Source organism: Micromonospora sp. CV4 (assembly GCF_003667455.1).
Lineage (GTDB): Bacteria > Actinomycetota > Actinomycetes > Mycobacteriales > Micromonosporaceae > Micromonospora.
The window spans coordinates 1-56,546 of sequence record NZ_RCVI01000216.1 but is presented as its reverse complement, the minus strand read 5'-3'; the positions used below and the strand labels follow the sequence as shown (position 1 = coordinate 56,546).

The 56,546-nt window shown below is 73.3% G+C and carries 54 protein-coding genes, 1 pseudogene and 1 riboswitch (1 of these 56 running past the window's edge); of the genes and pseudogenes, 24 read left to right on the top strand and 31 right to left on the bottom strand.

Annotated elements, in window-relative coordinates:
• From EAD98_RS08800 to EAD98_RS08780, 5 genes and pseudogenes are all read right to left on the bottom strand, one after another.
• On the bottom strand, positions 1-705 hold the 5' portion of the coding sequence (locus EAD98_RS08800; protein ID WP_121653559.1) for an alanyl-tRNA editing protein. Its footprint begins 33 nt before the window's first position; 705 of the gene's 738 nt are visible here — the first part of the coding sequence; the start codon lies at positions 703-705; the stop codon falls past the left edge of the window.
• 11 nt (positions 706-716) lie between these two features.
• Positions 717-1,604: an alpha/beta fold hydrolase gene (locus tag EAD98_RS08795; RefSeq protein ID WP_121653558.1), complete on the bottom strand. Its 888-nt coding sequence runs from the start codon at positions 1,602-1,604 to the stop codon at positions 717-719.
• Entirely contained in the window at positions 1,601-1,915 is a 315-nt protein-coding gene (locus tag EAD98_RS08790; protein ID WP_121653557.1) for a DUF2516 family protein, read from the bottom strand. The genes EAD98_RS08795 and EAD98_RS08790 overlap by 4 nt, the downstream gene beginning before the upstream one ends.
• 71 nt (positions 1,916-1,986) lie before the next feature.
• Positions 1,987-2,697 (bottom strand): hypothetical protein, encoded by a 711-nt coding sequence (locus EAD98_RS08785; RefSeq protein ID WP_121653556.1) that lies wholly within the window; start codon positions 2,695-2,697, stop codon positions 1,987-1,989.
• 134 nt (positions 2,698-2,831) lie between these two features.
• Positions 2,832-3,326, bottom strand: a pseudogene (locus EAD98_RS08780) (helix-turn-helix domain-containing protein); the annotation flags it as partial.
• A 114-nt stretch (positions 3,327-3,440) separates the two neighbouring features.
• On the opposite strand from EAD98_RS08780, the gene EAD98_RS08775 reads away from it, so the two are divergent.
• Positions 3,441-4,238 carry an alpha/beta fold hydrolase gene (locus EAD98_RS08775; protein ID WP_121653554.1) on the top strand — a complete coding sequence of 266 codons (798 nt, stop codon included), beginning with the start codon at positions 3,441-3,443 and terminating at the stop codon, positions 4,236-4,238.
• Between the two features lie 233 nt (positions 4,239-4,471).
• On the opposite strand, the gene EAD98_RS08770 is transcribed toward EAD98_RS08775, so the two are convergent.
• From EAD98_RS08770 to EAD98_RS08755, 4 genes are all read right to left on the bottom strand, one after another.
• A complete protein-coding gene (locus EAD98_RS08770; protein ID WP_121653553.1) occupies positions 4,472-5,431 on the bottom strand; it encodes an asparaginase in 960 nt (319 codons plus the stop codon).
• 94 nt (positions 5,432-5,525) lie between these two features.
• Positions 5,526-6,353: a 3-keto-5-aminohexanoate cleavage protein gene (locus tag EAD98_RS08765; RefSeq protein ID WP_121653552.1), complete on the bottom strand. Its 828-nt coding sequence runs from the start codon at positions 6,351-6,353 to the stop codon at positions 5,526-5,528.
• A gap of 23 nt (positions 6,354-6,376) precedes the next feature.
• A complete protein-coding gene (locus EAD98_RS08760; protein ID WP_121653551.1) occupies positions 6,377-7,489 on the bottom strand; it encodes a folate-binding protein YgfZ in 1,113 nt (370 codons plus the stop codon).
• Complete coding sequence (locus EAD98_RS08755) at positions 7,486-7,914, bottom strand: Fur family transcriptional regulator (protein ID WP_121653550.1); 429 nt, start codon at positions 7,912-7,914, stop codon at positions 7,486-7,488. Before EAD98_RS08755 ends, EAD98_RS08760 begins: the two co-directional genes overlap by 4 nt.
• 69 nt (positions 7,915-7,983) lie before the next feature.
• On the opposite strand from EAD98_RS08755, the gene EAD98_RS08750 reads away from it, so the two are divergent.
• Complete coding sequence (locus EAD98_RS08750; RefSeq protein WP_121653549.1) at positions 7,984-8,865, top strand: aminotransferase class IV; 882 nt, start codon at positions 7,984-7,986, stop codon at positions 8,863-8,865.
• Positions 8,866-8,868: 3 nt separating this feature from the next.
• Here EAD98_RS08750 and EAD98_RS08745 read toward each other — a convergent pair whose 3' ends face one another.
• Together EAD98_RS08745 and mtfM are read right to left on the bottom strand one after the other, a co-directional pair.
• Positions 8,869-9,459: an FABP family protein gene (locus tag EAD98_RS08745; RefSeq protein ID WP_121653548.1), complete on the bottom strand. Its 591-nt coding sequence runs from the start codon at positions 9,457-9,459 to the stop codon at positions 8,869-8,871.
• Positions 9,456-9,560, bottom strand: coding sequence for a small membrane protein MtfM (gene mtfM, locus EAD98_RS31820; protein WP_030327764.1), 105 nt, complete (start codon positions 9,558-9,560; stop codon positions 9,456-9,458). Before mtfM ends, EAD98_RS08745 begins: the two co-directional genes overlap by 4 nt.
• Before the next feature lie 12 nt (positions 9,561-9,572).
• On the opposite strand from mtfM, the gene EAD98_RS08740 reads away from it, so the two are divergent.
• From EAD98_RS08740 to EAD98_RS08730, 3 genes are all read left to right on the top strand, one after another.
• A complete protein-coding gene (locus tag EAD98_RS08740) occupies positions 9,573-9,947 on the top strand; it encodes a DsrE family protein (protein ID WP_121653547.1) in 375 nt (124 codons plus the stop codon).
• A 69-nt stretch (positions 9,948-10,016) separates the two neighbouring features.
• Positions 10,017-10,397: an SCP2 sterol-binding domain-containing protein gene (locus tag EAD98_RS08735; protein WP_121653546.1), complete on the top strand. Its 381-nt coding sequence runs from the start codon at positions 10,017-10,019 to the stop codon at positions 10,395-10,397.
• Positions 10,394-12,445, top strand: coding sequence for a glycogen debranching N-terminal domain-containing protein (locus EAD98_RS08730; RefSeq protein WP_121653545.1), 2,052 nt, complete (start codon positions 10,394-10,396; stop codon positions 12,443-12,445). The genes EAD98_RS08735 and EAD98_RS08730 overlap by 4 nt, the downstream gene beginning before the upstream one ends.
• Before the next feature lie 18 nt (positions 12,446-12,463).
• On the opposite strand, the gene EAD98_RS08725 is transcribed toward EAD98_RS08730, so the two are convergent.
• Together EAD98_RS08725 and EAD98_RS08720 are read right to left on the bottom strand one after the other, a co-directional pair.
• Positions 12,464-13,324 (bottom strand): hypothetical protein, encoded by an 861-nt coding sequence (locus tag EAD98_RS08725; RefSeq protein ID WP_121653544.1) that lies wholly within the window; start codon positions 13,322-13,324, stop codon positions 12,464-12,466.
• Between the two features lie 58 nt (positions 13,325-13,382).
• Positions 13,383-13,895 carry a winged helix-turn-helix domain-containing protein gene (locus EAD98_RS08720; RefSeq protein WP_121653543.1) on the bottom strand — a complete coding sequence of 171 codons (513 nt, stop codon included), beginning with the start codon at positions 13,893-13,895 and terminating at the stop codon, positions 13,383-13,385.
• 200 nt (positions 13,896-14,095) lie between these two features.
• On the opposite strand from EAD98_RS08720, the gene EAD98_RS08715 reads away from it, so the two are divergent.
• Positions 14,096-18,475, top strand: coding sequence for a S8 family serine peptidase (locus EAD98_RS08715; RefSeq protein WP_121653542.1), 4,380 nt, complete (start codon positions 14,096-14,098; stop codon positions 18,473-18,475).
• Between the two features lie 67 nt (positions 18,476-18,542).
• Here EAD98_RS08715 and EAD98_RS08710 read toward each other — a convergent pair whose 3' ends face one another.
• The 5 genes from EAD98_RS08710 to EAD98_RS08695 form a co-directional block, all read right to left on the bottom strand.
• Entirely contained in the window at positions 18,543-18,863 is a 321-nt protein-coding gene (locus EAD98_RS08710; RefSeq protein WP_121653541.1) for a DUF1416 domain-containing protein, read from the bottom strand.
• Between the two features lie 5 nt (positions 18,864-18,868).
• Positions 18,869-19,717, bottom strand: coding sequence for a sulfurtransferase (locus tag EAD98_RS08705; protein ID WP_121653540.1), 849 nt, complete (start codon positions 19,715-19,717; stop codon positions 18,869-18,871).
• Between the two features lie 207 nt (positions 19,718-19,924).
• Positions 19,925-20,002, bottom strand: a complete 78-nt coding sequence (locus EAD98_RS31865; protein WP_310503780.1) for an Ms5788A family Cys-rich leader peptide — start codon at positions 20,000-20,002, stop codon at positions 19,925-19,927.
• A gap of 96 nt (positions 20,003-20,098) precedes the next feature.
• Positions 20,099-20,887, bottom strand: a complete 789-nt coding sequence (locus EAD98_RS08700) for a DUF2993 domain-containing protein (protein ID WP_121653539.1) — start codon at positions 20,885-20,887, stop codon at positions 20,099-20,101.
• Positions 20,888-20,991: 104 nt separating this feature from the next.
• Positions 20,992-22,047 (bottom strand): hypothetical protein, encoded by a 1,056-nt coding sequence (locus EAD98_RS08695; RefSeq protein WP_121653538.1) that lies wholly within the window; start codon positions 22,045-22,047, stop codon positions 20,992-20,994.
• Positions 22,048-22,288: 241 nt separating this feature from the next.
• Between EAD98_RS08695 and EAD98_RS08690 the strand changes: the two genes are divergently transcribed.
• The 7 genes from EAD98_RS08690 (at position 22,289) to pstB (ending at position 29,428) form a co-directional block, all read left to right on the top strand.
• Complete coding sequence (locus tag EAD98_RS08690; protein WP_181518701.1) at positions 22,289-23,008, top strand: response regulator transcription factor; 720 nt, start codon at positions 22,289-22,291, stop codon at positions 23,006-23,008.
• A gap of 154 nt (positions 23,009-23,162) precedes the next feature.
• Positions 23,163-24,026 carry a polysaccharide deacetylase family protein gene (locus EAD98_RS08685; protein ID WP_121653537.1) on the top strand — a complete coding sequence of 288 codons (864 nt, stop codon included), beginning with the start codon at positions 23,163-23,165 and terminating at the stop codon, positions 24,024-24,026.
• Positions 24,027-24,089: 63 nt separating this feature from the next.
• The gene (gene mshD, locus EAD98_RS08680; protein ID WP_121653536.1) at positions 24,090-25,016 is read left to right on the top strand and encodes a mycothiol synthase; all 927 of its coding nucleotides are present in this window, start codon (positions 24,090-24,092) and stop codon (positions 25,014-25,016) included.
• Between the two features lie 292 nt (positions 25,017-25,308).
• The gene (pstS, locus tag EAD98_RS08675) at positions 25,309-26,415 is read left to right on the top strand and encodes a phosphate ABC transporter substrate-binding protein PstS (RefSeq protein ID WP_121653535.1); all 1,107 of its coding nucleotides are present in this window, start codon (positions 25,309-25,311) and stop codon (positions 26,413-26,415) included.
• A 39-nt stretch (positions 26,416-26,454) separates the two neighbouring features.
• Positions 26,455-27,546: a phosphate ABC transporter permease subunit PstC gene (gene pstC / locus EAD98_RS08670; protein WP_121653534.1), complete on the top strand. Its 1,092-nt coding sequence runs from the start codon at positions 26,455-26,457 to the stop codon at positions 27,544-27,546.
• Positions 27,543-28,631 (top strand): phosphate ABC transporter permease PstA, encoded by a 1,089-nt coding sequence (pstA, locus tag EAD98_RS08665; protein WP_121653533.1) that lies wholly within the window; start codon positions 27,543-27,545, stop codon positions 28,629-28,631. The genes pstC and pstA overlap by 4 nt, the downstream gene beginning before the upstream one ends.
• 20 nt (positions 28,632-28,651) lie before the next feature.
• Positions 28,652-29,428: a phosphate ABC transporter ATP-binding protein PstB gene (gene pstB / locus EAD98_RS08660; protein ID WP_121653532.1), complete on the top strand. Its 777-nt coding sequence runs from the start codon at positions 28,652-28,654 to the stop codon at positions 29,426-29,428.
• A 157-nt stretch (positions 29,429-29,585) separates the two neighbouring features.
• Here the strand turns inward: pstB and EAD98_RS08655 are convergent, their stop codons facing one another.
• Positions 29,586-30,419, bottom strand: coding sequence for an NUDIX domain-containing protein (locus EAD98_RS08655; protein WP_121653531.1), 834 nt, complete (start codon positions 30,417-30,419; stop codon positions 29,586-29,588).
• Positions 30,420-30,684: 265 nt separating this feature from the next.
• Between EAD98_RS08655 and EAD98_RS08650 the strand changes: the two genes are divergently transcribed.
• The gene (locus EAD98_RS08650; RefSeq protein ID WP_121653530.1) at positions 30,685-31,653 is read left to right on the top strand and encodes a Gfo/Idh/MocA family protein; all 969 of its coding nucleotides are present in this window, start codon (positions 30,685-30,687) and stop codon (positions 31,651-31,653) included.
• 70 nt (positions 31,654-31,723) lie between these two features.
• Here the strand turns inward: EAD98_RS08650 and EAD98_RS08645 are convergent, their stop codons facing one another.
• The 3 genes from EAD98_RS08645 to EAD98_RS08635 all read right to left on the bottom strand — a co-directional run bounded on the left by EAD98_RS08645 (position 31,724) and on the right by EAD98_RS08635 (position 34,438).
• Positions 31,724-32,731: an inorganic phosphate transporter gene (locus EAD98_RS08645; RefSeq protein WP_121653604.1), complete on the bottom strand. Its 1,008-nt coding sequence runs from the start codon at positions 32,729-32,731 to the stop codon at positions 31,724-31,726.
• Between the two features lie 10 nt (positions 32,732-32,741).
• Entirely contained in the window at positions 32,742-33,368 is a 627-nt protein-coding gene (locus EAD98_RS08640) for a DUF47 domain-containing protein (protein WP_121653529.1), read from the bottom strand.
• A 128-nt stretch (positions 33,369-33,496) separates the two neighbouring features.
• Complete coding sequence (locus EAD98_RS08635; protein ID WP_121653528.1) at positions 33,497-34,438, bottom strand: PPK2 family polyphosphate kinase; 942 nt, start codon at positions 34,436-34,438, stop codon at positions 33,497-33,499.
• Positions 34,439-34,577: 139 nt separating this feature from the next.
• Here EAD98_RS08635 and sigJ point away from each other — a divergent pair, with 139 nt between their 5' ends.
• Positions 34,578-35,543 (top strand): RNA polymerase sigma factor SigJ, encoded by a 966-nt coding sequence (gene sigJ, locus EAD98_RS08630; RefSeq protein ID WP_121653527.1) that lies wholly within the window; start codon positions 34,578-34,580, stop codon positions 35,541-35,543.
• Positions 35,544-35,568: 25 nt separating this feature from the next.
• Here the strand turns inward: sigJ and EAD98_RS08625 are convergent, their stop codons facing one another.
• A complete protein-coding gene (locus EAD98_RS08625) occupies positions 35,569-36,075 on the bottom strand; it encodes a DUF402 domain-containing protein (protein WP_121653526.1) in 507 nt (168 codons plus the stop codon).
• A 91-nt stretch (positions 36,076-36,166) separates the two neighbouring features.
• Here EAD98_RS08625 and EAD98_RS08620 point away from each other — a divergent pair, with 91 nt between their 5' ends.
• On the top strand, positions 36,167-38,356 hold the full coding sequence (locus tag EAD98_RS08620; RefSeq protein WP_199723343.1) for an ATP-dependent DNA helicase: 2,190 nt from the start codon (positions 36,167-36,169) through the stop codon (positions 38,354-38,356).
• A gap of 14 nt (positions 38,357-38,370) precedes the next feature.
• Here EAD98_RS08620 and EAD98_RS08615 read toward each other — a convergent pair whose 3' ends face one another.
• Positions 38,371-39,669: an AI-2E family transporter gene (locus EAD98_RS08615; RefSeq protein WP_121653602.1), complete on the bottom strand. Its 1,299-nt coding sequence runs from the start codon at positions 39,667-39,669 to the stop codon at positions 38,371-38,373.
• A 159-nt stretch (positions 39,670-39,828) separates the two neighbouring features.
• Here EAD98_RS08615 and EAD98_RS08610 point away from each other — a divergent pair, with 159 nt between their 5' ends.
• A complete protein-coding gene (locus EAD98_RS08610; RefSeq protein WP_121653525.1) occupies positions 39,829-40,167 on the top strand; it encodes a co-chaperone GroES in 339 nt (112 codons plus the stop codon).
• Between the two features lie 93 nt (positions 40,168-40,260).
• Complete coding sequence (locus EAD98_RS31220) at positions 40,261-40,428, top strand: hypothetical protein (protein WP_199723342.1); 168 nt, start codon at positions 40,261-40,263, stop codon at positions 40,426-40,428.
• 14 nt (positions 40,429-40,442) lie between these two features.
• Here EAD98_RS31220 and EAD98_RS08605 read toward each other — a convergent pair whose 3' ends face one another.
• Positions 40,443-41,921, bottom strand: a complete 1,479-nt coding sequence (locus EAD98_RS08605; protein WP_121653524.1) for a PrsW family intramembrane metalloprotease — start codon at positions 41,919-41,921, stop codon at positions 40,443-40,445.
• Between the two features lie 23 nt (positions 41,922-41,944).
• Positions 41,945-42,065: riboswitch (SAM riboswitch) on the top strand.
• A gap of 46 nt (positions 42,066-42,111) precedes the next feature.
• On the opposite strand from EAD98_RS08605, the gene EAD98_RS08600 reads away from it, so the two are divergent.
• Positions 42,112-43,386 (top strand): aminotransferase class V-fold PLP-dependent enzyme, encoded by a 1,275-nt coding sequence (locus tag EAD98_RS08600; protein ID WP_121653523.1) that lies wholly within the window; start codon positions 42,112-42,114, stop codon positions 43,384-43,386.
• Between the two features lie 75 nt (positions 43,387-43,461).
• On the opposite strand, the gene EAD98_RS08595 is transcribed toward EAD98_RS08600, so the two are convergent.
• The gene (locus EAD98_RS08595) at positions 43,462-44,664 is read right to left on the bottom strand and encodes an aromatic acid exporter family protein (RefSeq protein ID WP_233583763.1); all 1,203 of its coding nucleotides are present in this window, start codon (positions 44,662-44,664) and stop codon (positions 43,462-43,464) included.
• A gap of 140 nt (positions 44,665-44,804) precedes the next feature.
• Here EAD98_RS08595 and EAD98_RS08590 point away from each other — a divergent pair, with 140 nt between their 5' ends.
• A complete protein-coding gene (locus tag EAD98_RS08590) occupies positions 44,805-45,461 on the top strand; it encodes a metal-dependent phosphohydrolase (RefSeq protein WP_199723341.1) in 657 nt (218 codons plus the stop codon).
• Here the strand turns inward: EAD98_RS08590 and EAD98_RS08585 are convergent.
• Positions 45,433-45,717, bottom strand: a complete 285-nt coding sequence (locus tag EAD98_RS08585) for a DUF4031 domain-containing protein (RefSeq protein WP_121653521.1) — start codon at positions 45,715-45,717, stop codon at positions 45,433-45,435. The genes EAD98_RS08590 and EAD98_RS08585 overlap by 29 nt on opposite strands.
• Positions 45,718-45,784: 67 nt before the next feature.
• Here EAD98_RS08585 and EAD98_RS08580 point away from each other — a divergent pair, with 67 nt between their 5' ends.
• Positions 45,785-47,185 carry an FAD-binding oxidoreductase gene (locus tag EAD98_RS08580; protein WP_121653520.1) on the top strand — a complete coding sequence of 467 codons (1,401 nt, stop codon included), beginning with the start codon at positions 45,785-45,787 and terminating at the stop codon, positions 47,183-47,185.
• 36 nt (positions 47,186-47,221) lie between these two features.
• Here the strand turns inward: EAD98_RS08580 and EAD98_RS08575 are convergent, their stop codons facing one another.
• Both EAD98_RS08575 and EAD98_RS08570 read right to left on the bottom strand, forming a co-directional pair.
• On the bottom strand, positions 47,222-47,758 hold the full coding sequence (locus EAD98_RS08575; protein ID WP_121653519.1) for a hypothetical protein: 537 nt from the start codon (positions 47,756-47,758) through the stop codon (positions 47,222-47,224).
• Positions 47,759-47,845: 87 nt separating this feature from the next.
• Positions 47,846-49,663 (bottom strand): glycerol-3-phosphate dehydrogenase/oxidase, encoded by a 1,818-nt coding sequence (locus EAD98_RS08570; protein WP_199723345.1) that lies wholly within the window; start codon positions 49,661-49,663, stop codon positions 47,846-47,848.
• Between the two features lie 80 nt (positions 49,664-49,743).
• Between EAD98_RS08570 and EAD98_RS08565 the strand changes: the two genes are divergently transcribed.
• The 3 genes from EAD98_RS08565 to EAD98_RS08555 all read left to right on the top strand — a co-directional run bounded on the left by EAD98_RS08565 (position 49,744) and on the right by EAD98_RS08555 (position 53,540).
• Positions 49,744-52,224, top strand: a complete 2,481-nt coding sequence (locus EAD98_RS08565) for a S8 family serine peptidase (protein ID WP_121653517.1) — start codon at positions 49,744-49,746, stop codon at positions 52,222-52,224.
• A 49-nt stretch (positions 52,225-52,273) separates the two neighbouring features.
• Positions 52,274-53,209 carry a GNAT family N-acetyltransferase gene (locus EAD98_RS08560; protein ID WP_121653516.1) on the top strand — a complete coding sequence of 312 codons (936 nt, stop codon included), beginning with the start codon at positions 52,274-52,276 and terminating at the stop codon, positions 53,207-53,209.
• Between the two features lie 85 nt (positions 53,210-53,294).
• Entirely contained in the window at positions 53,295-53,540 is a 246-nt protein-coding gene (locus tag EAD98_RS08555; protein WP_074314935.1) for a hypothetical protein, read from the top strand.
• Positions 53,541-53,596: 56 nt separating this feature from the next.
• On the opposite strand, the gene groL is transcribed toward EAD98_RS08555, so the two are convergent.
• Positions 53,597-55,219, bottom strand: coding sequence for a chaperonin GroEL (gene groL / locus EAD98_RS08550; protein WP_121653515.1), 1,623 nt, complete (start codon positions 55,217-55,219; stop codon positions 53,597-53,599).
• A 269-nt stretch (positions 55,220-55,488) separates the two neighbouring features.
• Positions 55,489-56,546, bottom strand: a 1,058-nt coding sequence (locus EAD98_RS30900) for a hypothetical protein (protein ID WP_121653514.1), incomplete at its 5' end; no start/stop codon positions are given.

Genomic DNA, 56,546 nt, shown 5'->3' with positions numbered 1-56,546 from the left:
GGCCCGGCCCTTGCTCTCCACCTTGACCACCTGCACCTTGCCGATCTGGGCGGTGGACGCGACGTGGGTGCCGCCGTCGGCCTGCACGTCCAGCCCGACGATGTCGACGATCCGCACCTCCTGCTCGTCCGGCGGGATGAGGTTGGACTGGGTACGGATGATGTCCGGGAGGGCGAGGGCCTCGGTGCGCGGCAGCACCCGGACGGCGACCGAACGGTCGGCGGCCACCTCGGCGTTGACCAGCTCCTCGATCCGGCTCTTGAAGTCGGGCGGCACCTCGGGGAGGTTGAAATCCATCCGGGCCTCCCCCGGCTCCATCGAGTTGCCGGTGACCAGCGCGCCGAAGTCGCGGAACACCACCCCGCAGAGCACGTGCAGCCCGGAGTGGGTGCGCATCAGACGGGTGCGGCGCTCGTCCTCCACCGCGCCGACGACCTCGGTGCCGGCCGGCGGCAGCGGGTCACCCTCGGCGGGGATCAGGTACGGGTCGTCGCCCTTGCGGGTGCCGACGATCCGCGTCTGTACGCCCTGCCAGAGCAGCACGCCGTGGTCCGGTGGCTGCCCGCCGCCGCCCGGGTAGAACGCCGAACGGTCGAGCACGATGCCCTGCTCGGGGTCGGCGTGCAGGACCGTGCAGGTCCACTCGCGCAGGGTCGGGTCGGCGAGGTCCAGTCGGTGGGTCCGGCCATGCTGTGTGACGCCCATGGCAGGGCACGTTACTCGTTCAGGAAGCCGGAGATGCGCTCGCGCAGATCGGCGCGTTCCGTCCAGAGCACGCCCGGCCGGTCGTACACGTGCAGGGTGGCCTGGGGAAGCGCGGCGGCGAGCTGCTCGGCGACCTCGACCGGATGCAGGTCGTCGCCCGCACAACCGATCACCAGCGCCGGCGCGGTGACCGCGGACAGGACGGTGGCGTCGCGCAGTGGCGTCTGCTCCGGCAGAGTGGCCAGACCGTCGGCCAGACCGTCGCGGAGCAGCTGGTCGAGCCGCTGCCGCAGGTACGACCAGCCGGCCGGAGTGTTGCGGACCGCCGTCGGCAGCTCCAGCGAGACCACGTCGGCGACCGCCGAGGCGTCGCCGCTCTCGACCGCCTCCAGCAGGTCCGTCACGCGTTCCCGGGCGACCGGGCCGCGCGGCTGGTCGAGCACGGCCGGCAGGAAGAAGACCAGCTTCTCGAAGCGCTCCGGGCTCTCGGCCAGCAGCCGGCAGAGCGCCCCCGCGCCGAGGCTCGCCCCGAACGCCCGGCTGGCTCCGCCGAGATCCGCGACGGCGCGCAGGTCCCGGGCCAGGTCCAGGTAGTTCCACGGACCGGCCGGCGCGTCGGAGCGACCGTGCCCACGGAACTGGAAGAACACCTTGCGGCCGGTCACCCCACTGCCGAACGGGCGGGTGGTGGCGATGCCGTTGCCGAACCCGTGCGCGAACACGGTGACCGGATCACCGGTGCCGGTGACCAGCCGTTCCAGCCGTACGCCGTGCGGGGTGGTGACCAGCTCGGTCTCCGGCTCCGGCAGCGCCGGCCGACCGGTACGCGGCCCACCCGGGCCGGGCCCCCAGGTGCGGGGACCGCCGTCCGGCGGCGGTGGCCAGCGGAAGCCTCTCACCAGAACCCTTTACCGTCGCTCAGGTCGCGCAGGCCGACCCGGACGTCCAGGAGATAGATGAGACCGGCCGCGATGCCCACGAGTCCGAAGAGGCTGATCGGGCCGAAGCCGAGCAGGGTCAGCACGAGGCAGACCGCCAGGATGGCGATCCAGCCACCCTTGGGCAGGGTCCCGATGGCGGGGAAGGCGTCGGAGCGCTGCGTGACGGCGTGCACCAGGGCGACGCCCTGAACGATCAGCGCGAAGACGAGCAGGATCAGCTCGATCACGTCACGGACGGCGAAGGCGAAGATCGGCGCGGCGTTGGCCATGCCGGCAAGCTTATGTCGACGACCCCGACTACGTCCGACAAGGACGCCGTCGGGGTCGTCGACACCACGAACTACTCGGCCGCCGGACGGGTCCGCTTGGTGGCCCGGGGCAGCTTCGCCGACGGGGTCGCGGCGGGCTTGGCGGGCTTGGCGGCCTTCGGGGCCCGGGCGGCCTTCTTCACGGCGGCCGGCTTGGCCTCGGCGATCTCGGCCACGTCGGCCGGGGTCGGCACCTCGGCCGGCGCGGTGGCCTCGACCGGAGCGGTGGCCTCGACCGGGGTCGCGGCCGGCGTCACGGCCTGGGTCGCCTCGATGTCGGCGTTGACCGTCTCGGCGGCCTCCAGCACGCCGGCGCCGACGACCCGCTCGCCGCGGGCGACCAGTGCGCCGTACGCGGCGAACGCCCGCTCCTGGGCGGCCTGGGCACCGGCGACGACCACGGCGGCGTTGCGGGTCGCGGCGGCGCGCAGCCGGTCCAGGTCGGCGACCTCGCGCAGCTTGGCGAGGTCGGCCGACTCGCGCAGCTTGTCCAGGTCCAGCTCGGCCTGGGCCCGGCTACGCAGGCTCTCGGCGGTCTCGTTGGCGGTACGCAGCGTCTCGGTGGCCTTCTGGCGCAGCTCGAAGCCGGTCAGCACGGCCCGGCCGCCCAGGTCGGCGACGACCCGGGTGCCCAGGACGCCGACCACGGCCGGCAGCTTGCGCAGCTGCTCGAGGGCCAGCTCCCCGGCGCCGGCAGCGGCGTAGATCGGGGCGGGGATGCGGTTGGTCTTCGGCTCGGTCATGACGTCTCCTCTTCGGCCGCCTCGGCGGCCTTCCGGACCGCCGGACCGGCGGCCTTCTTCTCGGGGGTGCTGGTGCTGGTCGGGGCGGGCGTGGTGCCCGCCTCGGTGACGGCGACCGACTCGAGCACGGCCTCGGTCGGGGTGCCGCCCGCGGTGGTGGGGCCGGTGGCGGCCAGGTTGGCCACATCGGCCGGTTGATCGGCGACGTCGGTCGGGGCGGTCGCCTCGGCCGCGCCGCCGGAGGTGTCCGACCCGGCGCCCTCGGCGGCGGCCCTGGCCTCGGCCAACCGGGTGTTCTCCCGACGGAACGTCTCGTAGATCTGGCTGAGCGACTGTTTCTGGGCCATCGTCAGGTCGGGGTCCACCGCGATGGCGGCGAGCACACCGTGGCCCTCCTTGTCGTCCAGCAGCCCGGCGCGCAGGTACATCGCGGGAGTGGAGACCCGCAGCGCGCTGGCCAGCTGCTGGAGCACCTCGGCGCTGGGCTTGCGCAGGCCGCGCTCGATCTGGCTGAGGTACGGGTTGCTGACCCCCGCCTGCTCGGCGAGCTGCCGCAGCGAGATCTTGGCGTTGCGCCGCAGATCGCGGATGAACCCGCCGACGTCGGGGAGGTCCTTCGGTGTGGCCATGAGGGCGACGCTAACCGCCGTTGCTAACTCTTGCAAGCAAAACGCTAGCCAGAGTTAGCAAGGTCTCAGCAACCCGCTTGCACGCGGCTCGCGGGGTTCCGTACCGTCCGTCCCGTGCACAAGATCACAGTCAACGGAGCAGTCATCGCCTACGACGAGGCCGGCACCGGGTCGCCCGTCGTGCTGCTGCACGCCGGCATCGCCGACCGGCGGATGTGGCGGGGTCAGCTGTCCGCGCTCGCCACCCGGCACCGGGTGATCGTCCCGGACCTGCGCGGCTACGGCGATTCCGAGCTGCCACCGACGCCGTTCGCTCATCACGATGACGTGGCGGGCCTGCTGGACGCGCTCGACCTGCCCCGAGCCGCCCTGGTGGGCTGCTCCTTCGGCGGGTCGGTCGCCATCGACACCGCGCTGGCCCACCCGGATCGGGTGAGCGCGCTCGCGCTGTTCGACTCGGCGGTCTCCGGCAACGAGTGGTCCGAGGAGGCCAACGACCTCTGGGACGACCTGGTCGGCGAGGTCGACCCCGACGACTTCGCCGCCGGGGCGGCCGGCGAGGTGCGCTTCTGGGTGGTCGGCCCGGGTCGCCAGCCGGCCGACGTCAACCCCGGGCTGATCGCGTTCGCGCAGGAGATGGATCAGCGCGCGCTTGCCGCCGAGTCGGCGCTCGGCGCGGTGGAGGTGGGCGAGCTGACGCCGCCAGCGATCGGCCGTCTCGGCGAGCTGCGAGTGCCCGTCCTGGTCACCGCGGGCGCCGCCGACGTGCCGGACATCAGCCGCCTCGCCGACCGGATCGCCGCCGAGGTGCCCGGCGCGGTACGCCTGCCCGACGTGCCGGACGCCGGGCACCTGCTGCCGCTGGAGCGCCCCGAGGCGGTCAACGCCGCCCTGCTCGACTTCCTGAGCTAGCCGCTCGGCGAGGAGCGGCCCCGACCGCGCCTCGGACGGCGGCGTCAAGGGGCTGAGAGCCCGGCATCATCGCGCCCGCGAACAGACCCGCCACGAACCGACGGGCCTGACGCCGCGACGAGCGCTATACCTCCGAGTCATATTTGTACCTCTGAGGTATAGCGCTCGATCCGGAGTTGGCCGGCGCGCGGCCGGCCGGTGGGCGGGCCAGCGGGTGGGCGGGCCGGCGGCGGTCACCAGAGCGGGCGGACCGCGCCGACCGGAACGCCACCGCCGAAGAGCGGCCCCTCGGCATACTCCGCCAGCACCGGGGCGTCCACGCCGAGCCGACGCAGCGCGGAGACCAGCACCGGCATCCTGGCCCGGTCGGCCCCATCGTCGATCTTCAACGCGACGGCGCCGACGCCCGGCAACCCCACCGCGATCACGCCCTCGGCGCCGACCTTGGCCAGCAGGCCCGGTACGCCGCGCATCAGCCGGGTGTCGTCGGCCCGGGTGCCGCCGACGATCTCCGGGTGGGCGCGCATGGCATCGGCCACCGCGCGCGGCGCCGAGCCGGGCTCGGCGTCGACGAGCCGGAGGTACGCCCCGGCCAGGCCGGTCAGGGACACCGCGAGCACCGGAGCCCCGCAGCCGTCCACGCCCACCGCCGCCGCCTCCTCGCCGGTGAACTCCTCGATGGCCGCCCGCAGTCGCTGCTGCAACGGGTGCTCCGGCCGCCAGTAGCCGTCCAGCGGCCACCCGGCCGCCTGGCAGGTCAGCAGCATGCCGCTGTGCTTGCCGGAGCAGTTCATCTGCACCCGGGTCGGGCCGCCTCCGGCGCGCAGCACGGCCTCGCGGGCCGCCGCGCCCACCGGCAGGTCGGGCGGGCAGTGCAGGGCCGAGGCGTCCAGCCCGGCCCGGTGCAGCAACGCGCCGACCCGAGCCAGGTGGAACTCCTCACCGGCGTGGCTGGCCGACACCAGCGCCAGGTCGGCCGGGTCGGTCAGCGGCAGGCCGGCGCGGAGCATCCCGATCGCCTGCATCGGCTTGCTGGCCGAGCGGGGGAAGATCGGTGCGGTCACGTCCCCGGCGGCGGCCACCGGCACGCCGGCGGCGTCCAGCACCACCACCGAGCCTCGGTGCATGCCCTCGACGAACCCGGAACGGACCACCTCGGCGAGCGGCGCGCCGCCCTCGTACGTCTTTCCCACGTGCTGGACGGTACCGACGGTCCGAGGGTGCCCGTCGGCGGGGTGACCTGGTCGTCCACCGCCCGGGTGACAGGGGCGCTGGACAGGCCCGGCCTTACAGCCCCAGCAGCTCGCGGGCCTCGGTGGTGGTCAGCGGGGGGCGCTGCGCGAGCTGGGCGAAGCCGACCGCGCGGGCGACCAGCTGCATGTTGGACTCCACCGGGCGGCCCTTGGCGTACGTCACGGTGTCCTCCATCCCGACCCGCAGGTGTCCACCGGTCGACAGCGAGGCCAGCAGCACCGGGATGGTGCTGCGGCCGATGCCGGTGGCCGAGAAGGTGGTGCCCTCGGGCAGGTCCCGCAGCATCCGGTGCGCCGCGACCAGCGTCTCGGTGGTGCCCGGCATGCCGCCCGGCACACCCATCACGAAGTCGACGTGCACGTGCCCACCGGCCGGCGGTCCGTACTTGCCGAGCAGCCGCTGCAACGCGGACAGGTGGCCGAGGTCGAAGATCTCGTACTCCGGCACGATCCCGCGTTCCTGCATCCGGGTGTGCAGGTCGACGATGAACTCCCACCGGTTGAGGAAGACGTCGTCGCCGAAGTTGACCGTGCCCATGGTGCACGAGGCCATGTCCGGCCCGGCGTCGAGCACGGCGAGCCGGGAGGCCTCCGGATCGGTCACCGCGCCGCCGGAGGAGAGCTGCACGATCAGGTCGGTGCTCTCCCGCAGCGCGGCCACCGTCTCCCGCAGGCGCACCGGGTCGAGGGTCGGCCGGGCGGCGTCGTCACGGATGTGGACGTGGATCACGGCGGCGCCGAGCGCCTCGCACTCCTTGGCGGTACGCACCAGCTCGTCGAGGGTCACCGGCAGCGCCGGCACCTCCGCCTTGGCCGACTCAGCGCCGGTCGGGGCCACCGTGATCAACGTCCCTGTCGTCATGGCGGCGATCCTAGACCGCCCGGTCAGGCCGGGTCGATCGCCGCCGCGGTCTCGCCGATCAGCAGCGTGGCGTCCTCCGGGACGTTCCGCTTCAGCACCGCGAGCGCGATCTGGCCCAGCTCGTGGTGCAGCACGGCGGTGCCGACGAAGCCCACGGCCCGGCCGTCGAGGGTCACCGGCGTGCCGGCGGTCGGCGGCTGGTCGGTGGTCACCCCGTCCAGGTGCAGCAGCACCAGGCGGCGCGGCGGCCGGCCCATGTTGTGCACCCGGGCCACCGTCTCCTGCCCCCGGTAGCAGCCCTTGTCCAGGTGCACCGCCGGGCCGATCAGGTCAACCTCCGCCGGAATGGTCCGGTGGTCGGTGTCCACCCCGACCCGGGGCCGACGGGCGGCCACCCGGATCGCCTCGTACGCCCAGAGCCCCGCGACCGGCACGCCCGCGCCGCGCAACTCCGCCACCACCTGGTCCATCGCCGACCGGGGAACCAGCAGATCCACCCCGAGCGGGCCGCGCCGGGCCCAGCCACCGACCGGCAGCGGTCGTACGTCGTAGCGCACGCTCGCCCGGGGCGGCACGGCGCCGGCGGCGAACTTCGGACCGGGCACCGCGACCAGGTCCGGTGCGGCCAGCCCGGTCACGCCGAGCGTGCCCAGCGCGTCCGTTGCCGCCGGCCCGACCAGCGACAGCAGGGCACGCTCAGCGGTGGCGTCCCGGGGCTCGACCTTGCTGAAGAACCGCATCTTCTCCAGGTACGCGAGCAGGCCGGCGGTCGCGCCCGGCTCGGTGTCCAGCCAGGTGGTCTCGCCGTCCTCGGCGACCAGGGCGTGCTGCTCGACGTGCCCGTGCGGGGAGAGCACCAGCAACTCGGTGCCCTCGCCGGCGGCGAGCGACGCGAGGTGCTGCGAGGTGATCGTGTGCAGCCAACCGGCCCGCTCCTCACCGGGCACCGCGATGATCCCGCGGTGCGACCGGTCGACCAGCCCGACCTCGGTGTCCAGGATGCGCTGTTCGCGCAGCGGGTCGCCGTAGTGCGCGGCCACCCCCCGCACGCCGACCGCGGCGTGCGCCGGCTCCGGCTGGTCGCGGCTGGCCTCGTCGATGCTCTCGACGGCCACCGCTCCCGCGATGTCGATCATTTCTGGTCCCCGTTCTCGCAGCGTTCGCAGACGCCGAAGAGCGACACGTGCCCGATGTCCACCCGGAACCCCCGTTGCGCGGCCAACTGGTCGGCGAGCGGGCGGAGCAGCTCCGGATCGATCTCGTCGATCGCGCCGCACTCCCGGCAGACCAGGTGGACGTGTTGGTGCTCACCAGCCGCGTGGTAGGTCGGCGAGCCGTGCGAGAGATGGGTGTGGGTCACCAGGCCGAGCCGTTCCAGCAGCTCCAGCGTGCGATAGATGGTGGTGATGTTGACGCCGGCGGCGACCTCCCGGACGGCGGTGTGCACCTGCTCCGGGCTGGCGTGGCCCAGATCGAGCACCGCCTGGAGGACGAGCTGCCGCTGGGCCGTCAGCCGCAGCCCACGGGCCCGGAGCATTTCCGCGAGGGAGGATTCGGACACCGTCCGATCATAGTTCGGCAACCATGCCGACCTTCGCACGCCGACGGACCGCCGCTAGGCTCGACGGTCATGGTGCTGTCGTCCGTCGGGAAGGTCGGGGTCGATACGACCGCGCGGATCGCCGTACTCGGTCGCGGCCGGGTGCCGGCCGGTGGGCCCGTGCTCCGGGGCGACGACCTCGGCGTGCTCCGGGGCGACGGCCTCTTCGAGACAATGCATCTGCGCCAGGGTCGGCCGTGGCTGCGCGACGAGCACCTGGCCCGGCTGGCCGCGGCGGCGGCCGCCTTCGAGCTGCCCCTGCCACCCGCCGCCGCGCTGATCGAGCTGCTCGACACGGTGCGAGCGGGGTGGCCGGCGCAGGTGGAGGGGGCTCTGCGGCTGGTCTGCACCCGGGGCCCCGAGGCCGGCGGCCCGCCGACCGTCTACGCCACCCTGGCCGAGGTGCCGGCGTCGTCCCGCGCGGCCCGCCGGGACGGGATCAGTGTGGCGACCCTGCCGCTGGGGGTGCCCGCCGACGCGCGCACCGGGCTGGACTGGCTGCCGGCCGGGATCAAGTCCACCTCGTACGCGGTCAACAGCGCCGCCCGCCGCTGGGCCCACCGGGCCGGGGTCGACGACGTGCTCTGGATCTCGTCGGACGGGTACGCGCTGGAGGGCCCGACCGCGAACGTGGTGTGGCTCACCGGCGGGACGCTCTGCACCGTGCCGGCCGCCACCACCGGCATCCTGCCCGGTACGACCGCCGCCTGGCTGCTCGGCCACGCCGGCGAGCTGGGCCTGACCGCCGCCGAACGGATGATCACCCCGGCCGAGCTGCACGCGGCGGACGCCATCTGGTTCAGCTCGTCCGTGCGCGGGCTCGCCGAGGTCCACACCCTGGACGGGGTGCGCCGCGACCGGTCCCCGCGCACCCCCGCCCTGCACGCCCTGCTGGGTTTCCCCGTTGCCTGAGGGTCAGCCGCCGACCCGGACGAGCCGGGCGGAGAGGTGGGCGCTGAGCGGGTGCCCCATCGCCGCCATCTCCTGGGCGTAGAGCAGCGCGCCCTCGACGATGCCGAAGAGCCGGTGCCCGCCGGTGACCTCCTTGGCGGTCGCCGTCCGGACCACCGCGTCGGTGGCGAACTCGACCTGGGTGCCGGTGCGCTTGCCGAGGTGCAGCTCCATCACCCCGGACGGGGTGGTCAGGAGGGCCTCCAGCTCGTCGGTGGCGCGGCCGTCCACCAGCACCGGCCGCCACCAGCCGACCTCGCGTCCGGCCGGACGGACCGGCTGGCTCCGCTCGTCGAGGATCCAGGCCCGCGACTCGTAGTGCAGGAACGGCCGGCCGTCGTGGCTGATCCGGATCTCCTGCGCGTAGTCGAAGTCCTCGATGGTGGGGAAACCACCCTTGCCCCGGCCGCGCCACAGCCCGATGTAGGGCAGCAGGCCGTCCAGTGCCGGGTGCAGCTTCGGCCCGACCCGCAGGTCGTGGCTCTCCTCGAACGGGTACTCCTCGACCGGCGGCGCGTTCAGCCACGGGGGCTGCAGCGGGTTCTCGTCGCTCACCAGCGTCCTCTCGAAATGCGTACGGCGAGGTAGACCAGGCCACCGGCGAGGCCGCCCAGGCCGGCGACCAGCAGGCTGACGAACCCGATCTCGGTAACCATCCCGGCCATCCTATGCTGGGCCTCATGGCCCGCACTCTCGTCGTCAAGGCCACCGCGGGGGCGGACGCCCCGGAGCGGTGCGCACAGGCGTTCACGGTCGCCGCGACCGCGGTCGCTGCCGGGGTGGACGTGTCGCTCTGGCTGACCGGCGAGTCGACCTGGTTCGCGCTGCCCGGCCGCGCCCAGGAGTTCGAGCTGCCACACTCGGCGCCGCTGGCCGAGCTGCTGCACGTCATCCTGACCAGTGGCAGGGTGACCGCCTGTACCCAGTGCGCGGCCCGTCGGGAGATCGGACCGGACGACGTGCTGCCCGGCGTCCGGATCGCCGGCGCCGCGGTCTTCGTGGAGGAGGCCCTGGCCGAGGGAGCGCAGGCGCTGGTCTACTGACCGGCGGGCGACTCGGGGCGGAGTACGGATACCGACCCGACAACTCGGACAGCTGCCTACGATTCGGTTGTGACCGAGGTGACGGAGAGGTTCTTCGCATCACTGCCGGCGCGCGCCCCCGAGGTCCTCGGTGGCCTGGCAGACGGGACCCTTCAGATCGAGCTCACCACCGGCGACCTGACCGAGCACTGGCTGGTCCGGATGCGGCCGGGATTTGTCCAGGTCGGCCGGCACCGGGGGCCGGCCGACGCCATCTGGTACAGCAGCGCCGTCCTGTTCGACCGGCTGGTGACGGGCGAGGCCCAGGGGGTCGCGGCGGTACTGCGCAACGAGAGCACGTTCAGCGGAAACGTGGTGCTCTTCCTGGCCTTTCGCCGGTTCTTCCCGGACCCGCCGGGCACTCGCGACCCGCGCGAGGTGGCCCGGGAGCAGGCCGGGCGGCGGGCGTGAAGGATCTGGTCAGCATCCTGGACGGCAACACCTTCCTGGTCAGCGACCGGACGGGAGACATCGAGCCGTCCTACGACTTCCCGACCGGGCTGTTCTCCTTCGACACGCGTTTCCTGTCCAACTGGGTGCTGACCCTGGACGGCGAGCGGCTGCACGCCCTCTCGATGGACGACGCCGAGTCGTACCGGACCCGGTTCTTCCTGGCCCCTGGTGAACCGACGCACTACCTGGACGCAAAGGCGTCGGTGATTCGCAACCGGGCGATCGTGGGCAGCTTCCAGGAGCAGCTGACTGTCCTCAACCATGCTGGCGAGGAGGTCGAGTTCACCGTCCGGATCGAGATGGCGGCCGACTTCGCCGACCTGTTCGAGATCAAGAACGCCCGGCAGAAGCGGGGGCGGACGACCGTCTCGACTGCCGACAACGAGCTGCGGCTGACCTACCGACGGGAGGCGTTCCACCGCGAGACGGTGATCAATTCGAGTGCACCGGCATCGGTCGACGCCTCCGGGATGACCTTCCAGATCCGGGTGCCGCCGAACAGCGAATGGACCACCACCCTGCACGTGTCCACCATCGTCTACGGGGCTCGGGGGGAGGACATCCGGGCCACCCTGCCGTACGGCGGCAGCCGTAGCGCGGACGCCATCCGCGCCGAGCAGCAGGAGCTGATCGACCGCGCGCCGAAGCTCGGCTGCGACTGCGAGCCGTTGGCCGGGGCGTACCGGCGCAGCCTCAACGACCTGGCCGCGCTGCGCTACGAGTCGATCGCCCTGGGCGTGCGGCTGCTCGCCGCCGGGCTGCCCTGGTTCATGACTCTGTTCGGCCGGGACAGCATCATCACCTCGTTGCAGGTGCTGCCGTTCCTGCCGGAGCTGATCCCGCCGACCATCGTGATGCTGGCCGGTTTGCAGGGGCACCGGGTGGACGACTTCCGCGACGAGGAGCCGGGCAAGATCCTGCACGAGCTGCGGTACGGGGAGACCGCCGGTTTCGAGGAGCAGCCACACTCGCCGTACTACGGGTCGGCCGACTCGACGCCGCTGTTCATCATCCTGCTCGACGAGTACGAGCGCTGGACCGGCGACACCCAACTGGTCCGGCGGTTGGAACCGCACGTGCGAGCGGCGCTGCGGTGGATCGACACCTACGGCGATCTGCTCGGCACCGGCTACCTCTGGTATCAGACCCGCAACCCGGAGACCGGCCTGCAGAACCAGTGCTGGAAGGATTCCTGGGACGGCATCTCGTACGCCGACGGTCGGATGCCCGGCTTCCCCCGAGCCACCTGCGAGATGCAGGGCTACGCGTACGACGCGAAGATCCGGGCCGCCCGGTTGGCCCGGACGTTCTGGGGAGACCCGGCCTACGCCGACCGGCTGGAGCGGGAGGCGGCCGCCCTCAAGCAGCGGTTCAACCACGACTTCTGGATCGCCGACCGCGAGTACTACGCGCTCGCCCTGGACGCCGACGGCCGGCAGGTCGACGCGCTGTCGTCGAACATCGGGCACCTGCTCTGGAGCGGCATCGTCGACGAGTCCCGGGCCGGCAAGGTGGTCGAGCACCTGCTCGGGCCGCGACTGTTCTCCGGCTGGGGGGTGCGGACCCTCGCCGAGGACCAGAGCCGGTACAACCCGATCGGCTACCACGTGGGCACCGTCTGGCCGTTCGACAACTCGATCATCGCCTGGGGCCTGTGGCGGTACGGCTTCCGCGAAGAGGCCGGGCAGATCTGCGACGCGATGCTGGCCGCCTCCCGCTACTTCGGCGGACGGCTGCCGGAGGCGTTCGCCGGCTACGCCCGTAATCTCACCGACTATCCGGTGGAGTATCCGACCGCGTGCAGCCCGCAGGCCTGGTCGACCGGCACCCCGTTGCTGCTGCTGCGCGTGATGCTGGGGCTGGAGCCGCAGGGCGAACATCTGATCATCGATCCGGCCGTACCAGCGGGAATGGGCCGGATCGAGTTGCTGGACATTCCCGGCCGGTGGGGCCGAGTCGACGCGCTGGGCCGCAGTCGCGACCCGGAGGAGCCGCTGGGCCGGTGACCCGGGCAAACGCCGAGCTCAGTCGGGGCAGCCCACGGTGGCGGCCAGCCGGGCGGCGTCCGGGGTGAGGTCGGCCAGCACCGTGACCGGGCCGGCGCGGTACGCGTACACCGGGGGGTCGTCCAGCAGCGGGGCATCGCCGGCCAACGAGGTGAGCCCGCCCGCGGAGCCGGCCGCGCCGGGGCCGGGGGTGGACCGCGCGGTACGGGCCAGCACGCCGCCCGGGCAGGGCGCGGTGACCACCTCCGGCGCGGCATCGGCGGGCCGACCGAGCGCTCGAAGCGCGGCCGTCAGGGCGGCGGCCTCCGGCCCGGCGTCGGTGACCGGCGGCGGGGCGTAGCCGGAGCCGACCGGCCGGCAGCCGGTGTCGACGGTCAGGCGGATCCGACCGTCCCCGGTCGGCCGGCCCTCGACGGCGACGAACTCCCCGGCGTCGGCGCGCAGCTCCGGGCCCTCCAGCCCGGGCCCGACCCCGGCCTGCCAGCTCGTGGGGAGTCGATCGGCGATCCCGGACAGCACGTCCCGCTCGGTGCCGACGGCCGCGAGCACACCGACCTCACGCCGCAGCCGGGCGCCGTCGGCGAACGGGGTGACGCGGCAGCTCGACTCGACCCGCGCCGGCCCCAGCTCCAGCAGCCCGGCCGCGCCGGACGCCCGGGCCAGTTCCCCGACCGCCCGGTCGACCACCGGACCGGCCTGGTCGAGGGAGCGCTGCTCGCGCACGGTCGGTGGGTCGTCGCGGACCGACGTCCAGACGAGCACGGTCAGCAGTACGGCCCAGATCGCGGTCGCGACCAGCAGCCAGCGCCGCCGCCGGGCAGGTGCCGGGGCGGCGGGACCGGTCGACGGGGTCCACCCCGTCCGGACAGCTCCGCTCACGCGGCCATGGTGTCACGGGCGGCCCGGCGGCGATCGGCGGCGTCGGGCGCACCCACGGTCAGGCGGTCCGCGGTGGCGGATCGATGCGGTAGCCGACCCCTCGTACGGTGTGTACCCGCGGCCCACCCGGCAGGCTGCGCAACTTGTGCCGGAGACGCTTGACGGCGGAGTGCAGGATCGCGGTGTCGCCCAGGTACGCGCCGTTCCAGACGGCGGCGAAGAGCTGTTCGTAGCTCCACACCACCAGCGGCGGCCCGATCAGCCGGGCGAGCAACTCCCGCTCGGTGCGGGTGAGCGGGAGCGGATCGCCGCGCCAGGTGACGAGGTGCCCGGCACGGTCGACGACCAGCTCACCCCAGCTGATCAGCCCGTGCCGGGCCGGGGGTGGGTCGACCGGCGCGACGGCCAGAGCCGTGTCCTCCGGTGGCGACGGGAACAACATCGCGCGCAGCTCGTCCAGGTCGGCGCAGCTCACCACCGGGCCGACCCCGTCGAGCTGGCGCACCACCCGCTGCCGCATCGCGACATCGGCACTCACGCAGACGACGATCGGGACCTCTTCACCGGACACGCAGCCTCCACCCGCACCAACCGTATTGAGCGTGACTTCCACCGAAGATAGTGACGTATACCGATGGGTTGTGGGGGGCGGACCCACAGTCAGGAATACGCCACGTCACTGACCAGGCACCGACCGACGTTATGCATTGAGCACCGTCAGCGTGGTGCGTCGTCCCGGACAGATCGGGACCCGTGACGTGGGGAGGAAAAGTGTTCCGACCATCATCCATCAGGTCCGCTCTCCGGCGGACCGCCGTGGCCTGCACAGCGGTCCTGCTGGGCCTGACCGCCCAGCCCGCGGTCGCCGCCCCGGCCCCGCCCGCCCCGGCCCGGGCCAGTGTGGATCAGCGGCTGCTCCGCCAGCTCGACGCGACGGGCAGCGCGAGCTTCCTGGTCTACCTGCGGGACACCGCACCGGTGGCACAGACCGCCAAGCTGCCCGACCCGGACGACCGGGCCCGGGAGGTGCACCGGCTGCTCACCACGACCGCCGAGCGCACCCAGCGCGACCTGCGCTCGCTGCTGACGACCCGCAAGGCGCCGCACACCGCCTACTGGATCGCCAACGCGGTGCGGGTGACCGGCAAGCGCAAGCTGGTCGAGGAGATCGCCAAGCGCCCCGAGGTGGCCCGGATCGAACCCGTCCGCAGCTACCCGCTGGTGCGCCCGACCCCGGCCGCCGGCGGTCGCGCCGGCGCCAACGGCGCCGAGTGGGGCCTTGCCAACATCAACGCGCCGCAGGTGTGGAGCGAGTTCGGCGACCGCGGCGAGGGCGTGGTGGTCGCCAGCATCGACAGCGGAGTCCAGTACGACCACCCGGCGCTGGTCGGGGCGTACCGGGGCAACCTCGGCGGCGGCACGTTCGACCACGACTACAACTGGTACGACCCGGCCGAGGTCTGCCCGAGCGCGGCACCCTGCGACAACAACGACCACGGCACCCACACCACGGGGACGATGGTCGGCGACGACGGCGCCGGCAACCAGATCGGCGTCGCCCCGGGCGCCCGATGGATCGCCGCGAAGGGCTGCGAGAGCACCTCCTGCTCCGACGCGTCCCTGCTCGCCGCCGGCCAGTGGGTCCTGGCCCCGACCGACCTGGCCGGGCAGAACCCCCGCCCCGACCTGCGCCCCGACGTGGTGAACAACTCCTGGGGCGGCGCCGGCGGTGACCCGTGGTACCAGCAGACCGTCGCGGCCTGGCGGGCGGCCGGCATGTTCCCGGTCTTCTCCGCGGGCAACGACGGGCCCGCCTGCGGCAGCGCCGGTTCCCCCGGCGACAACCCCGGCGCGTACGCGGTCGGCTCGTACGACGTCGACAACGCCATTTCCGACTTCTCCGGTCGCGGCGACGCCACCGACCCGAACGCCTACAAGCCGAACGTCGCCGCCCCGGGCAGCAACGTGCGATCGAGCGTCCCGGGCAACGGGTACGCCGCCTTCGACGGCACCTCGATGGCCGCGCCGCACGTCTCCGGCACGGTCGCGCTCGTCTGGTCCGCGGCACCGAGCCTAAAGGGCGACATCGCCGCCACCGAAGAGCTGCTGGACCGGACCGCCCGCGACGTCGACGTCACCACCTGCGGGGGCACCGCCGCCGACAACAACGTCTTCGGCGCGGGGCGGCTGGACGCGTACGCGGCGGTGCGGACCGCCCCGCGCGGCCCGGTCGGTCGGCTGGTGGGCGTCGTGAGCGCAGCGGCCGACGGCGACCCGATCGCCGGCGCGACCGTCGGCGACGGCACCCGCAGCGTCACCATCGGCCCGGACGGTCGGTACGCGCTCACCGTGCCGGCCGGCGAGGCCACGGTCACCGTCAGCGCGTACGGCTACGCCGGGCAATCGACCACCGTCACCGTCGCCGAGGGCGGCGCGGTCACCCGGGACTTCGCCCTCGTGGCGAACCCGACGGTCACGGTCAGCGGCCGGGTCACCGACGGCTCGGGACACGGTTGGCCGCTCTACGCCCGGATCGAGGTCGCCGGCCGGCCCGGCGGCCCGGTCTTCACCGATCCGGCCACCGGGCGGTACTCGTTCACCGTCCCGGGCAACACCGGGCACCGGCTCACCGTGGCCGTCCGCTACCCCGGCTACCGGGAGGTCACCCGGGACGTGGTGGTGGGAGACGGGCCGGTGACGGCCGACTTCGCGGTGCCGGTCGAGCCGGCCTGCACCGCGCCCGGGTACACCGGCAGCTTCGGTACGCCGCTGCTGAGCGAGAGCTTCGACGGCACCGACGCCCCGTCCGGCTGGACGGTGCGCAACCGCACCGGGGACGGTGGCTGGACCTTCAACGACCTCGGCGAACGGGGCAACCTCACCGGGGGCACCGGCGCATTCGCGGTCGTCGACAGCGATCGGCTCGGCTCCGGCAGGACCCAGGACACCGACCTGGTGACTCCGACGCTCGACCTGAGCGCCGCCCCGGCGCCGGTGCTGCGCTTCCGCAGCGACTGGCGCGCGGTCGGCATCAGTGACACCGCCGACGTGGACGTCTCCACCGACCGCGGCAGCACCTGGACCACCGTCTGGCACCAGACCAGCAGCCGACGGGGGCCGCGGGTCGAGGAGGTGCCGCTGGGCCCGGCGGCCGGCGCGTCCGGCGTCCAGGTCCGGTTCCGCTTCCACGGCACCTTCGCCTGGTGGTGGGAGGTGGACGACGTGCAGGTGGTCAACCGCGACTGCGCAGCCTCGCCCGGCGGGTTGGTCCTCGGTGCGACCACCGACCGCAACACCGGCACGCCCCTCAACGGGGTCACGGTGGAGAGCGCCGACCGGTCGGAGGACCGTGGGATGTCGGCGGCGACGCCGGAGGACCCGAACCTGCCGGACGGCTTCTTCTGGCTCTACTCGGGGCTGACCGGGGCGCGCCCGTTCACCGCCAGCCGACCCCCGTACCGGGCGGTGACGAAGACCGTGACCGTGGTGGCCGACGACGCCCGCCGGGTGGACCTCTCGTTGGCCGCCGGACGGCTCGCCGTCACTCCGGCCGGCGTCGAGTCGTACCAGCCGTACGGCAGCACCCGGACCACGAAGGTGACGGTGCGCAACACCGGCACGGCGGCCGCCACCGTCGACCTGGTGGAACGCGACGGGCGGTTCCAGCCGCTGTCCAGGGCCGGCGCTCCGCTGCGGGAGCAGAAAATGAAGGGAATCAGCAAGGCCCGGACCGGCGGCGCGTACGGCGGGGCGGACCCGGAGGCCGCGCCACGGGCGGAGGACGCCTGGGCCGGAATCGCCGACCTGCCGGCGGCGATCTACGACAACGCGGCGGCCAACCTGGACGGCATGGTCTACTCCGTCGGCGGTGGTGGCGGCACCGGCCTGGAGCGCAAGGCCTGGCGGTACGACCCGGCCGTGGACGCCTGGTCCGCGCTGCCCGACCTGCCGACCGCCCGGTCCAAGCCGATGGCGGCCGCGGTGGGCGGCAAGCTGTACGTGCTCGGCGGCTGGGACCCCGATGAGGACACGGTCGCCTCGGTGGACGTGTTCGACCCGACCGCCGGCAGTTGGCGCACCGTGCCGGGGGCGACCAACCCGTTCCCGGCGGCAGCGGCCGGTCAGGCGGTGGCCGGCGGGAAGGTGTACCTGGTCGGCGGTTGCCTCGACGGCGCCTGCACCGACTCGGACCGGCTGGTCGTCTTCGACCCGGCGACCGGCGCGTTCCGCACCGGCGCGTCCTACCCGCACCGGGTCTCCTGGCTCTCCTGCGGCGGCATCGGCAGCGCGGTGTATTGCGCCGGCGGCACGGGCAGCACCGAGTACACCGACGCCTACCGGTACGACCCGGCGGCGGACGCCTGGAGCCCGCTGCCGAACCTGCCCGTGGACCTGTGGGGTTCCCAGTACGCGGCGGCCGGTGGCCTGCTGGTGCTGGCCGGCGGCGTGACCGCGGCGTCGACCGCGGTGACCAACCGGACCATCGCGTACGACCCGGCGGCCGGCAACTGGCGGGACCTGCCCAACGCCGGGTTCGGTCGGTACCGGGGCGCCGGCGCCTGCGGCGCGTACCGGATCGGCGGCTCGCCGTCCTCGTTCGTGGGGTCGGCGGACAGCGAGCGACTGCCCGGCCTGGAACTCTGCGCCGGGGAGGCCGACCTGCCCTGGCTGTCCACCGCCCCGAGCAGCTTCACCCTGGCCCCGGGCGCGTCCCGGGCGGTCACCGTCAAGCTGCGCGCCACCGCGGCGGTCGACGTGGCCCAGCCGGGCGCCTACGCCGGCGAGTTGGGCGTCGCGTCGAACACGCCGTACCCCGTGCCGGCGCTGTCGGTGACGATGAACGTGTCACCGCCGCCCAGCTGGGGCAGGGTCCAGGGCACCGTGACCGGGGTGACCTGCGGCGGCCTGACCGTCGGGATCCCGGCGACGGTGCGGGTCAACCTGGTCGGCAGCACCACCGGCCACACCCTGACCGCCAACAACCAGGGCGGGTACGCGTGGTGGCTGCCGAAGGGCCGCTACGAGGTGATCGTGGCCAGGGACGGCTGGGTGCCGGAGGCGCGGCGCACCCGGATCAGGGCGGGCATCGTCGACACGCTCGACTTCGAACTCGACCCGGTCTCGTCCTGCACGAGAGCCACCGGCATCTGATCCGGAAACGGCCGGGGCCGGTCACCCGCGAGGGTGACCGGCCCCGGGCCGATCAGAGGGTGGGTTGTCAGGCGACGGTGACGCTGACCTCGTTGATGCCCCGGCCGGCGGTGACGGCGGTGTCGCCGTTGCCGTGCCGGGAGAGCGCCCGCAGCGTCCAGGCACCCGGCGCGGCGAAGAACCGGAACTGGCCGGCCGCCGAGGTGACCACCTCGGCCGTGAACTCACCGGTCGAGTCGAGCAGCCGGACGTACGCGCCCGGCACGGCCTCGTCGGCCGTCGAGCGGACGACGCCCGTGATCACGGTTTCCTTCTCCAGGTCCAGGCTGGCCGGCAGCGGCGCGGCCTGGTCCGGTGCAGCGCAACCCGCAGCGGTGGGAGCGGTCATGGGAATCAGGCCTCCCCGGGCTCGTCGCCGAGCGCGACCGGCACGCCGACCAGCGAGCCGTACTCGGTCCAGGAACCGTCGTAGTTCTTGACGTTGCGGTGGCCGAGGAGCTCCTGGAGCACGAACCAGGTGTGCGAGGAGCGCTCACCGATCCGGCAGTAGGCGATGGTCTCCTTGCCGTCGTCGAGGCCGGCGTCGCCGTAGATCTTGCGGAGCTCGTCGTCGGACCGGAAGGTGCCGTCCTCGTTGGCCGCCTTGGACCAGGGGACGCTGATCGCGGTGGGGATGTGACCGGCCCGCTGCGCCTGCTCCTGTGGCAGGTGGGCGGGGGCGAGCAGGCGACCGGCGAACTCGTCGGGGCTGCGCACGTCGACCAGGTTCTTGGTGCCGATCGCGTCGACGACCTCGTCGCGGAAGGCCCGGATGGAGGTGTCCGGCTCCTGCGCGACGTACTGCGTCGCCGGGCGGGTCACCGTCTCGGTGACCAGCGGACGGGCGTCCAGCTCCCACTTCTTGCGACCGCCGTCGAGCAGCTTCACGTCGCGGTGGCCGTAGAGCTTGAAGTACCAGTAGGCGTACGCGGCGAACCAGTTGTTGTTGCCGCCGTACAGGATGACGGTGTCGTCGTTGCTGATGCCCCGCTCGGAGAGCAGCGCCTCGAACTGGGTCTTGTTGACGAAGTCCCGACGGACCTGGTCCTGGAGGTCGGTCTTCCAGTCGATCTTGATCGCACCGGCGATGTGGCCGGTGTCGTAGGCCGAGGTGTCCTCGTCAACCTCGACGAAGACGACGCCCGGGGCGTCGAGGTTCTTCTCGGCCCACTCGGCCGAAACGAGTGCGGTGTCGCGACTCATCGAATCACTCCCTGGTGAGGATGGATGGTGAGCCAACGCGCGAGATCGATGGATTCAACTGTCGCACCACGCGCGGGACCCAGCGGAAGGACGGGATCACGGGTTCGTGCGACGGCGCCGCTGCCGGGCTTTCGGTGGGATCACCGGAGGGTACGAGAACCCTGCGTGCCGGTGGCCGCCGTCAGGCGGCCGGAAACAGCCCCGCCGTCAGATGACGGGGCGACACAGGCAGGTGGCCACGCGGCACAGGTCGACCGCGCGCCGTTTGGTGAGGTGGGTCCCCATGGCCAGGGAGCCTACCAGCCAGTGACCGGGCTGCCACCAGGCCGACCAGCATCCGGGAATCACCTGAGGGCCGGCGGCACAGCGCCGGCGGGCCGCTCAACCGGCGGAGTTGATGGGCACGTTCTTCGCGTCGGCGGTGACCGCCAGCCCCTCGGGCAGCGGCCGGACCTCCCGGACCGCCAGCTGGAACGGCAGGTCGGGCAGGGGCACGTCGACGGAGATGCCCTTGGCGTAGTTGTTCAGCAGAGTGCGGGCCAGCGGCAGGTTGGGCAGGCCCGCCGCGTCCAGATCGTTGAACCGCAGGGCGACGGCGCCGCTCTCGGCGACGGTGACGTCGGCGGTGCCGCTGACGGTGAGCTTCTGGCCGAGGATGTCGACCGGAGCGGTGACGGCGAGCTTGCCGCCCTGCTCGCCGAGGGTGAGCCCGGGTCGGTCCAGCAACGCGGCGAGACTGTCGTAGCTGATCGTGCCGGTGCCGTTGACGGTGTCCGCCACGACGTCGCCCCGCCCGGTGCGCAGAGTGTCCAGCGACGCCCGCACGTTACGGGCGTCCACGTCCAGCACCGGCAGCCGCACGGCGTCGCCCTCCACCGAGGCCTGCACGTCCCGCAGCTTGATGGAGATCCGCTGGTAGCGGCCGTCGAGCACCTGCGTGAGGAACGGAGTCCCGCCGACCTGAACGTCGGGCTCGGCGGACTGCGCGCCCTGCTTGGTGACCTCCTGGCTCACCCGGTCGGCGATCGCCCGCTCGGCCACCCCGACCGCCACCCGATCGGCGATCACCAGCAGCACCGCCACCACCACGAGCAGGACGACCAGGCCGACGAGCAGCTTGCGGCCGCGCCGTCGGGGACGGGCCTCGTCCGCCGGATACTCCTGGGCCACGCCGCCTCCTGTCCCCGCCCGCCGCGGTGCGACGGGCCGTCCTTACCGGTGCCGCCGGGCGGCGCACCCGTAGGTACCCGACCCGCTCCGGGCTCAACCGTGACTCAGAGGAAGAGCATGCACATGGCGTACGCGGCCGGAGCGGCCAGGGCGAAGCCGCCGAGCGGACCCTGCATGTGCCGGGCGACCCACATGGTGGGTGGTTCGCCGGCCATCAGTCGGCCCGCCTCGGCGTACCCGACGGCGAGGTCGGAGAGCACGGCGGTGACCGCCGCGACCAGGCCGATCACCGCGGCCCGCGTGGGCGTGAAGGGCGCCACCAGGTAGCTGCCGAGAACCGCGCTGACCAGCGTGCCGATCATCGCGCCGACGACCACGCCGGCGGCGCCCCGGGGAACCTGCGGTGCCAGCCGGGGCCACGGCAGCACCGCGTCGGTGAGCCGGGCGACGGTCAGCGCCACTCCGCTCGCGGTGAGGCAGACCGTGATCGCCTGGGTGCCGGCCGGGATCCGGCTGAGCACGATCAGGGTGCCGAAGGCCACCACCCCGACCACGATGAGCAGAGTGGCGCCGAGCGAGTCGGTGACCCGGACCCGGTCGACCCGGCGGACCAGCTGGCCGAGCACCGCGGCGAGGAACCCGCCGACGGCCAGGTAGCCCAGCGGCGCCAGGCCGGCGATGTCGGTCTGCACCGCGGCGATGTCGACGACCGCGGCGACCGCGGCGCTGATGCCGGCGACCAGCAGCAGCGCGGGTGGGCGCATGGCCATCGTCCAGGCGAGCACGAACAGCAGCTGGACGCCGAAGATGATGAAGGCGAACGGCAGCCGGTGACCCGGGCCCGAGGTCTGGGCGCCGAGCACCAGGCCGACACCGAGCAGCGCCGCGAAGCCGGCGATCGTCAGCGCGAGCGGGCGGCGCACCTCGACCGGGGGTACGACCTCCTCCTCCGGCTCGTCGACGTCGTCCTCGGAGCGGCGGGCCGGCTCCCCGGCTCGGCGGGCACGGCGAGGCCCACCCCGTTCACGGCGTTCGCCGTCGGTGACGGGTGGGCCCGTGCGCGGCGCGGGCGGGTGGCCACGGGTCGGCGCGGCCGGGCCCGGGCGGGGCCCGTCGGGCCACGATTCGCGGCCGGCGTCGGGCGAGGTGGAGGAAAACACGCCCCGATCGTGCCAGACCGACCGCCCGACGCGGTGGTCACGGGTTTCAGCAGCGTTAAAACCTGCGCCACGATCAGGGGCAAGGTGGACAAACGGGAAACGATCCGAGGGCCCGACCGAGGCGATCAGTTACGCTCAACCCGTTACCCGCCCGTCAGCGACGCCGGGACCACGCAAATTTCTCAGCGCACTTTCCGCAAGTGTGTCTGGTCGCGTGCGGCCCCGCGCCGCCGGGACGGAGGTGATCGTGGAGATCCTGCTGCTGGTGACCGCACGCGCAGGGGAACCGTCCGCTGTGCTGCCGGCGCTCGACCTGCTGCCGCACTCGGTCCGCACCGCGCCGCGCGACGTCCGCACCCTGGTCGCCGGCCCCAGCCCGGACGCGGTGATGGTGGACGCCCGGTCCGAGTTGAGCGAGGCCCGCGCGACCTGTCGAATGCTGCACGCCACCGGGCTCGGCGTGCCGCTGGTCGCGGTGGTGACCGAGGCCGGCCTGATCGCGTTGAACGCCGACTGGGGCGTCGACGACGTCATCCTCGCGTCGGCCGGCCCCGCCGAGGTGGAGGCGCGGCTGCGGCTCGCGGTGGGCCGGCTGAGCAACGCGACCGCCGGCGCCGGCGGCTCGATCCGGGCGGGAGAGCTGACCATCGACCCGGACACCTACGCCGCGAAGCTGAAGGGACGGCCGCTCGATCTCACCTACAAGGAGTTCGAGCTGCTGAAGTTCCTGGCGCAGCACCCGGGCCGGGTGTTCACCCGCGACCAGCTGCTGCGCGAGGTCTGGGGGTACGACTACTTCGGCGGCACCCGGACGGTGGACGTGCACGTCCGGCGGCTGCGCGCCAAGCTCGGCTCCGAGTACGAGTCGATGATCGGCACCGTCCGCCAGGTGGGTTACAAGTTCGTCGTTCCGCCGTCGCGGTCGCTGCCCGAGGCGGAGCACGCGCCGCTGCCCGTCTGACCCCAGGTCACTCGGGGGCGATTTCCCGTATGCCCTTTTTGCGCAGCTCGTCAGCTCTATTCTGACTGCCGGGTTTGTCGGAGAAAGGGGCGACGGTGCGCGCAGTGACCACGGGGGCGACGGGCCGGCGTGACCGGCCAGCCGGGCGGAAGCCGTGACGCGGGTCAACTCGACCGTCCGGGCAGCGGGCATCGTGACGTTGGTGGTGGCAGCCCTGCTCGGCACGGCGTACCTGCTGGGCCGCAGCCTCGTCCCCGACCAGCCCCAGCGGCAGGCCACCGGGGTCACCGCGGACGAGCCGCACTACGCCGACCAACCCACCGGCGACGAGCCGAGCGGGGCCCCGACCGCGGATCACAGCGGCGGCCCCACCGAGTCCGGCCAGGACGGGTCGGGGCGGGACGCCCAGGGTGACCAGCTGTTCGGCGCGCACTCCACCACCGGCACCGAGCGGCTCGCGCTGACCTTCGACGACGGGCCGGACCCGCGCTACACCCCGCAGGTCCTCGCCACGCTGCGCGAGTTCGACGTCAAGGCCACGTTCTGCGTGGTGGGCGAGAACGCCCAGTACCACCCCGATCTGATCCAGGAGATCGTGGCCGACGGGCACACGCTGTGCAACCACTCCTGGCACCACGACGTCACGCTGGGCAACCGGTCGGCCGACATGATCCGTGCCGACATGCTGCGGACCAACGAGGCGATCCGGGCAGCGGTGCCCGACGCGCCGATCGTCTGGTACCGCCAGCCCGGCGGCGCCTGGACCTACCCCGTGGTGTCGGTGGCGCGGCAGCTCGGCATGACTCCGCTGCACTGGTCGGTGGACCCGTCGGACTGGGAGGCACCCGGCGCCGGCAAGATCGCCGCCACGGTCGTCACCCAGGCCGAACCCGGCTCGGTGGTCCTGCTGCACGACGCTGGTGGAGACCGGCAGGGCACGGTGGACGCACTGCGCCGGATCCTGCCCGACCTGACCCAGCGGTTCCAGCTGGAGGCGCTCCCCGACGATCCGACGTGAGCCGGCCCGCGCCGCGGCCGGGGATCTCGGCGAACCGCCGTTTCCGGCGGCTACGGTGACGGGATGAGCAGCGCCGAGCCGACCAGCGATCAGGTGACCCGAACCGACCGACCGACTCCGGCGGAGATCGCCGATGTGCTGGCTCTGGCCCGTTCCGCGGGCGACACCGACGGCGCGGACCCGCTCGACGAACACGTCCTGCTCCGACTGCGCGACCCGGACGCCCCGGCCGTGCACCTGATCGCCCGCGGCGACGACGGCGTTCTCACCGGGTACGCACACCTCGACACCACCGACCCGGTGGGCGGGATCGGGGTGGAGTTGGTGGTGCACCCCGCGTACCGGCGGCGGGGCACCGGGCGGGCGCTGGTCCGGGGCGTGCTCGCCTCCGCCACCGGGCCGCTGCGGGCCTGGGCGCACGGTGACCACCCATCGGCCGCCGCACTCGCGGTCGACCTCGGGTTCACCCGTGCCCGGGTGCTCTGGCAACTGCGCCGACCACTGGCCGCCCCGCTGACGGACCCGCGACTGCCCGAAGGAGTGGTGCTGCGCGAGTTCCGGCCGGGGGCCGACGACGCCGCCTGGCTGGCCCTCAACGCCCAGGCCTTCGCCGAGCACCCCGAGCAGGGTCGGTGGACCTCGGAGGACCTGCGAGTCCGCCTCGCGGAGCCGTGGTTCGACCCGGCCGGCTTCCTGCTCGCCGAGGAGACCGCCACCGGCCGGCTGCTCGGCTTCCATTGGACCAAGGTGCACGAGCGCCCGGGGTCGGCCCGGATCGGCGAGGTGTACGTGCTCGGCGTGGAGCCGACCGCGCACGGCGGTGGGCTCGGCAGGGCGCTGACCAGCGCCGGGCTGGCGTACCTGCGGGACCGGCGCGGGCTGGACCGGGTGATGCTCTATGTGGACGAGTCGAACACCGGGGCGGTGGCGCTCTACGAGCGGCTCGGCTTCGCCCGCTGGTCCGCGCACATCAACTACCACCTCGGCTGACCGGCGTTCCGCCGCCGAGGGCGGGTCACCGGCGGGTAACGGCCGCGCGTCGGCGAGATAACACCGTACCGGAAATATGATCATACTTCCGACAGGTGTACCCCGGTTCACTTAACGGACAACTCACCCTCAGCGAGCGGTCATCTGGAGGGCCGTACGTGTTCACTTCGCGTTCACTTGCGACCGGCGAACCGGCTACCTGGCACTTCTAACTTTCGTGTCAGCCGGTCAGTGCCGGTTCTCGGGCCCCGGCATCGGGGCGCCAAGTCAGACGCGAAGGGAAACCCCTCAGGTGAAGCTCCAGCGGTACGGCACTATTGCCTGCCTCGCTCTCGCCGCGACGCTCGGCCTCAGTGCATGCGGCTCGGACAACAACGAGCCCGCCTCCGGCGCCAGCGCTTCGGGCTCGACCGCCGCGGTCGACTGCGCAACCGGAACGCTGAACGCCCAGGGCTCGTCGGCGCAGAAGAACGCCATGGCCGAGTGGATCAAGGCGTACCAGCAGAAGTGCACCGGCACCACGATCAACTACGAGCCGACCGGCTCGGGCGCCGGCATCCAGGCGTTCATCGCCGGGACCGCCGACTTCGCCGGCTCCGACTCCGCGCTCAAGCCGGAGGAGCAGCCGCAGGCCGACGCCAAGTGCGTCGGCGGCAAGGCCATCCACCTGCCGATGGTGATCGGCCCGGTAGCCATCGCCTACAACGTCAGCGGCGTGGACAACCTCCAGCTCAAGCCGGCCACCCTGGCGAAGGTCTTCGCCGGCAAGGTCACCAAGTGGGATGACGCGGCGATCAAGGCCGACAACCCGGGCGCCACCCTCCCGGCGACCACCATCCAGACCGTCCACCGTTCGGACGAGTCGGGCACCACCGACAACTTCACCAACTTCCTGTCCAAGACCGCCGAGACCGACTGGACCCTCGGCAAGGCCAAGGCGTGGAAGGCCCCGGGCGGCACCGGTGCCAAGGGCTCGGACGGCGTGGCCAGCTCGGTCAAGGGCGCGGACGGCTCCATCGGCTACATGGAGTGGTCGTTCGCCGAGAACGCCGGCCTGAAGATGGCCAAGATCGGCAACGGCAACGGCGAGTTCGCCGCGCTGACCGCCGAGGCGGCTGGCAAGACCATCGCCGGCGCCAAGGTCGAGGGCCAGGGCGACGACCTGAAGCTGTCGATCGACTACAACACCAAGGAGGCCGGGGCCTACCCGATCGTCCTGGCGACGTACGAGATCGTCTGCAGCAAGGGCCTCGCGGCCGACAAGCTCAAGCTGGTCAAGGGTCTGCTGGGCTACGCCGCCAGCGCCGAGGGCCAGACCTCGCTGACCGACCTGGGCTACGCCCCGCTGCCGGAGACGGTCCGCACCAAGGTCGAGACCGCGGTCAAGAACCTCTCCTGACCCGAACCCACCACCTCCGCAACCGAATCGAGCGAGCAGATGGGTGAAACCCCTCACCGCTCGGCCGACGCCGGCACCGGCGGGACGCGCGTGACCCAGAGTCACGAGTGGCCCGCCGGTGCCTCGGCGCGTGTGGCCGAGGCACCAGTCAGCACCCGTTCCCCGGGCGGCGTCGGGCTGGGCGGCGGCGGCGCGCTGCCGCGCAGCCGGAAATTCGGCGCCGAGCGGGCCTTCCACGGCCTCACCCTGGCCGCCGGCACCGCCGTTCTGGTCATCATCGCCGCCATCGCGATCTTCCTGATCGCCAAGGCGGTGCCGGCCCTGCGCGCCAACACCGAGAACTTCTGGTCCTACGAGGGCTGGTCCCCCAACGAGACGGAGCCGAAGTTCGGCATCGGCACGCTCGCCTTCGGCACCGTGCTCAGTGCGGCGCTGGCGCTGCTCATGGCAGTGCCGGTGGCGCTGGGCATCGCGCTCTACCTCTCGCACTACGCGCCCCGCCGGCTGGGCACCGCGCTCGGCTTCCTGGTCGACCTGCTCGCCGCCGTACCGAGCGTGGTCTTCGGTCTCTGGGGCCGGGACATCTTCGTCAACCCGGTCCGGGACTTCTCGGTCTGGCTGAACGAGTACTTCGGCTGGATCCCGATCTTCGGCGGCGACGGGCCGTTCGGTAAGTCGATCATGCTCGGCGCCCTGGTGCTCGCGATCATGGTGTTGCCGATCATCACGTCGCTCTCCCGCGAGGTGTTCCTCCAGACGCCGACCGCGAACGAGGAAGCCGCTCTCGCCCTGGGCGCCACCCGCTGGGAGATGCTCCGCACCGCGGTGCTGCCCTACGGCCGTCCCGGCATCATCGCCGCGGTGATGCTCGGCCTCGGCCGTGCGCTCGGCGAGACCATCGCCCTGGCCATGACCCTCGGCATCACCTTCGGCATCTCGTTCAACCTGATCCAGAACGGCGGCAACACCATCGCCGCCAACATCGCCAACGCGTTCGGCGAGGCGAACGAGACCGGCCGGGGCGCGCTGATCGCCTCCGGCCTGGTGCTGTTCACCATCACGCTGATCGTCAACATCACGGCGCGGGCGATCATCTACCGCCGCCGGGAGTTCACGGAGTCGGCCGCATGACCACAACCGTCACCTCCCACCGCACCCGTCCGCCGGCCGAGCCCGCCACGCTGCGGGCCAGGCGGCTGCCCTGGTACGCCGCACCGGCCCTCGCCGTGGCGGCCCTGGCGCTCTCCGCCGTGATCGTCTACGGCACCGACATCGGCGGCCCGGTCCTCGTGGTCGCCCTCGGCGCGGTGCTCTACCTGACCGGGCTCTTCGCCGCGGCCAACGCGGTCGAAGGGCGCCGCTCGGCGCGCAACCGCACCTGGAGCGCGCTGATCCACTCCGCGTTCGTGCTGGCGGTCCTGCCGCTCGTGTCGGTGGTGTGGACACTGGTCAGCAAGGGCGCCGAGCGGCTGGACGTCAACTTCTTCCAGACCTCGATGAACAACATCGGGGCCCGGGACGCCAACGGCGGCGCGTACCACGCGATCCTCGGCACGCTGGAGCAGGTCGGCATCGCCACCCTGATCACCGTGCCGCTCGGCATCCTCTGCGCGATCTACATCGTCGAGTACGGCCGGGGCAAGTTCGCCTTCGCGATCCGGTTCTTCGTGGACGTGATGACCGGTATCCCGTCGATCGTCTCCGGCCTCTTCGTGCTGGCGTTCTGGGTGCTGGTCGTGTCGCCGTGGTTCAACGACGGTCGGCCGAGCTTCTCCGGCTTCGCCGCCGCGCTCGCGCTGAGCGTGCTGATGCTGCCGACCATCGTCCGGTCCACCGAGGAGATGCTCCGCCTCGTACCGCCGCCACTGCGCGAGGGCGCCTACGCACTCGGCGTACCCAAGTGGAAGACCATCCTGCGGGTGGTGCTGCCGACCGCGCTCCCCGGCATCGTCACCGGCGTGATGCTCGCCATCGCCCGCGCGGCCGGCGAGACCGCGCCGGTGCTGCTGGTGGCCGGCGGCGGTGCCGCCATCAACGTCAACCCCTTCGAGAACAACCAGTCGTCGCTGTCCCTCTTCGTCTACCAGCAGGCCGGTGACGCGTCGAAGTACGCGCCGGCACGGGCGTGGACGGCGGCACTCACCCTGGTCGCCCTCGTGCTCATCCTGACGATCGCGGCGAAGCTGCTGGCCCGTCGTAACCGGCTCAGCCGATGAACCCCGGAGGTACCACCACCATGGCCAAGCGTGTCGAAGCCTCGAACGTCACCGCCTACTACGGCGGCTTCAAGGCGATCGAGAACATCAACCTGACCGTCGAGCCGAAGACGGTCACCGCCCTGATCGGCCCGTCCGGCTGCGGCAAGTCCACGTTCCTGCGGTCGATCAACCGAATGCACGAGGTGCTGCCGGGTGCCCGGGTCGAGGGCAACCTGACCATCGACGACCAGGACATCTACGACCGGGACGTGGACGTCACCGCGGTCCGGCGCATGATCGGCATGGTCTTCCAGCGGCCGAACCCGTTCCCCACCATGAGCATCTTCGAGAACGTGGTCGCCGGGCTGAAGCTCAACGGCGTGCGGCGCAAGTCGATCCTGGAGGAGGCGGCCGAGAAGGCGCTGCGCTCGGCGAACCTGTGGGACGAGGTCAAGGACCGGCTGGGCAAGCCCGGCGCGGGCCTCTCCGGCGGTCAGCAGCAGCGGCTCTGCATCGCCCGGACCATCGCCGTCGAGCCGCAGGTCGTGCTGATGGACGAGCCCTGCTCGGCCCTGGACCCGATCTCCACCCTGGCGATCGAGGACCTGATGTTCCAGCTCAAGGACAAGTTCACGATCATCATCGTGACGCACAACATGCAGCAGGCCGCTCGGGTGTCGGACCGGACCGCCTTCTTCTCGATCGAGAAGACCGGCGACCCGGGCCGGCTGATCGAGTACGACAACACGCAGAAGATCTTCAGCAACCCGAGCGTGAAGAAGACCGAGGACTACATCACCGGCCGCTTCGGCTGAGCCGCTGGTTCCCGGTCCGTCACCGGCGTCCCGCCATCACGGCGTGGACGCCGGTCCCCTGTTCGGCGTCCCGCGCGCCGCGCGCCTCGCCCGCCGCCAGCGCGGTCAGCCGAGCACGGCAGGCAGCGCGGTCAGCCGAGCACGGCCGCCAGCGCGGTCAGCCGAGCACGAAGCGCGGCTCACCGTCGGGCGGCAGGTCCAGGCGCGGGGTGACGGGGGTGGCCGCGTCCCGGTCGGCCGACGCCCGCGCCACCCCGGCCAGGTCGCCGGCCGCCGCCACCTGGGCCAGCGTGACGAGGGTCGGCGGCAGCATGGTCAGCTCGCCCGCCTCGGCCCGGGCCAGCGCGTCCGCGGGGCGGATCCAGAGGGTGTGGTCGGCCTCGCCGGAGACGTCCCGGGTCCGCTGCCCCGCCGGCAGCAGGGCGACGAAGAAGTACGTGTCGAAGCGGCGCGGCTCGAACTCCGGGGTGATCCACCGGCTCCACGGCAGCAGCAGGTCCGACCGTAGCGTCAGCCCCCGCCCGGCGAGCAGGGCCGCGAAGCCCAGCCGACGCCCCTCCAGATCCTGCCGGGCCGTCTCCCAGTCGTCGCCGCTCACGTCGCCCACCACGGTCCCCTGATCGGGGCCGGCGAGCAGCACCCCGGCCTCCTCGAAGACCTCCCGGGCGGCGGCGCAGACCACCGCCTGGGCGGCGTCCGGGGCCACCCCGAGCCGCTCCGACCACTCAGTCGGCGCCGGGCCGGCCCAGTCCAGGTGTGCGGCGGAGTCGGAACGGTCCACGCCACCGCCGGGGAAGGCGTACATCCCGCCGAAGGTCATCGCGGCGACCCGGCGGATGACGTACACCTCGAAGTCGACGTCGGTCGGACGCAGCAGCAGCACGGTGGCCGCGACCCGGGGCACCGCCGGGGTGCCGCCCTCGGCCCGGAACCGGCGCGCGTGCTCGACCAGGGCGGCCGGGGCGGCGAAGCCGTCACTGTCGATCGTCATGTCGCGAGCCTAGTTCCCCGACCGTTCGGCCCCGCCCGGCCGGTGTGCCGGTCGGCTCCGCTCGCACCGCCCTTTGCTCTGCTTCATCCCACGCAACAGAAACGGCTGCCAACTGGTGCGTCCAGATAAGCAGAGCAAAGGGGGACGCGCAGGGGTGGCCGGCCGGCCGGAGCGGCAGGGCGACCAGGACCGCACCGGGTCCCGACGGATGAGCCGGCGGCGGCCGGGCGAGGGGGCGTTCACCCGGCTCGGCTAGCGTGCCGGCATGACTCGTTGGGGCATCCTGGCCACCGGCCACATCGCCAGCCGTTTCGCCGAAGACCTCCGGCTGGTGCCGGACGCCGAACTGGTCGCGGTCGGCTCCCGCGCCGCGGACAGCGCGCAGCGCTTCGCCGACAAGCACGGCGCGAAGCGCGCCTACGGCTCCTGGGTGGAGTTGGCCGCCGACCCGGACGTCGACGTGATCTACGTGGCCACCCCGCACGCCGCGCACCACGAGGCGGCGATGACCTGCCTGACCGCCGGACGGGCGGTGCTGCTGGAGAAGCCGTTCACCCTCGACCTGGCCACCAGCACCGAACTGGTGGACACCGCCCGCGCCGCCGGGGTCTTCCTGATGGAGGCCATGTGGATGCGGACCAACCCGCTGATCCTTCGGGCGGTCGAGCTGATCGCCCAGGGGGCCATCGGCACGGTGAGCAGCGTCCGGGCCGACTTCGGGGTGTCCGGGCCCTTCCCGCCGGAGCACCGGATGCGCAACGCGGCACTGGGCGGGGGCGCCCTGCTGGACCTGGGGATCTACCCGATCAGCCTGGCTCACCTGCTGCTGGGCGTGCCGCAGCACATCCGGTCCTGGGCGCAGCTCGGCCCGGAGGGGACGGACGAGAACACCGGCATCCTGTTCGGCTACGACACCGGCGCGTTGGCCACGCTCAGCTGCGGCATGGTCGGGTTGAGCGGGCAGTCCGCAGCGATCACCGGCAGCAGCGGCCGGATCGAGCTGCCCGAGCCGTTCTTCCGGCCCGACTCGCTGACCCTGCACCGGGACGGCGCCGAGCCGGAGACGATCACCGCGGACACGACCGGCAACGGCTACCAGTACGAGGCGATCGAGGTGCAGCGCTGCCTGGCGGCCGGGCTGACCGAGAGCCCGCTGGTGCCGCACACCGTCACCCTCGAGGTGATGGCCCTGCTCGACGCCGTACGCGAGCAGATCGGCGTGCGGTACATCTGATGTCCGAAAGGAAAGGCCCCCTTGTCGACGATCGCGTCGACAAGGGGCCCTTTCGTCGTAGCCGGGTGGGTCAGCCGAAGAGCGGGCGGACCAGCAGGTAGGTGACGCAGGCGATCAGCGCGGCGGCCGGGAACGTGATGATCCAGGCGATCACGATGTTGCCGGCGACATTCCAGCGGACCGCGGAGAGCCGCTTGGTCGCGCCCACGCCCATGATCGCCGAGGTGATCGTGTGGGTGGTGGAGATCGGCGCCTTGAGCACCAGGGCGTTGAAGTAGAGCACCGCACTGGCCACCGTCTCGGCGGCGAAGCCCTCCGGCGGCCCGAGGTCGATGATCTTGCGTCCGAGAGTGCGGATGATCCGCCAGCCGCCGGCGTACGTGCCGAGGGCCAGCATGGTCGCCGAGGTCCAGAACACCCAGCCCGGGATGTGCGTCTTGCTCTCCTGGAAGCCACCGGTGTAGAGCGCCAGCACCACGATGCCCATGGTCTTGGCCGCGTCCTGCATGCCGTGACCGACCGACATGGCCGCCGCCGAGGCGGTCTGCGCCCAGCGGAAGCCGCGGTTGAGCTTGCCCGGCTGCCCCTTCCGGAACAGCCAGAGGATGGCCAGCATCAGCAGGTAGCCCAGGGTGAGGCCGACGATCGGCGAGAGCACCATCGGCAGCAACACCTTCACCCCGATGTTGCCCCACTGCACGATGCCGCCGGTGGACAGCAGGGTCGCGCCGACCAGACCACCGAAGAGCGCGTGCGAGGACGACGAGGGCAGGCCGAAATACCAGGTGATCAGGTTCCAGGCGATGGCGCCGAGCACCCCGGCGAAGACCACCCCCAGGCTGCTCACGCCGGTGGGGAGAGTGACCAGGCCGTCGCCGACGGTCTTGGCCACCCCCGCGCCGAAGTGCGCGCCGATGAAGTTGCCCACCGCGGCGAGCAGCAGGGCGATCCGGGGTGTCAGCGCCCGGGTCGAGACACTTGTCGCGATCGCGTTGGCGGCGTCGTGGAAGCCGTTGGTGTAGTCGAACGCCAAGGCCACCCCGATCACCGCCAGCACGGCGATGAGTTCGGGAGTCAGTGTCACAGGATCAGGACTCCTTGACCGCGATGGTCTCGACCGTGTTGGCGACGTGCTCGAAGGCGTCACAGGCGGCCTCCAGCTCGTCGGCCACCTCCTTCATCTTCAGCACCGTCAACGCGTCGTACTCACCGGAGAAGAGGCGGACGAGCAGCTGCCGGTTGATCCGGTCGCCCTCGTTCTCCAGCCGGTTGCACTCGATCCAGTAGTCCTCGAGGTCCTTCATCGACTTCAGCCGGGGCATCGCGTCGGCGGTCAACTTGGCCTGCTGGTCGAGCACGTTCACCATCTCGTGCAGCTCGCGCGGCAGCGCCGGAAGCTCGGTCAGCCCGTAGAGGTAGAGCAGGTCGCCGACCGCCTCCAGGTGGTCCATCACGTCGTCGAGCAGCGAGCCGAGCCGGTAGATGTCCTCCCGGTCGAACGGCGTGATGAAGGTGGAGTTGATCTTCTTGTACAGCTCGTGGGTGATCTGGTCGCTGTCGTGCTCGACCTCGGTCAGCCGCTCGCTGACCGACTGCACGTCGACGCCGGGCAGGGCCAGCTCGTTCAGCAGCTCGGTGCCCCGGACCAGGTTCTGCGCGGCCCTGGTGAAGAGCTCGTAGAAGGCGCCCTCGGTGGGGCGGAAGGAAAACTTCACAGCACAGACCTCGTCGCGTCGGTGGAAGGGTTGCGGTACCCGTCGGGTGGTCGCTCGGTGAATGCTAGGAAACGCCAGAACCGCGAATTCGTCGGCCCACCCCTGGTCAAGCCTCATTCACCGGTCGTTCACCTGCTGTTCATCTCGGCCGTCCCATGCGCCACCGCTCCCCCAGCACGCAACCGTTCGCGCTCGCGGGCCACGTCGAAATCGGCAGGCGGATACCCCAGATCGAGGGTGTCGAACGTCTCTCGCAGCAGGTGGGCCACCGCCCAGTCCCGGTACCACTTCCGGTCCGCCGGCACCACGAACCACGGCGCGGCGTCCGTGCCGCACCGGCTCAGCGCCTCGGCGTACGCGGCCTGGTAGTCGTCCCAACGAGCCCGGGAGTCGACGTCGGAGGGGTTGTACTTCCAGTGCTTGCGGGGGTCGGTGAGCCGCTCCAGCAGCCGTTCGCCCTGCTCGGCGTACGAGATGTGCAGCATCACCTTGACCAGGGTCACGCCGTCCTCGACCAGCTCCTGCTCGAAGGAGTTGATTTCGTCATAGCGGGCCCGCCAGGTCGACTCCGGCACCAGCGAGCCGACCCGGGCGATCAGCACGTCCTCGTAGTGCGACCGGTTGAACATCCCCACGTACCCCGGCGGCGGCAGCGCCCTGCGGATCCGCCACAGGAAGTCGTGTCGCAGCTCCTGAGGGGTGGGCGGCCCGAACGAGCGGATGTGCAGGCCCAGCGGGTTCATGGCGCCGGCCACCCGCTTGATCGTGCCGTCCTTGCCGCCGCAGTCCATCGCCTGGAGCACCAGCAGCACCCGGTGCGCCGGCCGGTCCGAGCCGGCCTTGGCCATCGCGAAGAGCATCTCCTGCTGCTGGCCCAGCTCACCGCCGACCAGCTCCACCTGCGCGCGGGCCCAGGCCTTGCGGTGCTCGCCGGTCACCTCGGTCCCCGGCAGGCCGGGCGTGGACCGGGGGTCGATCCGCCCGAGATCCACCGGTGCGGTGACCCGCAGCAACGTCCGCATCGGGCCGCCGTCGGGCGCCACGATCTGCGCTTCCTGGGGTGCGCTCATCCTCGGATCATCGCCCACCCGCCGACGAACCGCCCGCCGAGCGCCGCCCCGTCACGGCGGGCGGTACGTTCGGGGCTGCCGGCGCGTCCGGTTGCCGGGAGGATGTGCGCGGCAGGCGCCGGCCGGGGAGAGGTGGCTCATGCGGGACCTGGCGACGGAGTTCGAGGCCGAGCGGGGCCGGCTGCTCGCGGTGGCCCACCGGATGCTGGGCAGCCGCAGCGAGGCCGAGGACGCGGTCCAGGAGACGTGGCTGCGTTACGCCGGTGCGCTCGCCGACCCGGCGGCACGCGCCGAGATCCGCGAGCTGTCCGCCTGGCTGACCACCACCTGCGCCCGGATCTGCCTGGATGTGCTCCGCTCGGCCCGGGTCCGGCGGGAGGCGTACCCCGGGCAGTGGCTGCCGGAGCCGGCGGTGCGCCCGGTGGGCGCCGCGGCGCCCACCGACGGGTACGCCCCCGACCCCGCGGAACGGGCGGTACGCACGGACCAGGTCGGCACGGCGCTGATGGTGGTGCTGGAGCGGCTCGCGCCGGAGCAGCGGGTCGCTCTCGTGCTGCACGACGTGTTCGCGGTGCCGTTCGCCCGGGTCGCCGACGTGCTCGGCACCACCGAGGTGGCCGCCCGGCAGCTCGCCTCCCGAGCACGGCGGGCGGTCACCGCACCGGACGTGCCCCGGCAGACGGCCGACCCGGCCGAGCAGCGGCGCGTGCTCGAAGCATTCGTCGCCGCCACCGAGTCCGGCGAACTGGATCCACTGCTGCGGTTGCTCGCGCCGGACGTGGTTTTCATCGGCGACTCGGGCGGGCACTTCCCGGCGGCCCGTCGGCCGGTGGTCGGCGCGGAAGCGGTGGGTCGCTTCACGCTCGGCCTGTTCGGCCGGGCCGGCCGGTACGCCCACCGGGTGCTGGCGCGGCCGGTGCTGGTCGACGGTGTGCTCGGCCTCCAGTTGGAGACGGTGCACACGGACGGCCGGCCGATCCGCATGGTCACCGCGTTCGCCGTGCACGAGGGCCGGATCACCGGCATGTTCAACCAGCTCAACCCGGAGAAGCTGACCGAGGTGCCGCCGTTGGGCGACGACGACCGGTGGCCGCCGCGCTGGTGAGCCGGCCGGTCGGGCGCCTGCGGGCTCAGACCACCAGGGCCAGCCACTTGCGGTACGAGGTGGCGAACGGCTCGGTGCCGTCGCCGAGCGCGCCGAACAGCCAGCGGGCCGCCGCCTCGGCCTCGACGACCACGTCCTCCGGGTAGCCGTACCGGGCGCGGTGCTCGGCGAACTCGTCCTCGTCGAGCAGCTCCACCAGCCCGGTGGCCCGGCGTCGGACCACGTCCAGGTCCAGGTCGATCAGGTGGACGATGTCGTCGGACTCCCAGTGGGCCGGGGTGGCGATGTCGCAGTAGACCTCGCTGGTCCGCGGCGGCGGGTTGAACATTCCCGTCCACCACGCGTGGTGCGGCACCAGCAGGACGAACGGGATCTTCTCCACCGACGGGCGGCCGTGGTAGACCGACTCGGTGCCGGCCGGCACGCCGAGCCAGATGCCGAGGTCGTCCTCGGCGAGCCGGCGGGCCGGGTAGTCACGGTGGGCGCTGCCGTCGTACTTGCGGTAGATCACTCGGACCACGTCGCTCGGCATGATTCGCACCCTAACCGATACTGCCCACGCGTCGTAGCGCGGTCGTAACCGGACGCTGCCGGACCCGCCCGGCGCCGCGCCACGCGGGCGGATGGGCTCAGCCCGTGTCGGCTGCGGCGGGTACCGTCGCACGGTGACTCCGCCCCGCACCGCCACCGGTTCCGCCACCCCGTCGGCCCGTGCCGGTAGCCGGCGACGGGGTGCCCGGCCGAGCGGGGCGGAGCTGCTCGCGGCGGCGGTCGGCGCGGTGCCCGGCGGCGCGGCGCGCCCCGGCCAGCAGGAGATGACCACGGCGATCGAGGAGTGCGTGACCACCGGCGAGCACCTGCTCGTCCAGGCGGGCACCGGCACCGGCAAGTCGCTGGCGTATCTCGCGCCGGCGCTGACCGTGGACGGCCCGGTGGTGGTCTCCACCGCCACCCTGGCGTTGCAGTCCCAGCTGGTCGACCACGACCTGCCCCGGATGGCCGACGCGGTCGAGCCGCTCCTCGGCCGCCGGCCCACCTTCGCGGTGCTCAAGGGCCGCCACCACTACCTCTGCCTGGCCCGGCTGGACAACTCCACCGCCGAGGAGCCGGAGGACACGCTCTTCGACGCCCCGGCCGCCCGCCCGGGCGGCGGGACGAAGTGGCTCGGTGAGGCGGGCCGGATGGGCAAGCAGATCGAGCGGCTGCGCGACTGGGCCGAACGGACCGCCACCGGCGACCGCGACGAACTGGACCCGGGGGTCGACGACCAGGCCTGGCGGTTGGTGTCGATGCCGGCCCGGGAGTGCGTCGGGGCGACCCGCTGCCCGTTCGGGGCGGAGTGCTTCGCCGAGGCGTCCCGGGCCCGGGCCCGCGAGGCGGACATCGTGGTGACCAACCACAGCCTGCTCGCCGTGGACATGCTGGCCGACCGGCACATCGTGCCGCCGCACAAGCTGCTGATCGTGGACGAGGCACACGAGCTGGCCGACCGGGTCTCGTCGGCGGCACAGGCGGAACTGGTGCCGGAGTTGATCGACCGGTCCACCCGGCGGGCCCGCCCGCTGCTGCGGCCGGAGACCGCCGAAGCGCTCACCGCCGCCGGCGACGCCCTCGCGGTCGGGCTGGCCGAAACGCCGGCCGGGCGTCTCACCGCCGGGCTGCCGACGCCGCTGCGGGAGGCGTGCACGCTGCTCGACGCGGCCACCCGCGCCGCGCTGGACGCGATCGGCGAGGTCAAGTCCGACGATCCCGACCCGGTCCGCAAGCAGCAGGCCAAGGCGGTGCTGGACGAGCTCTCCACGACCGCGCAGCGGCTGCTGGAGGAGGCCGACCACGACGTGGCCTGGGTGGAGAAGAACGACAGCGGCAGCCGGCGGGCGCTGGTGGTCGCGCCGCTGTCGGTGGCCGGCACCCTCGCCACCCACCTGTACGACGAGCGCACCGTGGTCGCCACGTCCGCCACCCTGGCGCTGGGTGGCCGGTTCGACACGGTTGCCCGCGCTCTCGGGTTGGACGCGCCGCCGGTCCCGGCGTCCCCGGCCGCCGCCTCGCTGGCCGCCCGCACCGGCCCGGGCCGCCCGGCGGCCGAGACGCCGGGCCGCCGGCTGGCCGACGCCGCCACCGTCCCGGCGACCGAGGGTCCGGGGTGGCGGTCGCTGGATGTGGGGTCGCCGTTCGACTACGCCCGGCAGGGCATCCTGTACGTCGCGGCGCACCTGCCCCGGCCCAGCGTCTCCGGGCTCCCGGAGGCGGCCGGGGAGGAGCTGCTCGCGCTGGTCGAGGCGCTCGGTGGTCGTACTCTCGGGCTCTTCTCCTCCCGGCGGGCCGCGCAGCAGGCGGCGGAGCTGCTGCGCGCGCGGACCGACCTGCCGGTGCTGTTGCAGGGCGAGGAGGCGCTGCCACTGCTGGTCCGCCGCTTCCGCGAGGAGCGCTCCAGCTGCCTGTTCGGGGTGATGTCGCTCTGGCAGGGGGTGGACGTGCCGGGCGACGCCTGTCAGCTCGTGGTCATCGACCGGCTGCCCTTTCCGCGGCCGGACGAGCCGCTGGCGGCGGCGCGCGCGGCAGCCGTGGACGCCGGCGGCGGCTCGGGCTTCGCGGCGGTCAGCGTGCCGATCGCGGCGGTCCGGCTGGCGCAGGGCGTGGGCCGGTTGATCCGGGCGACCGGTGACCGCGGGGTGGTCGCGGTGCTCGACTCCCGGCTGGAGACCGCCCGCGGCTACGGGCCCTTCCTGCGTCGCTCGCTGCCGCCGTTCTGGTACACCACCCGTCCCGAGGTGGCCCGCGGCGCGCTGCAACGCCTCGCCGGCACCTGACCGCCGGCCGCGGGTCAGGGAGCCTGCGCGGCGACCACCACGGCGTCGGGAGGGGTGTCCGGGACCGTCCGGGCGGCCAGCCGGCGGACCGCGGTGTTCAGCACCGCGATCAGCGGCACGGACACCAGCGCACCGGTGATCCCGGCGAGCACCACCCCGGCGGCGATACCGATGATCACCGCGAGCGGGTGGATGGCCACCGCCCGGCCCATGATCAGCGGCTGGAGCACGTGCCCCTCCACCTGCTGCACGCCGATCACCGCGCCCAGGATGATCAACGCGGTGACCGGGCCGCTGTCGACGAGCGCCACCAGCACCGCCACGCCACCGGAGAGCGCCGCACCGACGATCGGGATGAACGCGCCGAGGAAGACCAGCGCGGCCAGCGGGAAGGCGAACGGGACGTCGAAGACGACCAGGAAGATGCCGATGCCCACCGCGTCGATGAAGGCCACCAGCACGGTCGCCCGGACGTAGGCGCCGAGCGTGTGCCAGGACGCGCGGCCGGCGTCATCGACCTTCCACCGGGCGGCCACCGGCAGCAGCCGGACCAGGAAGCGCCAGATCCGGTTGCCGTCGCGCAGGAAGAAGAACGTCGCGAAGAGCACCAGCAGCGTGCCGGTCAGCACCTCCGCCAGCGTCGCCGCGGTGCTCAGCGCCCCGCTGGTGAGGTCCGAGGTGTTGGAGTTGATCCAATCCTGCGCCTCGTCGATGTAGCGGTCGAGCTGGGTGTCGGAGAGGTGCAGCGGGCCCGTCTTCAGCCAGTTCTGGATCTGCCGGACGCCCTGCGAGGACTTCTCGCTCAGCTCCGGCGCCCCCCGGATGAACTCGTTGACCACCAGGGTCAGCGTGCCGATCACCCCGGCCAGACCCCCGACCAGCACCACGGCCGTCGCCAGCGACCGGGGCAGCCGGGCCCGCAGCAGCCAGCCCACCGCCGGTGCGAGCAACGCCGAGAGCAGCAGGGCGATGGCCAGCGGAATGATCACGATCTTGATGGTGCCGACGATCCGGAGCAGCGCCCAGGCCACCACGCCGATCACGATCAGCCGCCAGCACCACGCGGCGGCGATCCGCAGCCCGTGCGGGACGTCGGCGTCGTCCCGGCTGGAGGTCGAGCTGTGCAGGTCCGCCGGGGGTTGCGCGCCGACGACCGTGGCCGACGGGGGCGCGGCCGGCCCCGGCACGGCGGGCGAGGCCACCCGGGCCGGCTCCGAGTCGTCGCTCGACACGCTCCGATTGGCGCGCACCGACTCCCGTCCCGACTGGTAGGCGCGGCGGAGCCGCCCGCGTACCCGCTCGAAGCGGCTCAAGCGCACCTCCTGGCAGAGAACCGGTCCGCCCACAGCGACAGGGCGGACAGCTTACGTCCGCCCCCGACACCATAGGGCAGTTCCGCCACACATTGCCCCGACCGCCTCGTGCGTAACCACCGTCGGGCCGGCCGTCGGCCACACGGTAGCGTCTGCGACGTGACCGCCGACCAGGATCTCGACACCGGTTTGCCGATCCGCCTGCTGCACGACCGTGTGCTGGTGCGGATGGAGGGCAGCGAGGGCGAGCGCCGCTCCACCGCCGGCATCGTCATCCCGGCGACCGCCGCGGTCGGCAAGCGCCTCGCCTGGGCCACCGCCGTCGGAGTCGGTCCGAACGTCCGCGCCATCGTCTCCGGCGACCGGGTGCTCTTCGACCCGGACGACCGCTCCGAGGTCGAGCTGCACGGCCGCGGGTACGTGCTGCTGCGGGAGCGGGACGTGCACGCCGTGGCCGCCGAACGGATCGAGAACGACTCCACCGGCCTCTACCTCTGACGCGCCTCCCCCGGCCACCGCGCCCCACCGCGCACCGTTTGCCAGGCCGCACGAAGGGAAGCCATCCGGCGACCGTGGCCCTGGGGAGGGACGATGCCGGTATTCGTGAAGAAGCTGTTGGCCTGGGGCAGCGTCGCGTTCCTGATCTACTTCATGGCATTCCGGCCGGACGGCGCCGCGCAGATGTTCAAGGCGATCGGGGCCGCGCTGATGGCGATGGCCCAGGGCCTCGGTGACTTCCTCACCACCCTGATGACCTGAGCCGCCGCCGGCCGTCACTGGTGGCGGGGCGGCCAGGGCGCCCCCGGCGGAGGGCCGTACCAGCCCTGCGGGGCGTATCCCACCGGAGGTTGCGGCGCGGCCAGCACCACCGGGATCGGCACCACCGGCTCCTCCGGCGCGGCCACCGGACGCTGCGAGCCGTCCGGGAAGCGCAGGTGGTAGCGGCTGCCGTCCCAGACCCCGGCCGGGGCCTGCGGGTCCCGCCCCACGAAGAACGACCGGTACGCGGTGATCGCCTCCAGCAGCTGCCGCTCCTCGAAGGCCGTCCGTTCCCGGTCGGCGGGCTTGCGGTCCAGACCGCGCAGCGACCCGTCGCGCAGCAGGGCCAGCCGGGTCGCTGCGAACTGGTACCCGCGCATCGCCCGCACCCCGGCGTCCCCGGCCACCCGGCGTGCCCAACTACGGGCCGCGTGCCGGCGACCGAGGCTGCTCAACGCGGCCACCTCGGGCGGGCTCAGCCAGCCGGCGCGCACGTAGTCCGGCAACGTCCGCTCGGTGAGCCGGCCCTCCCACGCGCGCAGCCACACCGCCAGCCCCACCATTCCGAAGAAGATCGGCACCATCAGGCCCAGGAAGCCGTACAGCATGATCAGCGCCTCGCCGGTGGCCTGGGTGAGCGTCGGCAGCAGGTTCCAGGTGCCGTGCAGCATCATCGCCAGCAGCAGACCGGCGACCGGGGCGAGCACCCGTACGCGCCGGTCGGCGGTACGGGCCGCGACACCGAGCCCCACACCGGTCATCGAGGTGAACAGCGGATGGGCGAACCCGAACAGCAGGATCCGGACGATGAAGATGGCGATGACCTGCTGGGTGCCCGTCGCCGGGCCGTACCGGTCGGCGCCGGTCGCGTAGCCGTACCCGCCCAGGTAGAGGATGTTCTCCACCATGGCGAACCCGACCGCGGAGAGCCCGCAGTAGACCAGGCCGTCGGTGATCCCGGACCACTCCCGGCGACGGAACACCAGCAGCAGGATCGGGCCGAGGGCCTTGGTCAGCTCCTCGATGAACGGCGCCACCAGCACCCCGGTCAGCGCGGCCGGCAGCCCCCAGTCGGCGAACCGGCCGGCGGCGAACTCGTTCACGGTGAGCGAGGCGGCGGTGGAGACGAACGCCCCCCAGGCGAAACAGAAGATCAGATACTTCAGCGGCTCCGGCTCGTACCGGTCCAGCCAGAGGAAGCAGGCGACCAGCACCGGCACCGGCAGGATGGCGGCGACCACCCCGATCAGCAGTGCCCGTACGCCGAGCGACTGGCCGAGCGTGAAGACCATGAACACCGCGCACCCGGCGATGAACAGCACCACCCCGGCGAGCACCAGGAACCGCCGCCAGCCCAGGCGGCGTAGCGGCATCCGGGGCGCCTCGCCGGTGGACGGGGCTGCGGACGCGGGCGGCGACGGCAGGGGTGCACCGGGCGGGGTGTCGGCCATGCGGTCAGCGTAGCCATCCGCCGCCGGCTGGTCCGGGCCCATTGGCAGCCGCTATGCTGCCGACAGGTCACGAGCGCCAGCGTCAAGCCCCGGCTTGCTGGCCGGCAACCCTCGTCGAGTTCGCGGTGGGGTGCCCCGGGTGATGACCGGGCCCAGCCCGATCGGCGTGCTGGGCAAGCGCGGACCCCGTCCGGACATCGCACCCGGGGTCCCTGACCCCGGAGGTTCCGGCGTGTCCGTCACCCTCGTACCCTCGCTGCCCACCCGGCCCGTCAGCGCGCCCGCGCCGGCACCGTCGCGGCCGCTCGACGTGCTCGGCGTACCGGGCGAGATCAACCTGGACTACGCGGCCAGCGCGCCGTGCGCGCGGGCCGCCGCCGACGCGGTGGCCGAGCTGCTGCCCTGGTACGCGAGCGTGCACCGCGGCGCGGGAGCGCTGTCCCGGCGCTGCACGCTGGCCTACGAGCGGGCCCGGCAGACGGTGGGCGACTTCTTCGGCGCGCGCGCCGACGACCACGTGATCTTCACCCGCAACACGACGGACGCGCTCAACCTGCTGGCGCGGGCGGTGCCCGCCGGCACGACGGTGGTCACCTTCGCGGGCGAGCACCACGCCAACCTGCTGCCCTGGCCACGCGGCTCGGTACGGCTGCCGGTGCCCACCGATCCCGCCGAGGCGGTACGCGCTCTCGCCGCCGCCCTCACCGAGCTGCGCCGGGACAGCAACGCGGCACTGCCGGTGCTGGTCGCGGTGACCGGGGCGAGCAACGTGACCGGTGAGCGCTGGCCGGTCGCCGAGCTGGCCCGGGTGGCCCACCGGCACGGGGCACGGATCGTCCTCGACGCCGCCCAGCTCGCCCCGCACGTCCCGGTCGACGTGCTCGCGCTCGACGTGGACTACCTGGCCGTCTCCGGCCACAAGCTGTACGCGCCGTTCGGCGCGGGCGTGCTGGTCGGCCGGGCCGACTGGCTGGACGCCGCTGCGCCGTACCTGGCCGGTGGTGGCGCCACCAGCCACGTCGGGCCGGCCACGCACGACGTGACCTGGGTGACCGGCCCGGCCCGGCACGAGGGCGGCACGCCGAACCTGCTCGGCGCGGTGGCGCTGGCCGCGGTGTGCGAGGCGCTGGCCGGGGCGGACCGGGCGGCGCTGGCCGCCACCGAGCAGGAGCTGCTGGGCCGGCTGCGGGCCGGTATCGCGGCCCTGCCGCACGTGGTGGAGCTGCGCACCTTCGGCCCGGACGCGCCCCGCGTCGGCATCGTCTCGTTCGTGGTCGCCGGGTGGGACTCGGCCGAGGTGGCCGCCCGGCTGGCCGTCGATCACCGGATCGGCGTACGGGACGGCCTGTTCTGCGCCCACCCGCTGGCTCGGCGGCTGCTGACCGAGGCCGCGGGGCGCACCGGCCGGCGGGACCTGCCGCCCACCGCGCTGCGCGCCAGCATCGGCCTGGGCAGCACCTCCGCTCAGGTGGACCGGCTGCTCGCCGCCCTCGCCACGCTGGGCTGAGCCGGGACGGCCGGCGCAGCGGCCGAGCCGGGGACGGCCGGCGCAACGGCTGAGCCGGGACGGCGGGCGGCGTGGTCAGCCGACCGGTGGGGCGGTGGGGGGTTTCGGCGCATCGCCCGGCTCGGCCGGCTCACCGATCGGCCGCTCCTGCTCCCCGAAGGAGGTGCGGATGCACCGGTTCGCCTCCTCCTGCTCGATCCCGGAGGCCACCAGCAGGTCACTCGCCGTGGTGCGGATCTGGGCGACCACCACACTGCCCGAGAAGCCGACCCCGGCGCCGTACGCCCGACCGGCCTCGCTGACCGCCCGCAGCGCCCTTTCGCGGGCCTTCTCCGGCTCCTCCCCCACGGCGAACTCGTGCTTGAGCAACCGGACCGACTCGGCGAGGTGGTTCATCGCGTCCGGCATGGGATCCGGCACCGGTTCCTCGTCCTCGATCAGCGTGACGGACCGGCGGATCAACGTGCCGGTGTTGCGCATCGCCCGGTCGATCGGGTCCGCCGCCTCCGCGTAGTGGGTCAGCTCGTCGCGCCGGTGCCATCGGGCCGGGGAGAGGGTGGCGGTCTCCTTCGCACCCTCGATCGCCTCGGCCAGGGTGGCCAGCTCCTCCTTGTTGTTCCGCAGCCGTTCCAGCGCCTGCTGGACCGTGGCGCGGTCCCGGTTGCGCAGCCCGTCGGCCGTGGCGTCGAGCTGGGCGGCGAGCAGGTCCAGCGCCGGCCGGGCGGCGCGATTGATCACCCGGAGCGGGTTCAGCGGCAGCAGCACCGCCGTCACCAGCAGCGCGACCCCACCGCCGAGGAACGCGTCGACGAAGCGGGGAATCTCCAGGTTCTGGGTCGACGGACTCAGCGTCACGATCAGCACCGCCGTGGCCGCCGCCTGGATGACGATGGCCACGCTGGCCCCGGCGAAGATGGTGAGCAGGATCGCCACCGTGACCACCAGGCCGAGCTGCCACGCGCCGGTGCCGAGCAGGTAGATCAGGAAATCGCCGATGGCCACCCCGATGCCCACCCCGGCGATCAGCTCCACGGTCCGGCGGAACCGCTGGCCGACCGAGGCCGCCAGGGTGCCGACCGCGGAGATCGGCGCGAAGACCGGCTGCGGGTTGCCGAGCAGCCGGTGCGAGATGAAGTACGCCAGCCCCGCGGCGAGCCCGGCCTGCACCGCCAGCCCGCCGGCCATCCGCACCCGGTGCAGCCGGTCGTGCAGGGTTGCCTTGCTGCGGTGCCGCAGTTCCTCGGTGGCCTCGGCGATCCGTGCGCCGTCGACGTCCACCAGCCCTTCACGCAGCGCGGTACGCCGCACCAACGGAGCTCTTTTGTCCCGGGCCACGGCCATGGGCGCGACTACCCGAGGCGGGCCCGCTGAATCCTCCCGATCCGCGCTGCGACGGCCGGATGCGGCAGACTCGGACGATGGCCGATCTGCTGGACCGGTGGCGGGCGGCAGCCCGGGGCGCCGGGGCGAAGCCCGGCGCGGGCTCGACGCGGGCCGGGGAGCAGCTGCTCGCCCGGTGGCGGGAGCCGCACCGGCACTATCACACGGTTGCCCACCTGACCGCCGTCCTCGACGTGGTGGACCGGCACGCCGCGCTGGCCGACCGGGCCGACCTGGTCCGGCTGGCGGCCTGGTGCCACGACGCGGTGTACGACCCGCGGGCGGCGGGCGACGCCAACGAACGGGACAGTGCCACGCTGGCCGCGAGCGTGCTCGCCGGGCTCGGCGTGCCGGCGCCCGCGCTGGCCGAGGTGCGGCGGCTGGTGCTGCTCACCGCCGGTCACGCCGTGGCGCCGGGCGACCAGGACGGCGCCCTGCTCTGCGACGCGGACCTCGCCGTGCTGGGCGCGGCGCCGGCCGCGTACGACCGCTACGCGGCCGCCGTCCGGCAGGAGTACGCGCACGTGCCGGAGCCGGCCTTCCGGGCCGGGCGGGCCGCGGTGCTCACCGGGCTGCTGGCGCTGCCCGCGCTGTTCCGGCTGCCGCCGCTGGCGAGCCGCTGGGAACAGCCGGCCCGGGCCAACCTGCGCCGCGAGCTGGCCACGCTCACCGAACCGCCGGTGGGCGCGGGCTGACCAGGTGCTTCGGGCGACGCAGGCCGGCGTCGCGGAGCAACCGGACCAGCTCCCGGCTCGGCACCACGCGCGCCCCGAGCCACACCGCCGCCGCGAACCGGTCGGCCGGGATGTCGTAGTGGTCGCGGTCGAAACCGCGCCGGGGGGCGCCCAGCGCCTCCGCGAAGGCGTGCAGCTCGGCGTACGACACGTCGCTGATCAGGTGTGACCAGAGCCGACCGCGCCACGGCCAGGCAGGCCGGTCCAGGTAGAGCATGGTGCCAAGCTAGCCCGCCCAGTCGATCATGTTGATGATCGGCGGCCGGCGACCTAGCCTCAGCTGCATGGCCCCCACCCCACTCCTCGACGAGCTGCGCGCCGCTCTGGGCGAGAACGCCGTGCTCACCGACCCGGACCTGCTGCGCATGCACGAGCGGGACGAGGCCGACCTGTGCGCGGCCGGCACCCCGCTCGTGGTGACCCGTCCGCGCAGCACCGAGCAGGTGGTCGCGGTGGTTCGGGCGGCGGCGCGGCACGGCGTACCGGTGGTGCCGCAGGGCGCGCGGACCGGGTTGGCCGGCGCGGCCAACGCGGTGGACGGCGCGGTGGTGCTGAGCACCGTCGCCATGGACGAGATCCGGGAGATCGACCCGGTGAGCCGCATCGCGGTGGTCCAGCCGGGGGTGGTCAACGCGACGCTCGCCGCGGCGGTGGCCAGGAAGGGGCTCTGGTACCCGCCGGACCCGGGTTCCTGGGAGTCGTCCACCATCGGCGGCAACGTGGCCACCAACGCGGGCGGCATGTGCTGCGTCAAGTACGGCGTGACCACCGAGTACGTGCTCGGCCTGGAGGTGGTGCTCGCCTCCGGCGAGGTGCTGCGCACCGGTCGGCGTACCGCCAAGGGGGTGGCCGGCTACGACCTGACCCGGCTCTTCGTCGGCTCGGAGGGCACCCTCGGGGTGATCACCGAGGTGACCGTGGCGCTGCGGCCCGCGCCGGCCGATTCACTGACCCTGGTGGCGGTCTTCCCGTCCACGGCGGCGGCCGGCGCGGCGGTGGCCGCGATCGCGGCCCGGGGGCTCACTCCCAGCCTGCTGGAACTGCTCGACCAGACCCACCTGCGGGCCATCGAGGCGTACCAGCCGATGGGGCTGCGGACGGACGCGCAGGCCCTGCTGCTGGCCGCCGCGGACACCGGCAGCCGGGCGGCCGACGACCTGGCCGGCCTGGCCGAGGTGTGCGAGGCGGTCGGCGCCGACGAGGTCTACGCGGCCACCGACGCGGTGGAGGCGGCGGCGCTGCTGCAGGCCCGGCGGCTCGCCCACCCGGCGATGGAGAAGTTCGCCGCCGACGCGTACCCGGGCGGCAACGGCGGTCTGGTGATCGACGACGTGGCGGTGCCACGCGGTTCGCTCGCCGCGCTGCTGGACGGGGTGGCCCGGATCGCGGCGGAGTGCGAGGTGCCGATCGGCGTGGTGGGGCACGCCGGGGACGGCAACATGCACCCGAACATCGTGGTCGACCGCGCCGACCCGGCGAGCGTGGAGCGGGGCCGACGGGCGTTCGACGAGATCATGCGGCTCGGCCTGGATCTGGGCGGCACGTGCACCGGCGAGCACGGGGTGGGGCTGCTCAAGCGGGACTGGCTGGCCCGGGAGATCGGCCCGGTCGGGGTCCGGGTGCACCAGGCGATCCGGTCGGCGCTGGACCCGGCCGGCCTGCTCAATCCCGGCAAGGTGCTCTGACCGGATCGGGGCGGCGACCCGCGCCCCGGTGCGCGATCAGCCGACGACCTCGGCCGGGGTCGCCTGCGTCAGCAGCAGCAGGATCTCCCCGGAGACCGGCGGGCGCTCCTCGCCCGGGCAGTCCTGCGAGGTGATCAGCCCGGCGGAGGTGAGCAGGCTGGAGGTCAGCGCGTCGATGCAGGTGACCCGGTACTGCCGGGCCTGATCGGTCTCGTTCGCCAGCCTGGGGTCGGCCAGCAGCACCTGGAGCCGTTCGGTCTGCTCCGGGGCGAGCGTGCCCCGGGAGGTGACGCCGTCACCGGCGCAGTCGAGGCACTGCCAGGTGCCGTCCCGCTCGACGCTCAGCGTGCGGATCGGGCCGTCCGCGCCGAGCCGCTGGAGGAGGCTGACCTGACCTGCGGCGACCGTCGTCGGGATCTCGGGCGCCGGCCCGCCGGCGGCCGCACCCACCGGCGGTTGCGCCGCCGGGCGGCTCCCGGTGTCGCGGTCGAACAGCGAACACCCGGTGAGGGCGCCGGCGAGCACCGTGGCGAGAAGCGGAATGAGCAGGCGGGAGCGCGCGCGGGAATGCACGCGCGGAACCTACCCCACCGTAGATAGCAGCCGAAACCACCATCCGGGCCGGTATCGATGGTTACCCCTCGGTAACGTTCCTTTTCGTCACCGAGCGGACGGACGCAACGCGGCCTGATCGTCGTCGCCACCCCGGTCGGCCGCGTAGCCCCGGACGTCCGGAGCGCCCAGCCGGGCCGCGTCCGCCGCGGCGTCGTCCGGCATCAGCTGGGACTGCCGTTCCGCCTCCACCCGGGCGCGGTAGTGCTCGACCTCCCGGGCCCGGGTGACCGCGTCCCACCCGAGCACCGCGCCCATCAGCTCGGCGGTGTGCTCCGCCGACTCCAGCCCCCGGTGGCTGGTCTCGAAGGAGATCCGGGTCCGCCGGGTCAGCACGTCCTCCAGGTGCAGCGCACCCTCGGCCCGCGCCGCGTAGGCGACCTCCGCCGCCAGGTACTCCGGTGCCCCGGCCAGCGGGGAGGCGAGCAGTGGATCGGCGTCGATCAGCGCCAGCAGATCCAGGGTGAGCGTGCCGTACCGCTCCAGCAGGTGCTCCACCACGCCCACCGGCACGCCGTGCCGCCGGGCCAGGTCGGCCCGGTCCCGCCACATGGCCGGGTATCCGTCCGCGCCCAGCAGCGGCAGGTCGGCCGTACGCGACGGACGGGCCCCGCCCAGCCGGCGGGCGGCCCGGTCCACCACGTCCGAGGCCATGACCCGGTACGTCGTGTACTTGCCGCCGGCGACCAGCAGCAGCCCGAGCATCGGCTCGAAGACCGCGTGCTCACGTGAGAGCTTCGAGGTGGAGTCGGCCTCGCCGGCCAGCAGCGGCCTCAGCCCGGCGTAGACGCCCTCGATGTCGGCGGTGGTCAGAGGCCGCTCCAGCACGGCGTTGACCTGCTCCAACAGGTAGTCGATGTCGCGGGCGGACGCCGCCGGGTGGGACCGGTCCAGTCGCCAGTCGGTGTCCGTGGTGCCGATGATCCAGTGCCCGCCCCACGGGATGACGAACAGCACCGAGGTCGCCGTACGAAGGATGAGCCCGGTCTCGCCGGTGATCGCCGAGCGGGGCACCACCAGGTGCACCCCCTTGGAGGCGCGCACCCGGATGCCGGGCCGCAGGCCCACGTCGTTGAGCATCCGGGACATGTCGTCGCTCCACACGCCGGTGGCGGCGATGACCGTGCGGGCCTGCACCTCGAACTCGGCGTCCGGAGAGCCGGCCGGCGCCTCCAGGTCGCGGACCCGGACGCCGGTCACCTCGCGCGCCTGCCGGATCAGCCCGACCGCGCGGGCGCTGCTCACCACGGTGGCGCCGAGGCTGGCCGCGGTGCGGGCCAGGGTGACCACCAGCCGGGCGTCGTCGACCTGCCCGTCGTAGTAGCGGATCGCCCCGGCCAGCGCGTCGGCCCGCAGGCTCGGGAAGATCCGTCGGGCCCCTTCCCGGGTCAGGTGCCGGTGCAGCGGCATGCCCCGGCCACCGCCGAAGACTCCGGCGAAGGCGTCGTAGGTGGCCACGCCGGCGCCGTAGTACGAGCGGCGGAAGATCCGGACGGGCAGATCCCGCAGGCCCTTGCCGGCCGGCAGCGGCACCAGGAACGGCACCGGGCGGACCAGGTGCGGCGCGAGCCGGGTGGCCAGCAGCCCTCGCTCGGTGAGCGCCTCGTGGACCAGGTGGAACTCCAACTGCTCCAGGTAGCGCAGGCCGCCGTGGATGAGCTTGCTGGACCGGCTGGAGGTGCCCGCGGCGAGGTCGCGCGCCTCGACCAGGGCGACCTTCAGACCGCGGGACGCCGCGTCCAGGGCGGCGCCGGCGCCGGTCACCCCGCCTCCGATGACCAGCACGTCGAAGCGCTCCGCGCGGAGTCGGCGCAGGTCGGCGGCCCGGCGTACCGGCGAGAGCTGCCCGGCGACGGAGCGGGAGATGTTGGGGTCGCGCATTTGTCCACCGTAACCGCCGTGGCCAGCGTGCCGACATGCGCCGCCGGCCCCGTACTGTGCGAGTCATGCAGGTCGGCCCTTCGTCACCCGCTGGTCAACCGCCGCCCTACCAGCCGTCGCTCCCGGGCCGGTCCAACCCGTGGCCGGTGGTCGCGGCCGTGCTGGCCGGTGGCTGGACAGTGGCGGTGACCGTGGCCACCCAGACGGGTGGCTGGCTCACCGACCAGGTGCTGCTGGGATTCGGGCGGGACCGGGTGGGCTGGCTCTGGCCGGCGCTGGGCCTGGCCACCGTCGTCCTGGTGGGCACGCCGACGCTGCTGCTGGCCATGCTGCCCCGGTCGGCCGCGGTCCGGGCCACCGGGCGGGCCTGGCTGGCCGCCGTGCTCACGCTCGGGGCGCTCACGCTACTGCGGGTCGTACCGCCGGTGCACCACGAGGCGTACCTCGCCGCGCTGGCCGCTACGGCGGCACTCACCGCGCTCGTCCTGCGCTGGTCGGCACGCCGGTCGGCGTCCGCCGGGCCGGCCGGCTCGGGAGACCGCGCGACAACCGGCCCGGTGCCGCTGCTCGCGGTCGCCGCCGGGCTGGCGCTGCTGCTGCCCTGGGTCTGGCTGGGCGCGCTCGGCGGGCTGCTGGAGACCGTGCTCGCCCTGCTGGCCGCGGCCGCGCTGGGGGTGCTCGCCGCGACGCTGCTGGACGGTCCCTTCTGGTCCCGGTTCGCGGTCGGCCAGCCGCCCCGGCCGGTCCGGCTCGTGCTGGTCGGTGGCCTGGTCGCCGGCGTGGCGCTGCTGCTGCTCGCCGCGGGCATCGGCCAGTCCGGTGCGCAGCTGCCCGCGTTGCTGACCCTGCCGCCCGCGGGTTTCGCCCTGGCAGCCCTGTGGGCTGCGACCTGGCGTCCGGCCGCCGGCGGTCGGGCGAACACGCCCGTCCGGGCGACGGACGCCGTGCACGCCGGCCGGGCCGCGACCGGCTGGCTGGTGGGCCTGGCCACGCTCGGCCCGCTGGCCTTCACCGATCCGGAAGAGATCACCCTGCTGCTGGTCGGCACCCGCGACGTGCCGTTCTGGGTGGCGGCCGCCGCCGGCGCCGGCCTGGCCGTCGCGGTCCTGGTCGCCATCGGGTACGCGGTGCTGCTGGCCCGGCCGACGGCCCGCACGCCGAACCGGCGGGTGGCGGCGGTCACCGCGGCGGTGCTGCTGATCGCGGTGGGCGTGGTCGACCTCGGGCCCGGTCAGCCCGGCCTGCACGGCGAGCGGCTGCTGGTGGTGCTGCGCGAGCAGGCCGACCTGAGCGGCCTGCCGGCGGGCACGCCCGGCCGGGCCGGACGGGACGCCCGGGCGGCGGAGGTGTACCGGCGGCTCGTGACGACCGCCGACCGGAGCCAGACCGACCTGCGCCGGGAGGTGCGGCGGCTCCGGCTCGATCCGGTGCGCTACTACCTGGTGAACGCGGTCGAGGTGGACGGCGGTCCGGCGGTGCGGGCCTGGCTCGCGCGTCGCCCGGAGGTGGCCCGGGTGCTGGTCAGCCAGCGACTGCGGCCACTGCCGGCCCCGGCCGGGCAGAGCCGGGGCACCGCGGCCGCGCCCACCGGCCCCGAGTGGAACATCCGACAGCTCGGCGCCGACCGGGTGTGGTCGCAGCTCGGCGTGACCGGCGCGGGCATGGTGGTGGGCAGCTCGGACTCCGGTGTGGACGGCGCCCATCCGGCGCTGCGGGCCGGCTTCCGCGGCGGGGACGACTCCTGGTACGACCCGTGGGACGGCACCCGGACCCCGACCGACCAGGGCGGGCACGGCACCCACACGGTGGGCAGCGCGGTCGGGCGGGGCGGCATCGGGGTGGCGCCGGACGCGCAGTGGGTGGGCTGCGTCAATCTGGACCGCAACCTGGGCAGCCCCGGCCACTACCTGGACTGCCTCCAGTTCATGCTGGCGCCCTTTCCGGCCGGCGGCGACCCGTTCACGGACGGCCGGCCGGAGCGCGCCCCGCAGGTGCTGACCAACTCGTGGGGCTGCCCGCCGATCGAGGGCTGCGACCGCGACGTGCTGCGCCCGGCCACCGCCGCGCTGGACGCCGCCGGGATCTTCGTGGTCGCCGCCGCCGGCAACACCGGCCCGTGGTGCGCGTCCATCGACGACCCGCCGGCGCCGTATCCGGACGTGCTGACGGTGGGCGCGGTGGACGCACAGCGGCGGGTGGCCGAGTTCTCCTCGCGCGGGCCGGTGCCGGGCGGTCCGGGCAAGCCGGACGTGCTGGCGCCGGGCGTGGGCGTGGTGTCGGCCATGCCGGGCGGCGGGTACGCCAAACTGGACGGCACCTCGATGGCGACCCCGCAGGTGGCCGGGGTGGTCGCGCTGATGTGGTCGGCCAACCCGACGCTGGTCGGCGACCTGGCCCGGACCCGGCAGATCCTGCGGGACACCGCGACGCCGGCCCAGCCGACCTACCGTTCCAGCAACCCGGCCGACGCCTGCGGCGGCCCGGCGAACGTCACGGGGTCCGGGCAGGTCGACGCGTACGCCGCCGTCCGGGCCGCCCGGCGCTGAGGACGGGCGGGAGCGCGAAGCAACACCCGGTGATCTAGGGTCGGCGACCATGGACGCCGAGATCACCGTCAGCGAGCTGACCCCCGACCTGGCCCCCGCCGCGGCGCGGCTCTGTGCGCAGGCGCTCGACCTGCCCGAGGACGCCGCCGAGGCGGCCACCATCGTGGACGCGCTCTGGCCTCGGGCCGCCGCCGACCGGCCGGTGGTCGCGGTGGGGGCGTACCGGGGTGCGGACCTGGTCGGAGTGCTGCTCGGTTCGGTGTCGTCGGCCGACCCGGCTCTCGGGCACGTCGACCTGGTCGCGGTGCTCCCGGAGCAGCGTCGTCGGGGCGTCGGCCGGGCGCTGCTGGAGCGGGGCGAACGGATGCTCGCCGGGCACGGGGTGACCGAGGTGCTGCTGGCCGGGAACCCGCCGTACTACGCCTGGCCGGGCATCGACGTGCGCTACACGCCGGCGGTCTGCGCCGCCCTGGCGCTCGGCTACCGGCAGGACCGGACCGCCTGGAACATGACCGCCGACCTGTCGTACGACGGGTCACCGGCGTTGCGGTCCACCGAGGCGGCCGAGCGGCGGCTGGCCGGGCAGGGGATCACGGTACGCCGGGCGGAGCCGACGGACCTGCCGGCGCTGGCGGCGTTCGCCCGGTCCACCTTCGGTGGCGCGTGGGACGGCGAGCTGGCCGGCTCGGTGGGTCGCGACGGCGCCGGCTGCCACCTGGCGGAGCGGGCGGGCGAGCTGCTCGGCTTCGCCGCCTACGGATCGTCGCGGCCGAGCTGGTTCGGGCCGATGGGCACCGCCCCGGCCGCCGAGGGTTCGGGCATCGGCGGGGTGCTGCTGCGCCGCTGTCTGCGCGATCAGCGGGAGGCGGGGCTGGACCGGGCGCAGATCGGCTGGGTGGGGCCGGTGCCGTTCTACTCCGGCAGCGCCGGCGCCCGGATCGAGCGGGTCTTCTTCCTGTACCGGCGGACGCTGAGCACCAAATAAGGGCGAATAGGATATAGACCCAGATAGTGCCATTCGCCCGCGTCGGGCATCGACGCCCCCTACCGTTTCCGTAGAGGAGGCAGCCATGACCACGGATGACGACCAGACCGAGGACGGCCCGCCCGTCACCTGGAAACCGGTCGGCGAACTCCCCGGCCAACTGCCGTTCGACCGGCTCGACTACGGCGACGCCGAGCAGTTGGCCGAGATGACCACCAACGGCGAGCCGGTGGCCGAGGAGCCGCAGGAGATGGTGGACGCACCGATCCAACTGCCCCCGCCGTACGACCGGGCGCAGAAGCGGCGCAATCAGCGCCCGCTACCCACCTGACGACGAACGGGGCGGACCGCGTCAGCGGCCCGCCCCGTTCGGTGTCGGAACTGGACTCAGAAGTCCATGTCCCCGCCACCCGGGCCAGCCGGGGCAGCCGGGGTCTTCTCCGGCTTGTCCGCGACGACGGCCTCGGTGGTGAGGAAGAGCGCCGCGATGGACGCGGCGTTCTGCAGCGCCGACCGGGTCACCTTGGCCGGGTCGATGATGCCCGCGGCCAGCAGGTCGACGTACTCGCCGTTGGCGGCGTTGAGGCCGTGACCCGCTTCGAGGTTACGAACCTTCTCCACCACGACGCCGCCCTCGAGGCCGGCGTTGACGGCGATCTGCCGCAGCGGGGAGTCCAGCGCGACCTTGACGATGTTGGCACCGGTCGCCTCGTCGCCGACCAGGTCCAGCTTGTCGAAGGCGGTCTTGCCGGCCTGCACCAGCGCGACGCCACCACCCGGGACGATGCCCTCCTCGACGGCAGCCTTCGCGTTGCGAACGGCGTCCTCGATGCGGTGCTTGCGCTCCTTGAGCTCGACCTCGGTGGCCGCGCCGACCTTGATCACCGCAACGCCACCGGCCAGCTTGGCCAGCCGCTCCTGCAGCTTCTCGCGGTCGTAGTCGGAGTCGCTCTTGTCGATCTCGGCCCGGATCTGGTTGACCCGGCCCTGGATCTGCTCGGCGTCACCGGCACCGTCGACGATGGTGGTCTCGTCCTTGGTCACCACGACCTTGCGGGCGCGGCCCAGCATGTCGAGGCCGACGGTGTCCAGCTTGAGGCCGACCTCCTCGCTGATGACCTGGCCACCGGTGAGGATGGCGATGTCGGCGAGCATGGCCTTGCGGCGGTCACCGAAGCCCGGCGCCTTGACGGCGACCGACTTGAAGGTGCCCCGGACCTTGTTGACGACCAGGGTGGCCAGAGCCTCGCCCTCGATGTCCTCGGAGATGATCAGCAGCGGCTTGCCCGACTGCATGACCTTCTCCAGGGTCGGGAGCAGGTCCTTGACCGACGAGATCTTGCTGTTGACGATCAGGAGGTAGGGGTCGTCGAAGACGGCCTCCATGCGCTCCGGGTCGGTCATGAAGTAGGCCGAGATGTAGCCCTTGTCGAAGCGCATACCCTCGGTGAGCTCAAGCTCCAGGCCGAAGGTGTTGCTCTCCTCGACGGTGATGACGCCTTCCTTGCCGACCTTGTCCATCGCCTCGGCGATGATCTCGCCGACGGTGCTGTCGCCAGCGGAGATGGAGGCGGTGGAGGCGATCTGCTCCTTGGTCTCGACGTCCTTGGCGAGCTTGGACAGCTCCTCCGAGACGCTCGCGACCGCGGCCTCGATGCCCCGCTTCAGGGCCATCGGGTTGGCGCCGGCGGCCACGTTGCGCAGGCCCTCGCGAACCAGGGCCTGGGCCAGGACGGTCGCCGTCGTCGTGCCGTCACCGGCAACGTCGTCGGTCTTCTTGGCGACCTCCTTGACCAGCTCGGCGCCGATCTTCTCGTACGGGTCCTCGAGCTCGATCTCCTTGGCGATGCTCACACCATCGTTCGTGATGGTGGGGGCACCCCACTTCTTCTCGAGCACGACGTTGCGGCCCTTGGGGCCGAGGGTCACCTTCACGGCGTCAGCGAGCTGGTTCATGCCTCGCTCGAGGCCGCGGCGAGCCTCTTCGTCGAACGCGATCATCTTGGCCATACGGCGTTGTCCTCCTGGACACTCACGGGCCACCCGAGTTGTGTGCCCCGGATGGGCCGCCTGGTGTACGCACCTTGGGACGTCGCCACCTGGCGACGACGACGTCCTTCGGCCGGGCCGGATAGCCCGCGACGACCGGCCATGTCACCCCGGCGTCTCCACGCCGGCGCAACTGGCCCCACCGTCCCGACCATTGGCACTCGCGGTATGCGAGTGCCAACACCTTGTTTAGCACTCTCCCCTGCCGAGTGCAAGCACGACGGCCTCGGTCAGCCGAGTTCCCCGGCCAGTCCGGCGGCGTTCACCGGCCGCTCATGGGCCCGCTGCTCGGCGTACGTCACCAGCAGCCCCACCAGTTGCGCGAAGTGCGCGGGGAGGGCCAGCAGCGCGCCGACGGCGGTCACCAGCACCACGCCGATCGCGGAACCCGGGGTGGCGAGCGGGTCGACCCCGAACGGGGCGCTGCCGACCCCCTCCAGCACGCTGGCGACCAGAGTGCCGACGATCACCACCGCCGCCACCAGCGCCACCCGCCCCAGCAGCAGCCCGAGCCGGTCGTGGAACATCCGGAACGACCGGCCGATCGGGTTCTGCCGCTCGAAGAGGTACACCGGCCCGGCCATGCTGAGCGCGAAGGCGAGGTAGACCCCGGGGAGGACGCAGAAGCAGATGCCCAGGCCGACGATCACGCTGATCAGCAGCGTCCAGCCCCAGAGGCCGAGCGCGCGGCGCAGTCCGTAGCGCAGCGCGTCACCCAGGCGGACCGGCTCACCGACCGCCTGACGGGTGATCACCCAGGTGCCGGCCGCCCAGCCCACGGCCTGCACCAACCCGATCAGCAGGCTGCCGCCGATGACGACCAGGAACACGGTCGCCAGGTCGATGAGGAAGTTGTCCGGCAGCGAGGTCGACCCCTCGACGGCGGTCGTCTCCCACTTCGCGCTCGGGTCCAGCCCGAGCGAGAGCACCGACAGCACCGCCGCCGGCAGCACCTGTGTGAGCAGCAGGATGGGCAGCAGCAATCGCCAGCCGCGCCGGACCGCGCCCACACACCGGTCGAACCAACCGCTGAGCCCGGCCCCCGGTGGGGTGACCAGCTGGTCGGCCGGATCGAGGCCGGGCGGGTACCACCCGCCGGCCGGCGGCCCCGGGTACCAGGGCTGTCCGCCGTACGGCCCGGCGCCGATCGGGTAGCCGCCGGTGGGCGGGAACACCCAGCCCTGCAGCGGCGCGCCCGGTGGCGGCCCCCAGGCGGGCGGCGCGCCCGGATCCCAGCCGGCAGGGGTGCCGGGCGGAGGGCCTTCGGCCGGACCGGACGGGTCGGGCT

Excerpts from the sequence above, each read along its gene's own strand:
- EAD98_RS08590 (WP_199723341.1), top strand. The coding sequence starts at position 44,805 with ATGGCCGATCTGCTGGACCGGTGGCGGGCGGCAGCCCGGGGCGCCGGG.
- EAD98_RS31865 (WP_310503780.1), bottom strand. The coding sequence starts at position 20,002 with ATGGGGACCCACCTCACCAAACGGCGCGCGGTCGACCTGTGCCGCGTG.
- EAD98_RS08655 (WP_121653531.1), bottom strand. The coding sequence starts at position 30,419 with ATGACGATCGACAGTGACGGCTTCGCCGCCCCGGCCGCCCTGGTCGAG.
- EAD98_RS08560 (WP_121653516.1), top strand. The coding sequence starts at position 52,274 with ATGGACGCCGAGATCACCGTCAGCGAGCTGACCCCCGACCTGGCCCCC.
- EAD98_RS08740 (WP_121653547.1), top strand. The coding sequence starts at position 9,573 with ATGCTGGGCCTCATGGCCCGCACTCTCGTCGTCAAGGCCACCGCGGGG.
- EAD98_RS08565 (WP_121653517.1), top strand. The coding sequence starts at position 49,744 with ATGCAGGTCGGCCCTTCGTCACCCGCTGGTCAACCGCCGCCCTACCAG.
- EAD98_RS08750 (WP_121653549.1), top strand. The coding sequence starts at position 7,984 with ATGGTGCTGTCGTCCGTCGGGAAGGTCGGGGTCGATACGACCGCGCGG.
- sigJ (WP_121653527.1), top strand. The coding sequence starts at position 34,578 with ATGCGGGACCTGGCGACGGAGTTCGAGGCCGAGCGGGGCCGGCTGCTC.
- EAD98_RS08760 (WP_121653551.1), bottom strand. The coding sequence starts at position 7,489 with ATGATCGACATCGCGGGAGCGGTGGCCGTCGAGAGCATCGACGAGGCC.
- mshD (WP_121653536.1), top strand. The coding sequence starts at position 24,090 with ATGAGCAGCGCCGAGCCGACCAGCGATCAGGTGACCCGAACCGACCGA.
- pstA (WP_121653533.1), top strand. The coding sequence starts at position 27,543 with ATGACCACAACCGTCACCTCCCACCGCACCCGTCCGCCGGCCGAGCCC.
- groL (WP_121653515.1), bottom strand. The coding sequence starts at position 55,219 with ATGGCCAAGATGATCGCGTTCGACGAAGAGGCTCGCCGCGGCCTCGAG.
- EAD98_RS08635 (WP_121653528.1), bottom strand. The coding sequence starts at position 34,438 with ATGAGCGCACCCCAGGAAGCGCAGATCGTGGCGCCCGACGGCGGCCCG.
- EAD98_RS08605 (WP_121653524.1), bottom strand. The coding sequence starts at position 41,921 with ATGGGCCCGGACCAGCCGGCGGCGGATGGCTACGCTGACCGCATGGCC.
- EAD98_RS08710 (WP_121653541.1), bottom strand. The coding sequence starts at position 18,863 with ATGACCGCTCCCACCGCTGCGGGTTGCGCTGCACCGGACCAGGCCGCG.
- EAD98_RS08580 (WP_121653520.1), top strand. The coding sequence starts at position 45,785 with ATGGCCCCCACCCCACTCCTCGACGAGCTGCGCGCCGCTCTGGGCGAG.
- EAD98_RS08765 (WP_121653552.1), bottom strand. The coding sequence starts at position 6,353 with ATGACGACAGGGACGTTGATCACGGTGGCCCCGACCGGCGCTGAGTCG.
- EAD98_RS08625 (WP_121653526.1), bottom strand. The coding sequence starts at position 36,075 with ATGCCGAGCGACGTGGTCCGAGTGATCTACCGCAAGTACGACGGCAGC.
- EAD98_RS08790 (WP_121653557.1), bottom strand. The coding sequence starts at position 1,915 with ATGGCCAACGCCGCGCCGATCTTCGCCTTCGCCGTCCGTGACGTGATC.
- pstB (WP_121653532.1), top strand. The coding sequence starts at position 28,652 with ATGGCCAAGCGTGTCGAAGCCTCGAACGTCACCGCCTACTACGGCGGC.
- EAD98_RS08555 (WP_074314935.1), top strand. The coding sequence starts at position 53,295 with ATGACCACGGATGACGACCAGACCGAGGACGGCCCGCCCGTCACCTGG.
- EAD98_RS08650 (WP_121653530.1), top strand. The coding sequence starts at position 30,685 with ATGACTCGTTGGGGCATCCTGGCCACCGGCCACATCGCCAGCCGTTTC.
- EAD98_RS08585 (WP_121653521.1), bottom strand. The coding sequence starts at position 45,717 with ATGCTCTACCTGGACCGGCCTGCCTGGCCGTGGCGCGGTCGGCTCTGG.
- pstC (WP_121653534.1), top strand. The coding sequence starts at position 26,455 with ATGGGTGAAACCCCTCACCGCTCGGCCGACGCCGGCACCGGCGGGACG.
- EAD98_RS08620 (WP_199723343.1), top strand. The coding sequence starts at position 36,167 with ATGGGCTCAGCCCGTGTCGGCTGCGGCGGGTACCGTCGCACGGTGACT.
- EAD98_RS08705 (WP_121653540.1), bottom strand. The coding sequence starts at position 19,717 with ATGAGTCGCGACACCGCACTCGTTTCGGCCGAGTGGGCCGAGAAGAAC.
- EAD98_RS31220 (WP_199723342.1), top strand. The coding sequence starts at position 40,261 with ATGCCGGTATTCGTGAAGAAGCTGTTGGCCTGGGGCAGCGTCGCGTTC.
- EAD98_RS08785 (WP_121653556.1), bottom strand. The coding sequence starts at position 2,697 with ATGACCGAGCCGAAGACCAACCGCATCCCCGCCCCGATCTACGCCGCT.
- mtfM (WP_030327764.1), bottom strand. The coding sequence starts at position 9,560 with ATGGTTACCGAGATCGGGTTCGTCAGCCTGCTGGTCGCCGGCCTGGGC.